Source organism: Mucilaginibacter rigui, assembly GCF_014773275.1.
GTDB lineage: Bacteria > Bacteroidota > Bacteroidia > Sphingobacteriales > Sphingobacteriaceae > Mucilaginibacter > Mucilaginibacter rigui_A.
This window is the reverse complement of sequence record NZ_JACWMW010000001.1, coordinates 864,012-921,682: the sequence shown is the minus strand read 5'-3', so window position 1 is coordinate 921,682 and position 57,671 is coordinate 864,012. Positions and strand designations below refer to the sequence as shown.

51 protein-coding genes (1 of these 51 only partly in view) are annotated in these 57,671 nt (G+C 42.8%); 18 read left to right on the top strand and 33 right to left on the bottom strand.

Features of this window, described 5'->3' with window-relative positions:
* On the bottom strand, positions 1-100 hold the start of the coding sequence (locus IDJ75_RS04180) for an HAD family hydrolase (protein ID WP_191174339.1). Its footprint begins 584 nt before the window's first position; the window shows 100 of its 684 coding nt (coding positions 1-100); the start codon lies at positions 98-100; its stop codon lies off the left edge, out of view.
* 1,001 nt (positions 101-1,101) lie between these two features.
* Between IDJ75_RS04180 and lysS the strand changes: the two genes are divergently transcribed.
* Both lysS and IDJ75_RS04170 read left to right on the top strand, forming a co-directional pair.
* Positions 1,102-2,823, top strand: coding sequence for a lysine--tRNA ligase (lysS, locus tag IDJ75_RS04175; protein WP_191174338.1), 1,722 nt, complete (start codon positions 1,102-1,104; stop codon positions 2,821-2,823).
* A gap of 372 nt (positions 2,824-3,195) precedes the next feature.
* A complete protein-coding gene (locus tag IDJ75_RS04170) occupies positions 3,196-3,438 on the top strand; it encodes a hypothetical protein (protein WP_191174337.1) in 243 nt (80 codons plus the stop codon).
* Between the two features lie 15 nt (positions 3,439-3,453).
* Here IDJ75_RS04170 and IDJ75_RS04165 read toward each other — a convergent pair whose 3' ends face one another.
* A complete protein-coding gene (locus IDJ75_RS04165) occupies positions 3,454-4,008 on the bottom strand; it encodes a DUF2892 domain-containing protein (protein ID WP_191174336.1) in 555 nt (184 codons plus the stop codon).
* A gap of 75 nt (positions 4,009-4,083) precedes the next feature.
* Between IDJ75_RS04165 and ung the strand changes: the two genes are divergently transcribed.
* Entirely contained in the window at positions 4,084-4,764 is a 681-nt protein-coding gene (gene ung, locus IDJ75_RS04160; RefSeq protein WP_191174335.1) for a uracil-DNA glycosylase, read from the top strand.
* Here the strand turns inward: ung and IDJ75_RS04155 are convergent.
* Both IDJ75_RS04155 and IDJ75_RS04150 read right to left on the bottom strand, forming a co-directional pair.
* The gene (locus tag IDJ75_RS04155) at positions 4,745-5,380 is read right to left on the bottom strand and encodes a DUF2306 domain-containing protein (RefSeq protein WP_191174334.1); all 636 of its coding nucleotides are present in this window, start codon (positions 5,378-5,380) and stop codon (positions 4,745-4,747) included. The two genes, ung and IDJ75_RS04155, sit on opposite strands and share 20 nt — an antisense overlap.
* Before the next feature lie 131 nt (positions 5,381-5,511).
* Complete coding sequence (locus IDJ75_RS04150; RefSeq protein ID WP_067059219.1) at positions 5,512-5,982, bottom strand: Lrp/AsnC family transcriptional regulator; 471 nt, start codon at positions 5,980-5,982, stop codon at positions 5,512-5,514.
* Positions 5,983-6,111: 129 nt separating this feature from the next.
* Between IDJ75_RS04150 and IDJ75_RS04145 the strand changes: the two genes are divergently transcribed.
* From IDJ75_RS04145 to smpB, 3 genes are read left to right on the top strand one after another with little or no spacing between them, the layout of a single operon-like run.
* Positions 6,112-6,762, top strand: coding sequence for a metal-dependent transcriptional regulator (locus tag IDJ75_RS04145; protein ID WP_191174333.1), 651 nt, complete (start codon positions 6,112-6,114; stop codon positions 6,760-6,762).
* Positions 6,759-8,657: an Nramp family divalent metal transporter gene (locus tag IDJ75_RS04140; protein ID WP_191174332.1), complete on the top strand. Its 1,899-nt coding sequence runs from the start codon at positions 6,759-6,761 to the stop codon at positions 8,655-8,657. Before IDJ75_RS04145 ends, IDJ75_RS04140 begins: the two co-directional genes overlap by 4 nt.
* Positions 8,658-8,675: 18 nt before the next feature.
* Positions 8,676-9,125: an SsrA-binding protein SmpB gene (gene smpB, locus IDJ75_RS04135; RefSeq protein ID WP_191174331.1), complete on the top strand. Its 450-nt coding sequence runs from the start codon at positions 8,676-8,678 to the stop codon at positions 9,123-9,125.
* A gap of 199 nt (positions 9,126-9,324) precedes the next feature.
* Here the strand turns inward: smpB and IDJ75_RS04130 are convergent, their stop codons facing one another.
* The 8 genes from IDJ75_RS04130 to IDJ75_RS04095 all read right to left on the bottom strand — a co-directional run bounded on the left by IDJ75_RS04130 (position 9,325) and on the right by IDJ75_RS04095 (position 17,935).
* A complete protein-coding gene (locus IDJ75_RS04130) occupies positions 9,325-9,981 on the bottom strand; it encodes a protein-L-isoaspartate(D-aspartate) O-methyltransferase (protein WP_191174330.1) in 657 nt (218 codons plus the stop codon).
* A 123-nt stretch (positions 9,982-10,104) separates the two neighbouring features.
* A complete protein-coding gene (locus IDJ75_RS04125; protein WP_191174329.1) occupies positions 10,105-11,067 on the bottom strand; it encodes a hypothetical protein in 963 nt (320 codons plus the stop codon).
* A 23-nt stretch (positions 11,068-11,090) separates the two neighbouring features.
* On the bottom strand, positions 11,091-12,050 hold the full coding sequence (locus IDJ75_RS04120; RefSeq protein WP_191174328.1) for a DUF6175 family protein: 960 nt from the start codon (positions 12,048-12,050) through the stop codon (positions 11,091-11,093).
* A gap of 16 nt (positions 12,051-12,066) precedes the next feature.
* Entirely contained in the window at positions 12,067-12,552 is a 486-nt protein-coding gene (locus tag IDJ75_RS04115; RefSeq protein WP_191174327.1) for a hypothetical protein, read from the bottom strand.
* A 12-nt stretch (positions 12,553-12,564) separates the two neighbouring features.
* Positions 12,565-13,086 (bottom strand): hypothetical protein, encoded by a 522-nt coding sequence (locus tag IDJ75_RS04110; protein ID WP_191174326.1) that lies wholly within the window; start codon positions 13,084-13,086, stop codon positions 12,565-12,567.
* Between the two features lie 21 nt (positions 13,087-13,107).
* Positions 13,108-14,472 carry a hypothetical protein gene (locus tag IDJ75_RS04105; RefSeq protein ID WP_191174325.1) on the bottom strand — a complete coding sequence of 455 codons (1,365 nt, stop codon included), beginning with the start codon at positions 14,470-14,472 and terminating at the stop codon, positions 13,108-13,110.
* A gap of 580 nt (positions 14,473-15,052) precedes the next feature.
* Positions 15,053-17,542: a replication restart helicase PriA gene (gene priA / locus IDJ75_RS04100; RefSeq protein ID WP_191174324.1), complete on the bottom strand. Its 2,490-nt coding sequence runs from the start codon at positions 17,540-17,542 to the stop codon at positions 15,053-15,055.
* Positions 17,543-17,548: 6 nt separating this feature from the next.
* Positions 17,549-17,935, bottom strand: coding sequence for a DUF423 domain-containing protein (locus IDJ75_RS04095; protein WP_191174323.1), 387 nt, complete (start codon positions 17,933-17,935; stop codon positions 17,549-17,551).
* 86 nt (positions 17,936-18,021) lie between these two features.
* On the opposite strand from IDJ75_RS04095, the gene IDJ75_RS04090 reads away from it, so the two are divergent.
* A complete protein-coding gene (locus IDJ75_RS04090) occupies positions 18,022-19,620 on the top strand; it encodes a hypothetical protein (protein WP_191174322.1) in 1,599 nt (532 codons plus the stop codon).
* Positions 19,621-19,737: 117 nt separating this feature from the next.
* Positions 19,738-21,177 (top strand): DUF5723 family protein, encoded by a 1,440-nt coding sequence (locus tag IDJ75_RS04085; RefSeq protein WP_191174321.1) that lies wholly within the window; start codon positions 19,738-19,740, stop codon positions 21,175-21,177.
* Between the two features lie 3 nt (positions 21,178-21,180).
* Here IDJ75_RS04085 and tsaB read toward each other — a convergent pair whose 3' ends face one another.
* From tsaB to rpmH, 4 genes are all read right to left on the bottom strand, one after another.
* Positions 21,181-21,864 (bottom strand): tRNA (adenosine(37)-N6)-threonylcarbamoyltransferase complex dimerization subunit type 1 TsaB, encoded by a 684-nt coding sequence (gene tsaB / locus IDJ75_RS04080; protein WP_191174320.1) that lies wholly within the window; start codon positions 21,862-21,864, stop codon positions 21,181-21,183.
* A 94-nt stretch (positions 21,865-21,958) separates the two neighbouring features.
* Positions 21,959-22,201, bottom strand: coding sequence for a membrane protein insertion efficiency factor YidD (gene yidD / locus IDJ75_RS04075; RefSeq protein WP_191174319.1), 243 nt, complete (start codon positions 22,199-22,201; stop codon positions 21,959-21,961).
* Complete coding sequence (locus tag IDJ75_RS04070; RefSeq protein ID WP_191174318.1) at positions 22,198-22,581, bottom strand: ribonuclease P protein component; 384 nt, start codon at positions 22,579-22,581, stop codon at positions 22,198-22,200. Before IDJ75_RS04070 ends, yidD begins: the two co-directional genes overlap by 4 nt.
* Before the next feature lie 74 nt (positions 22,582-22,655).
* A complete protein-coding gene (rpmH, locus tag IDJ75_RS04065) occupies positions 22,656-22,814 on the bottom strand; it encodes a 50S ribosomal protein L34 (RefSeq protein WP_082800363.1) in 159 nt (52 codons plus the stop codon).
* Positions 22,815-22,956: 142 nt separating this feature from the next.
* On the opposite strand from rpmH, the gene IDJ75_RS04060 reads away from it, so the two are divergent.
* A complete protein-coding gene (locus IDJ75_RS04060) occupies positions 22,957-23,835 on the top strand; it encodes a ChaN family lipoprotein (RefSeq protein WP_191174317.1) in 879 nt (292 codons plus the stop codon).
* A gap of 35 nt (positions 23,836-23,870) precedes the next feature.
* Here the strand turns inward: IDJ75_RS04060 and IDJ75_RS04055 are convergent, their stop codons facing one another.
* Complete coding sequence (locus tag IDJ75_RS04055; RefSeq protein WP_191174316.1) at positions 23,871-24,212, bottom strand: MmcQ/YjbR family DNA-binding protein; 342 nt, start codon at positions 24,210-24,212, stop codon at positions 23,871-23,873.
* A 52-nt stretch (positions 24,213-24,264) separates the two neighbouring features.
* Positions 24,265-24,654 carry a large-conductance mechanosensitive channel protein MscL gene (mscL, locus tag IDJ75_RS04050; RefSeq protein WP_191174315.1) on the bottom strand — a complete coding sequence of 130 codons (390 nt, stop codon included), beginning with the start codon at positions 24,652-24,654 and terminating at the stop codon, positions 24,265-24,267.
* Between the two features lie 157 nt (positions 24,655-24,811).
* Between mscL and rpoN the strand changes: the two genes are divergently transcribed.
* Positions 24,812-26,287, top strand: coding sequence for an RNA polymerase factor sigma-54 (gene rpoN, locus IDJ75_RS04045; RefSeq protein ID WP_191174314.1), 1,476 nt, complete (start codon positions 24,812-24,814; stop codon positions 26,285-26,287).
* A 113-nt stretch (positions 26,288-26,400) separates the two neighbouring features.
* Here rpoN and IDJ75_RS04040 read toward each other — a convergent pair whose 3' ends face one another.
* The 3 genes from IDJ75_RS04040 to IDJ75_RS04030 all read right to left on the bottom strand — a co-directional run bounded on the left by IDJ75_RS04040 (position 26,401) and on the right by IDJ75_RS04030 (position 30,964).
* Positions 26,401-27,417, bottom strand: a complete 1,017-nt coding sequence (locus IDJ75_RS04040; RefSeq protein ID WP_191174313.1) for a PorP/SprF family type IX secretion system membrane protein — start codon at positions 27,415-27,417, stop codon at positions 26,401-26,403.
* Positions 27,417-30,128 carry a gliding motility-associated C-terminal domain-containing protein gene (locus IDJ75_RS04035; protein ID WP_191174312.1) on the bottom strand — a complete coding sequence of 904 codons (2,712 nt, stop codon included), beginning with the start codon at positions 30,126-30,128 and terminating at the stop codon, positions 27,417-27,419. The genes IDJ75_RS04040 and IDJ75_RS04035 overlap by 1 nt, the downstream gene beginning before the upstream one ends.
* Positions 30,129-30,259: 131 nt before the next feature.
* Positions 30,260-30,964 (bottom strand): NUDIX hydrolase, encoded by a 705-nt coding sequence (locus IDJ75_RS04030; protein ID WP_191174311.1) that lies wholly within the window; start codon positions 30,962-30,964, stop codon positions 30,260-30,262.
* 146 nt (positions 30,965-31,110) lie between these two features.
* Between IDJ75_RS04030 and IDJ75_RS04025 the strand changes: the two genes are divergently transcribed.
* From IDJ75_RS04025 to IDJ75_RS04015, 3 genes are read left to right on the top strand one after another with little or no spacing between them, the layout of a single operon-like run.
* On the top strand, positions 31,111-31,800 hold the full coding sequence (locus IDJ75_RS04025) for an ABC transporter ATP-binding protein (RefSeq protein ID WP_191174310.1): 690 nt from the start codon (positions 31,111-31,113) through the stop codon (positions 31,798-31,800).
* 7 nt (positions 31,801-31,807) lie between these two features.
* Positions 31,808-34,360 (top strand): ABC transporter permease, encoded by a 2,553-nt coding sequence (locus IDJ75_RS04020; protein ID WP_224746472.1) that lies wholly within the window; start codon positions 31,808-31,810, stop codon positions 34,358-34,360.
* Between the two features lie 3 nt (positions 34,361-34,363).
* The gene (locus IDJ75_RS04015) at positions 34,364-35,053 is read left to right on the top strand and encodes an arylesterase (protein WP_191174309.1); all 690 of its coding nucleotides are present in this window, start codon (positions 34,364-34,366) and stop codon (positions 35,051-35,053) included.
* Between the two features lie 347 nt (positions 35,054-35,400).
* Here the strand turns inward: IDJ75_RS04015 and IDJ75_RS04010 are convergent, their stop codons facing one another.
* From IDJ75_RS04010 to IDJ75_RS04000, 3 genes are all read right to left on the bottom strand, one after another.
* Positions 35,401-36,189 (bottom strand): L-fucose dehydrogenase, encoded by a 789-nt coding sequence (locus IDJ75_RS04010; protein ID WP_191174308.1) that lies wholly within the window; start codon positions 36,187-36,189, stop codon positions 35,401-35,403.
* 15 nt (positions 36,190-36,204) lie between these two features.
* Positions 36,205-37,482, bottom strand: a complete 1,278-nt coding sequence (gene fucP, locus IDJ75_RS04005) for an L-fucose:H+ symporter permease (protein WP_191174307.1) — start codon at positions 37,480-37,482, stop codon at positions 36,205-36,207.
* 151 nt (positions 37,483-37,633) lie between these two features.
* Entirely contained in the window at positions 37,634-38,797 is a 1,164-nt protein-coding gene (locus tag IDJ75_RS04000; protein ID WP_191174306.1) for a glycoside hydrolase family 172 protein, read from the bottom strand.
* Positions 38,798-39,181: 384 nt separating this feature from the next.
* On the opposite strand from IDJ75_RS04000, the gene IDJ75_RS03995 reads away from it, so the two are divergent.
* The gene (locus IDJ75_RS03995; protein WP_191174305.1) at positions 39,182-40,507 is read left to right on the top strand and encodes a DEAD/DEAH box helicase; all 1,326 of its coding nucleotides are present in this window, start codon (positions 39,182-39,184) and stop codon (positions 40,505-40,507) included.
* A gap of 204 nt (positions 40,508-40,711) precedes the next feature.
* On the opposite strand, the gene IDJ75_RS03990 is transcribed toward IDJ75_RS03995, so the two are convergent.
* The 5 genes from IDJ75_RS03990 to IDJ75_RS03970 form a co-directional block, all read right to left on the bottom strand.
* Positions 40,712-40,945: a VF530 family protein gene (locus IDJ75_RS03990; protein ID WP_191174304.1), complete on the bottom strand. Its 234-nt coding sequence runs from the start codon at positions 40,943-40,945 to the stop codon at positions 40,712-40,714.
* A 153-nt stretch (positions 40,946-41,098) separates the two neighbouring features.
* A complete protein-coding gene (locus tag IDJ75_RS03985) occupies positions 41,099-41,758 on the bottom strand; it encodes a beta/alpha barrel domain-containing protein (RefSeq protein WP_191174303.1) in 660 nt (219 codons plus the stop codon).
* The gene (locus tag IDJ75_RS03980) at positions 41,751-42,794 is read right to left on the bottom strand and encodes a sugar kinase (RefSeq protein WP_191174302.1); all 1,044 of its coding nucleotides are present in this window, start codon (positions 42,792-42,794) and stop codon (positions 41,751-41,753) included. The genes IDJ75_RS03985 and IDJ75_RS03980 overlap by 8 nt, the downstream gene beginning before the upstream one ends.
* Positions 42,795-42,979: 185 nt before the next feature.
* The gene (locus tag IDJ75_RS03975; protein WP_191174301.1) at positions 42,980-43,453 is read right to left on the bottom strand and encodes a DUF4920 domain-containing protein; all 474 of its coding nucleotides are present in this window, start codon (positions 43,451-43,453) and stop codon (positions 42,980-42,982) included.
* Between the two features lie 136 nt (positions 43,454-43,589).
* Entirely contained in the window at positions 43,590-44,198 is a 609-nt protein-coding gene (locus tag IDJ75_RS03970; protein ID WP_224746471.1) for an alpha-ketoglutarate-dependent dioxygenase AlkB family protein, read from the bottom strand.
* Between the two features lie 96 nt (positions 44,199-44,294).
* Between IDJ75_RS03970 and IDJ75_RS03965 the strand changes: the two genes are divergently transcribed.
* Together IDJ75_RS03965 and IDJ75_RS03960 are read left to right on the top strand one after the other, a co-directional pair.
* On the top strand, positions 44,295-44,519 hold the full coding sequence (locus tag IDJ75_RS03965; protein WP_191174300.1) for a hypothetical protein: 225 nt from the start codon (positions 44,295-44,297) through the stop codon (positions 44,517-44,519).
* Between the two features lie 86 nt (positions 44,520-44,605).
* Positions 44,606-45,508: an alpha/beta fold hydrolase gene (locus IDJ75_RS03960; protein ID WP_191174299.1), complete on the top strand. Its 903-nt coding sequence runs from the start codon at positions 44,606-44,608 to the stop codon at positions 45,506-45,508.
* On the opposite strand, the gene IDJ75_RS03955 is transcribed toward IDJ75_RS03960, so the two are convergent.
* The 3 genes from IDJ75_RS03955 to IDJ75_RS03945 form a co-directional block, all read right to left on the bottom strand.
* The gene (locus IDJ75_RS03955; protein WP_191174298.1) at positions 45,495-46,736 is read right to left on the bottom strand and encodes a sensor histidine kinase; all 1,242 of its coding nucleotides are present in this window, start codon (positions 46,734-46,736) and stop codon (positions 45,495-45,497) included. The genes IDJ75_RS03960 and IDJ75_RS03955 overlap by 14 nt on opposite strands.
* A gap of 222 nt (positions 46,737-46,958) precedes the next feature.
* Complete coding sequence (locus IDJ75_RS03950; protein WP_191174297.1) at positions 46,959-49,007, bottom strand: PAS domain-containing sensor histidine kinase; 2,049 nt, start codon at positions 49,005-49,007, stop codon at positions 46,959-46,961.
* A 116-nt stretch (positions 49,008-49,123) separates the two neighbouring features.
* Positions 49,124-51,085: a PAS domain-containing sensor histidine kinase gene (locus tag IDJ75_RS03945; protein ID WP_191174296.1), complete on the bottom strand. Its 1,962-nt coding sequence runs from the start codon at positions 51,083-51,085 to the stop codon at positions 49,124-49,126.
* Positions 51,086-51,448: 363 nt separating this feature from the next.
* Between IDJ75_RS03945 and IDJ75_RS03940 the strand changes: the two genes are divergently transcribed.
* Positions 51,449-53,923, top strand: coding sequence for a TonB-dependent receptor (locus IDJ75_RS03940; protein ID WP_191174295.1), 2,475 nt, complete (start codon positions 51,449-51,451; stop codon positions 53,921-53,923).
* Positions 53,924-53,984: 61 nt separating this feature from the next.
* On the top strand, positions 53,985-55,220 hold the full coding sequence (locus IDJ75_RS03935) for a PepSY-associated TM helix domain-containing protein (protein ID WP_191174294.1): 1,236 nt from the start codon (positions 53,985-53,987) through the stop codon (positions 55,218-55,220).
* 31 nt (positions 55,221-55,251) lie between these two features.
* Here the strand turns inward: IDJ75_RS03935 and IDJ75_RS03930 are convergent, their stop codons facing one another.
* Entirely contained in the window at positions 55,252-57,627 is a 2,376-nt protein-coding gene (locus tag IDJ75_RS03930) for a GAF domain-containing protein (protein WP_191174293.1), read from the bottom strand.
* Between the last annotated feature and the right edge of the window lie 44 nt (positions 57,628-57,671).

Here is a 57,671-nt window from a genome sequence, read left to right as displayed (position 1 = left end):
ATGCCAGCAAGGTACAAAATTGCTCTTCTGTTTGCCTGAAATAGGGTTCGTTAACCCAAAGGGTGTCATCAGCATCAAATGCGATCACTTTAATATCCATGGTTGCAAAGGTAATGAATTAGTGATTTAGCGAATTGGCGATCTGGTGATTTTTATCTGGTCGCCAGACTTTGGCTGGTGTGCGCAGTTTAGTCTTCGACAAGCGCAGACTGACATACAAACCGGACAATCATTTAGTGATTTTACTCACCCGGTCATCGCTGCGCTCGACCACCCTCTCTTCGCTGCGCGGAAAGAGGGTTTTGCTTTTCTCTTCACCCTCTTTGCGAAGCAGAGAGGGTCGACCAGCGAAGCGGAGTCGGGGTGAGTTAACTAATCATTCTGCAAAGTTTGCAAGTTTACTCACCCGATCATCGCTGTGCTCGACCACCCTCTCTTCGCTGCGCGGAAAGAAGGTTTTGCTTTTTTTCATCCTCTTTGCGGAGCAGAGAGGGTCGACCAGCGAAGCGGAGTCGGGGTGAGTTAACTGATCATCCTGCAAAGTTCGCAATTTTACTCACCCGGTCATCGCTGTGCTCGACCATCCTCTCTTCGCTGCGCGGAAAGAGGGTTTTGCTTTTTTTTAACCCTCTTTGCGGAGCAGAGAGGGTCGACCAGCGAAGCGGAGTCGGGGTGAGTTAACTGATCATCCTGCAAAGTTTGCAATTTCACCCACCCGGTCATCGCTGCGCTCGACCACCCTCTCTTCGCTGCGCGGAAAGAGGGTTTTGCTTTTCTCTTCACCCTCTTTGCGAAGCAGAGAGGGTCGACCAGCGAAGCGGGGTCGGGGTGAGTTAACTGATCATTCTGCAAGTTTGTAATTTTACTCACCCGGTCATCGCTACGCTCGACCACCCTCTCTCCGCAAGCGGAAAGAGGGTTTTGCATTTATCTTCACCCTCTTTGCGAAGCAGAGAGGGTCGACCAGCGAAGCGAGGTCGGGGTGAGTTAAATAATCATCCTGCAAAGATTGTATCTTCCCTCTCAAATCTCATATCTAACATCTTATATCTAAGTTAAAAATCCTATTTTTGCAGCCTTAATAAAATACCCTTTTACAATATGAGTATTGCACTATCTGAACAGGAAATTTTTCGCCGTAAATCATTAAAAGACTTACGCGAACTGGGCATAAACCCTTACCCTGCCGAAGCCTTTGATGTGACCGCGTGGGCACAGGATATTAATGATAATTTTAAAGCCGACCCAGATAAGTATAAACAGGTTGTAATTGCGGGTCGTATCATGACGCGCCGTATCATGGGTAGCGCATCATTTGCCGAGATCCAGGATAGTACCGGCCGTGTGCAGATCTACATTAAACGCGATGATATTTGCCCCGGCGAGGATAAAACACTTTACAATACCGTATTTAAAAAGCTTTTAGATATTGGCGATTACGTTGGGATAAAAGGTTACGTGTTCCTTACCCAAACCGGCGAGATCTCGGTGCATACAGAAGAGTTGATTGTATTAGCCAAATCCTTAAAACCACTGCCGGTGGTAAAACGCGAGGACGATGGTACCATACATGATGGTTTCACTGACCCCGAAATGCGTTACCGCCAGCGTTATGTGGACTTAACCGTTAACCCGGAGTATAAAAACATCTTCATCAACCGCTCTAAAGTGATCAGCGCTATGCGTAATTACTTTAACCTGCAGGGATGGATGGAGGTTGAAACCCCTATCCTGCAGCCTGTGCATGGTGGTGCAGCAGCCCGCCCGTTTGCTACGCATCATAATACGCTTGATATGCCGCTGTTTTTACGTATCGCCAACGAGCTTTACCTGAAACGCCTTATTGTGGCTGGCTTTGATGGTGTTTATGAGTTTGGTAAAATGTTCCGTAACGAGGGTATGGACCGTACCCACAACCCGGAATTTACCGCTATGGAAATTTATGTAGCCTATAAAGACTATATATGGATGATGGCCATGGTTGAGGAGTGTTTAGAAACTGTTGCGAAAGCCGTTCACGGCATCCCGGTAGTACAGGTAGGTAAGCATGAAATAAACTTTGCAGGCCCATACGAAAAGCTGTCGATGTACGATTCGATCCTGAAATATACAGGTATAGATGTATCTGCTATGGATGAGGAAGGATTACGTAAAGTATGCGCCGACTTAGCCATTGAGGTTGATGCCAGCATGGGCAAAGGTAAGCTGATAGACGAGATATTCAGCGCGAAGGTAGAACATAACCTGATCCAGCCAACCTACATTACCGATTACCCTATTGAAATGACACCGCTTGCCAAAAAGCACCGTACTAAAGACGGCCTGGTAGAGCGTTTCGAGCTGTTTGTAAACGGTAAAGAGATAGCCAATGCGTACTCGGAGTTGAACGACCCTATAGATCAGCGTGAACGTTTGGAAGAACAATTGGTACTGGCCGGTCGTGGCGATGATGAAGCTATGGCGATGGATGACGACTTTTTACGTGCCCTTGAATATGGTATGCCGCCAACATCGGGCCTTGGTATAGGTATCGACCGTTTGGTGATGCTGATGACCAATCAAAGCACCATTCAGGAAGTATTATTCTTCCCGCAGATGCGCCCCGAGAAAAAAGCCAAAGTAGCTACAGCCGACGATTTCATCAATATTGGCGTACAGGCCGAGTGGGTGCCCGTATTAAATAAAATGGGCTTCAACACCGTTGAGGAATTAAAGGCAGGTAACCCAAACAAGGTATTTAATGACCTTGGCGGGATGCGCAAAAAAATGAAACTGGAAATCCCCATGCCGTCGAAAGAAGACGTTATGAAGTGGTTTGAATAAATGGAATTTTTATTTATAACAAGAAGAGCCGCGATGTTTCGCGGCTCTTTTTGTTATGAAACTTTCGCGTATGAATACTGAGATTTCGCAAATAGCAAAAACAGCAAACATCTGATTATCATACAGATACGAAAAAACGAGGTGTTCACGGTAGTGAACGTGAACACTAAGCAAGCATTAGGGTCGATTCAGGACGTTTAAAGGACGTTTTTAGGGCGTTTGAGGCCTGAGCAATTTGGTCTTTAAAAAAGCAGAAAAAGCAGGGCTATTTTACTGCCTGCCTCCATTCCTTAACAAAAAGATAAAGAGAATAAAACTTTCAATTAATAGTAGATGTTGAATTTTATATCAGACACACTATAATTGAATACCATGACAAATTCCATCCTTGAAATAACCGAGAATGAATACCTGATAAAACTAAACAGGAGCAATTTCGATCTATCATTTATCCGTAGCCTGTTAAAAATTGTTGAGGTATCAAAACCCGCAAAAAGCAAACAGGAAGAAGAAAGCTACGATTATTCTACCATGCACATTACCGACAGGCATATTGCGCCAAATCAAAATCACTCGTCAGAGCCTGATTATTTCAGCAACCTCGACGAGAAATAAAAGCCTGTTCTGTTCCTAGAATTTTTGACGGAAACCGCCGCGTACTACCTGCTGCTTATCCATCTGGGCCATCTGGCCTTTCATCATTTTTATCTGATCGGCAAGCAGTTTGTTCTTGTCATCCTTGGCGGCATCTTTTAAATACATCTCGGCTTCGCGTTTATTACGTTTTGCCATTGATATACCTGCAAGGCTAAGCTTAGCCAGGGCTGTATTATGAGACATACCCATCCCTAACTGCAATGCCTTCTTAAAATATTTTTCCGATTTTAAAGGCGCCTTGCGCGATTCTATTAAGCCTACAAGCAGGTTGTAATAACCATGTTGGCCTTTATATAATTGTTTTTCGTAATCGGTTATTTTCACAAGCACGGCTTCTGCTTTATCAGAATTTTCCTTACGCAGGTAGTATTGTGCAAGCAACATGTTTTCATTAAAAAAGAAGGTAAGCAGCGTAATACCACCTAATATAAATACCAGTATACCCCATCCCCAAAAACCGAATGCGCAAAGCGTAACTCCGGCACCCATTACAACACAAGCAATAATTAACCTAACTATATTTGACATAATTTGTATTAGTATAAAAACAAAGTGCAAATATCGTTATTTGTAAGCTAAATAAAACATCAGTATTTAATATTTATGGCCGGAGAATTAGAACCATCGTGGAAAAATCATTTAAGCGCAGAATTTGAAAAACCCTACATGCATCAACTTAAAACTTTCCTGAAAACAGAGAAAGAAGCGGGCCATACTATTTACCCAAAAAATGCTGATATATTCAATGCTTTTAACATCACCCCGTTTGACGAGGTAAAGGTGGTAATATTGGGGCAAGACCCTTACCATGGCCCTCACCAGGCGCATGGCTTATCGTTCTCGGTACAAAAGGGCGTTGCTGTGCCACCATCCCTGCGAAATATATACAAGGAGCTATCAACCGATATCCCCGGCTTTACTATCCCCCAAACCGGCGACCTGACCAAATGGGCAGAGCAAGGCGTACTATTATTAAATGCCACCTTAACAGTAAGGGCAGCAGCGGCAGGCTCGCACCAAAAAAAGGGGTGGGAAAAATTTACGGATGCAGCCATCAAAACATTATCAGACGAGAAAAAAAGTTTGGTATTCATCCTGTGGGGTACTTACGCACAATCAAAAGCTGTGCTCATCAATACCAATAACAACCATTTGGTTATCAAATCAACCCATCCATCGCCCCTGGCGGTAAGCCACGGCGGGTTCTTTGGATCCAGGCCGTTCTCAAAAACGAACGAGTTTTTAATAAAGCAAGGTAAAGAGCCTATTGATTGGCAAATATAGGCTCTTTATTCTTTTTATTTATGATGATAACCGCTATGATCAGATTAGGCACCCAGCAAAACCAGGAAACAACGCGATAGGCCGGGATAAAATCATGAAACACAAAGGCTGATAATAAAGGCAGCCATATACGCAGCGTAACGGCCGCAAAGGTAAGCGCGTAATTGCAGATCATCCAGTTTTGGTGCTGACTTACATGGCCCTGCCTGATGGTACTGTACGCCTTTATATTACTGATAAGCCAAAGAATAGCTAACGAGCCAAAGCCCAATACACAAACCAGACCACCTGTGGCAAAAAAAGCGATGTATAACCCGGCCACACTGCTCATAGCCACCGCAATAACATATATTTTGCCTATAAACCGGTGAGTTTTTAAATACTGACTACGCAAACGGGCGCTAAACTGCGTCCACCCGATTAGAAGTGCTATCCCGCCAAAGATAATGTGGATATAAAAGGCTGTATTCCAAATACCGTTGTCAAGGATAGCCCTGGGTTTTGAGTGTAATAACCCGTTAGACCGCATATCAACCAAAAAATACAGCAACGGATAAAGGCCTATAACAATAGCAAAAAAAGCAAATGGAATCCAGGGTAGGTTTTTAAGTTTCATGACCATTTAGACGACTTAAAACTCAAATGGTTACAGTTTAAAAGACACACAAGAAATAAGAGCCAAGAATCAAGACAGGATTAACCCATCTAAATTCTTGGCTCTTGGCTCTAAAGGTCTTAAATCTCTTCTTAGTATTCCAAAGGAACTATCGGCTCCTTTTTGCTGGTGCTCATGATCATCATGGTTTGGAAGGTTTTAACCACCGTAATGCGGCTTATCTTCTCCATGATCAACTGCTCGTATGATTTAATATCACGCACGTAAACTTTCAATAAAAAATCGCACTGGCCGGTTACGTGGTGGCACTCTGTTACTTCTTTAATGTTTTGTATCTCATCTAAAAAAGTTTGAATGGTGTTCTTCTGATGAAAATCGAGCGAGATCTGTATAAATGTTTTGATACCCAACCCAAGTTTTTCTTCATCAACAAGGGCGTGGTAACTTTTTATATATTCTGCATTCTCCAATTTGCGCACACGCTCTAAAGTAGGTGCCGGCGAAAGGCCGATCTCGTTTGAAAGCTGCAAATTGGTAATGCGGCCGTTTTCCTGTAAAATCTTAAGTATCTGTAGGTCTATTTTATCTAATTCTGCTGCCATGGTACGTGCAAATATATAGTATTCTATATCTCACAAAATAATATTTTTTTAAAAACTATTTCAACAAAACATATTACTTTTTTATTTGTATTTTTAGATGAGACTAAAAAAATTATTAGATTTGTTTAAATGTACACATTAGCCGAAGAGAACTATTTAAAGGCCATTTTTAAGTTATCGCAGATAACAGAGAATGTGAGCACCAACCAAATAGCAGCCGAGTTAGCCACCAAAGCATCCTCAGTGACGGACATGCTACGGAAGCTTGCCGAAAAGCTTTTAATCAATTATACCCGTTACCAGGGAGTTAGTTTAACACAAACCGGCGAGAAGGTTGCTATCAACATCATCCGCAGGCACCGCCTTTGGGAATATTTTTTGGTAGAGAAACTGCATTTTAAATGGGACGAGGTGCATGATATGGCCGAAGAAATGGAACATATTTCATCAAACGAACTGATAGACCGGCTGGATGAATTTATGGGTTTCCCCAGCCGCGACCCGCATGGCGACCCTATACCCGACAGTAAGGGCAATTTTAAAAAGAACGATCTTAAACCAATTTCTGTTGTTGGTGTTAACACATGCGGTATTATATCAGGGGTTAAGGACCACTCCACGGCATTTTTACAATACCTGGAGAAACACGGGCTTATCATCGGAAAAAAGATAACCGTTAAAGAAATAATTACTTACGATAACGCAGTAATACTGCAAATGGAAAACAAAGACATACAAATAAGCCGCGATGTGGCCATTAACCTATTGATAGCTTTATGACATCAAACACTACCCAACATGATAGCCACTCGTTAGGCAACGTACACAATACTGTAGCTACTGAAAATAAGACCGGTTGGCGCAAACTGCTATCCTTCCTTGGCCCTGCTTATTTGGTAAGCGTAGGTTATATGGACCCGGGCAACTGGGCGACAGATTTGGCCGCAGGTAGTCAGTTTGGTTATAAGCTGATATGGGTGTTGCTATTATCAAACCTCATAGCTTTACTGCTACAGAACCTTGCTGTACGCTTAGGTATTGTGCGCGGGCTGGATCTGGCACAGGCATCAAAGCATACCTATCCACGCTTTGTAAACTTTTGCCTGTACATACTGGCCCAGATAGCCATTATAGCCTGCGATTTGGCCGAGATAATAGGTATGGCCATAGGCTTGAACCTGCTTTTTGGCCTGCCACTTATATGGGGGGTATCCATTACTTTATTAGACACTTTGTTACTTCTGTTTTTGCTCAACAAAGGCATGCGTAAACTGGAGGGCTTTATCATTTCCCTGATATTTATAGTGGGTGTAGCCTTTTTGGCGCAAATGTTTATTGTACAGCCCAATGTGATAGATGTTGCCAAAGGTTTTATCCCTACCAGGTTAAACAGCACATCGCTTTATCTGGCCATTGGTATTATTGGTGCAACAGTTATGCCGCATAACCTGTACCTGCATTCATCATTAGTACAAACCCGTAAAATAGACCGCAGCGAGGCTGGTATAAAAAATGCCATTCGCTATAACTTTTGGGATACTACCATTGCTCTTAACCTGGCTTTTTTTGTAAATGCCGCTATATTAATATTAGCCGCCAGCGCATTTTACGGCCGTGGCTTTCATCAGGTGGCCGAGATCCAGGACGCCCATAAACTATTGACCAACATTTTTGGCAAGCTGGCCCCTGCCCTGTTTGCCATAGCGCTGATAGCCGCCGGGCAAAGCTCTACCGTTACCGGCACCCTTGCCGGGCAGATCATCATGGAAGGCCACTTAAATCTGCGCATTGCCCCATGGCTCCGCCGTTTGCTAACGCGATTACTCGCAATTATCCCTGCATTCTTTACCATCCTGCACTTTGGGGAAGAAGGTTTGGGCAAGCTGCTGATATTAAGCCAGGTGGTACTGAGCTTACAACTGGGCTTTGCTGTTATCCCGCTCATCCACTTTACATCAGATAAAAAACGTATGGGCAATTTTGCCACAAGTGTACCTTTAAAAATATTGGCTTGGGTATTTGCTACATTAATAGTTGGCCTTAACGTAAGGCTGGTGATACAAGAAATAGAAACATGGGCCGCCACAAGCCCAGGCTCTGCTAACCTGGTGCATTTTGTAATATCACCTATTGCTGTAGGGATTGGAGTATTGTTATTGTATGTATTTCTTCGCCCACTGCTTTATAAACATATTAGTCAGCCTATATATGTACCGCACGGTATAGCAGCCAAATTAGATAACCTTGAAGCCGTAACCTATAATAATATAGCCATCACCATTGATTTTTCAAGGAATGATGAGGATTGCATCCGCCATGCCTTAATGCAGGGTGGCAAAAAAGCGCATTATACCTTAATACATGTGGTTGAAACCGCAGGTGCACGTTATTATGGCGGGCAGGTGATGGACAACGAAACCCAAAGCGATGTAGACAACCTGGATAAATACGTGAACACCCTAACCGCCTTACATTACAAGGCCGAAGCAAAAATTGGCTACGGCGGTGCAGCAACGGCAATTGCCGAGATCATCAATCAATCAAAAATTGATTTTGTGGTGATGGGATCTCACGGGCATAAAGTTTTAAAAGACCTGATATTTGGCACCACTGTTGATTCTGTACGCCATAAGGTGAATGTACCGGTACTGGTTGTGAAACCTCAAAAAAAATAATCGCATATTTGCAGGGTAATGGAGCAGAATTTATATATCAAGAATAAGAAGGCGTACTTTGAGTACCATATACTGGATAAATATACCGCCGGTATACAGCTATTAGGTACCGAAATAAAATCGATACGCGAAGGTAAGGCTAACATAAACGATGCCTTCTGCACTTTTATTGGAAACCAGCTTTATGTACGTAACCTGCATATTTCTGAATATTCCATGGGGTCGTTCTATAACCATGAAGCTAAACGCGACCGCATACTCCTGCTCAACAAAAAAGAATTAAAAAAACTCCTTACACGCGGCGAAGAAAAAGGCCTGACCATTGTACCACTTGCATTATTTATCAGCGACCGCGGCTTTGCTAAGCTGGAAATTGGCCTGGCCCAGGGTAAAAAGACCTTTGACAAACGCGAAACCCTGAAAGAACGCGATACCAAAGTGGAAATGGACAGGGCGATGAAACGATAAGTTTTAAGGGAATAAAGAATTTTAGACACAAGATTCAAGACAGCTACAATTGCATATTTACCCGCGCGTCATTGCGAGGTACGAAGCAATCTCAAAGCTTGCATGGCCGATACGCATATCAGGAGATTGCTTCGCACCTCGCAATGACGTCTTTTATTTTTTCTTGACTCTTGGTGCTTGACTTCCTAATTCTCTTTCCCTACCACGCCCTATCGCCTACTAATGGCACAAACCTGAAGGTATCCAGCACATGCCGTTCGTAATCATGCTCGGCGGTTTTTAGGACGGTTACCATTTTTTGGGATTTTTCATCACCTACCGGAATAACCAATATGCCTCCAATTTTGAGTTGTTTCAATAATATTTCGGGCACAGTTGGTGCACCTGCAGTAACAATGATCTTGTCGTATGGCGCGTCTTCGGCAATCCCTATCGAGCCATCGCCTAAAAAGAACTTGGGTTTGTAGCCCATGTAAGGCAACACCTGAATGGTGCGCTCGTAAAGTTTTTCCTGGCGCTCTATGGTGAACACCTTTGCGCCCAGTTCCATCAGTATACATGTCTGGTAACCACACCCGGTGCCTATCTCCAGTACCTTATCACCTTTTTGGATATGCAACAGTTCGGTTTGGTAAGCTACCGTATAGGGCTGCGAAATGGTTTGCCCGGCCCCTATCGGGAAGGCGATATCCTTATAAGCCTGATTCCAAAATGTTTCGTCGAAAAAATAATGGCGGGGTACTTTACCAATGGCATGCAACACCTTTTCATCCTCAATACCTTTTTTCCTCAGTATCTCTACCAGTCGTTTCCTTGCCCCCTGCTCGCGGTAATTATCAATGAATTTGTACGCCATTACATAGCAAAGTTATATAAAAAGCCGGCAAAATTGCCGGCTCCTTATGTATAATACTATTGCTTTACAATAAAGCTTTGGCTGTTAACTAATAATCTTTTTAACATTCGTATGTGTGAATCATTACCACCAACCATGTACATTATATACGGTGGTGCGCGGCTGTGCCGCATAAGCTACAGCTACGTCGCGGGCAGCCTTAATTATCCCCATATCGTTTTTTTGTTCCTGCAGTTTAAAACTCCATTCGCGGTTATCAATTTCTTTAACGCGTTTGGCTATCTGTGCTACAAAAACCTTTACATCTTTGTAACAACCTGCCTGTGGGTCTATCTGCGATAAAACCTCACTTGCGGCGTTGGCTCCGTTTATATCCTGGTTAGCAGCCCACAAGCTTTTAGCCTGGTTAAGTTTGGTAGCACAATCTTTCTCTACCTGTTTTTTATAGATAGGTGCCACCTGCGCCATTGAACGGGTATAGCAATTGGTACATGCCTGGGGTACCGATGTTAGGTTATAAATAGCCTCGTCCATACGGCCGGTATTAGCCAGGGTTTGGGCCTGTTTAATAATTACATCGCAATGGGTATTGTAATAACTAATGATCTTTGCCTTTCCTTTTTCTACAAAGGCTTGCAGTTTAGGGTCGTTAAGGTTGATGTTTTTAAAGGCGTTTATGTAGGCTTTAGCAACATTCTCTCCCACGCCTTTAACCGGCATGGAGGTACTGGCAAACTTTGTGCCCTCGTAACCATCGCCGATATACAGGTTAACATCAAGCGTAAGGGCCGTCATAGGCGGTGCGTTAGAGAGCATGTCTTTGGTAAGCACCACAACGTTAGCGGTGATAATAAAGCGCTGGCCTTCATCGCCACCAAAACCATTTTGGCTGATGATCTGGTTCAGCTTATTGCCCAGCATATTACGGGCTGCCTCCGGCAAATCATCAACCTGGTCAGGAATGTAAGCAGCAAGTGTAACCCTGCCGCTATTCCCCCCATTCGCCGACCTTACAATGGTAGTTTTTTGTGCATACGCGCCTATCAGTAGGAAAAGCGACATGCAGGTTATCATTATTTTTTTCATGTTGGTTGTCTCTTATTTAATTATTACTTCTCGCCCAGTACTATCACCGCCTGGCCAAGGCCTTTAGCTGTAAGCTTGTTTACAATAGAGTATGGCGCCGCCGCAAGGAACTTTTGCAATCCACGGGCAAATCCCCGCGCATCTATTGCGTTACCGTTTGCATCATACAATGGGATGCGCACCTGCTCAAACAACATCATATTTTCGGTCGCATCGCTATTGCTGAAACGGCCTTTCAGGGAGTTGGCACGAACCCAGTCTTCAATAACTACATTTAGCTCTTTGCCACCGTACTCTGTTTCCAGGTCGTTTTTCCACGAATCGAACTTTTTGATGCGGATAATGATCTCGCGGCCATTCGCAAACAAGTCGTCGAAATGCCTTTGCAGGCCCACATTAAAGTTATCTACCTTATCGGCAACGGCTTCTTCCAGTAAAACAGCGGTCTCTGCCGAAAATGATGGATTACCTGTACCGCCTGCTGTGGCTACTTCCTTATCACTATAAGCATCAATCCCCTGCATAGTAAAACGTACCGACTTTTTGGGACCGGTTTTTAACACATCCCAGGTTAACTGGATGATGATATCGGCTTTGGCTGTTTTCTTAAGCTTATCCATTGGGCTTTCTGATACACCCGCACCACTTTTTGAGGTAAGGATAGCATTCTCGGCACGTTCAGACTCCAGCGTTTTAATAACCGATTCCATATTTTTTAGCGGGAAACCACGCTCGGCCATCATACCGTTTATCTTACTGATCACCGCCAGCAGGTCGCTATTTTCCTGGAACGCCCTTTTATAATCGGGGATCTTTACCTTGGTGCCCTGATCATCATACACCTGCATATAACCATTAGTATTACACCATACATCGCTTGGCACCACCATTAGGGTTGGCTTTTTTGCCTGCGAAAACCCTGCTGTTATTGCTCCCAGTACCATTAATGATACAAGAGCTATCTTCATTATCTGTCGTTTCATTGATTAGGATTGAATGTTATTGATTTATCAGGATGCCGTCGGCTATCATTTTATTTTTCAGCCCGGGCCTGTTTATTTTCAGCACGTAGCCGGTACTTTGGGCTACATCTTTAACCTTTTGCTGTTGTTTAGCCTTTTGCCCTGCGCGTTCCTCTATATAAAGCGCATATTTTTTATACTCGGAGTTAAAGAAGCGAATAAAATACTCTTCGTGGTTGGTATAAGCATTAGCCTCGTTCAGTATTGGTTTAACATCACAATCGGGTTTGCCTTCGCGCAGGCCATTAAACAAAACTTCGCGTATGGCAACCTTTTTGGCTTCTTCAATAGCATCCTCGCGGTTACGGTTGCCTGAGTAGGCAACTACTTTTTGCGCCCCATCAAACTCAACACCCAGGCATTCTGTTTTATAGGTATAGCTACTGTTCAACTGCTTTTGCTCGGCGCAGCTGCTAATTATAACCACCGCTACAAAACTTATATAAAGTAATTTTTTCTTCATGATGATTGATGTTTAAAAGCCCGCGTTTAATGATTTAATGATCCCGGCATCCTCCAGGTCCTTACGCAGAAGGGCTACGTTAACAGATACCAGCACGCCTATTTTATATTGCTTGCCAACCTTCATCCGGTCTTCGGCAGCCACGGCGCCATCACTTGCAAGCGATACAAACTTCATATACTTGCCACCGTCGGCAAAAAAATCTTTGAACCATTCATCCTTCTCCTGCTCTAAATTTGAGTTGGTAGTTAGCGGTGGTTTACCCAAAATACCCTGATCGCCGGCAAAACCTTTAAATATGATGCCATGCACGGCATTCTTTTTAGCCTGCTCAATAGCCACATTCGGCTTTTTTGAGTACGACCACACCTTTAAAAGGTAAGTACCCTGCACACCGGTGCCTGCTACTTCCAGCTCATATCTCCAGGCCTCGGTATCCTCATTTGCCTTTTTATTTGTTTGCGCGCTAACAACCGATGAAAAACCCGTTATCATCAGCATTAGTATTACCCAAATTGTAGTATGCTTTTTCATTATGTGTATTTAATTTGATGTTTACTTTACTTGCCTTAACAGCATACCTGCGTAAAATTTACCACCACCTTTAAAGTAAGTACGGTCAATTGCTGGTTTATCCTTATCTTTCTTTTTATCGTCTTTATCATTTGCAGATACTTCTTCGCCGGCGTTAAAGCGGTTATCCCATATCTGTTTTTTATCAACCGTTACGGTACCCTTTTTTACATAAGTGGTAAGTCCGGTTTTGGGGTCGACCGTTTGCTCAAGCACCTCGAATTTCTCGCCGCCTTCCAGGCCTTCCTTCATACCAATTTTAGCGGTAACCGGGTCGCCGGAATAGATTGGTGTTTTTGGTTTAAATACTTCGTAGGCCTTTTGCAGTTTGGCAAAAACGTGCTCAACATTACGTACAGTAGCCAGTTCAACTATCTGGTCTTCGGTACGGGTCTCTTTAAGCGAAAAAGTAACCAGGCTGCTAGATTTTTCGCTGCCTATATATTCCAACTCAAACAAATTGTTATTATCAAAAGCTTCTTTTCTTTTCTTGTCGATCTTAGCGCTTTTATCTATCCACATATCATTATAAAAAACAGACGCGATAGAGTCGTTCCATTTCAGCCGATACAGATATGAGGTTGTCCATACCGAATAACCTTCTTTCGCTTTGTTATAGGCAATATCAAGTACCTTGTAAGCAGCAGGTTGGAATAAGGCCGGCAAGTTATTAGCCTTAAGCTTTGCAACTTCCCTAATTGCAGCGGCAATAGGCTCATTACTTACAAATTTTAGTTTGGTTAAAACCACAAAGGTGTTTTTGATCAGTTCTTCACCAGCGTCAGACAATGACGCTGTGCCCCTTGCGCTGCCTTTGGCTATATTGGCCTGCATTTCGGTAGCATCGTACGAACCGCGTTCGCCAATAAGCTTCATATCAAAGCTGCCATCGGGCTGCCTGTTAAACCATTTGGCTACCAGCTGATTCGCTATCTTTTTATCCTTTACAATTTTGCCTGTTATAAAAGGCATATCTGAAGCGTCTTTATCTACAATGCCCGCCGTAACGCCCGATAACATGCTTGCTCCAAGGTTACCCATACCGCTCTTTTTTGTCCCTGCAGCTACTTTTTCAGCATCTGTAAGTACATATGATGACGGGTCGACAGATATCGTAGATATACTATGGTTGTTATATTTATCTGGAAACGGAGCCTCATGATAAGCTTTCATTACCACTTCTTTTCTCGGGAAATCTTCCGACTCCAGCAGGATGAGGTGTAACGAGCTTCTGCGGTATTTCAGCTCAGGGTGCTGATCTGTTGCCGCAGGTGTTTGGGCATTTACCGCCGTACTTAAACCTAAAAACAGGTTAAGTATAATGGTTAGTTTAGTTGTTTGTTTCATGATGTCGTGAGTGTAGTTTAAGTGTCTTATCAGGTTTGTTTAACTATGTATTTTGGGTTAATTATCAACTTTAAAAGTAGATGCTATTTATTTTGCCAACCCGAGTTATAACCTCGTTTATTTAGGGTGTTTTAACCCGGATAAATATGAAAAATACAGGCAATATTTGTTTATTACAGTTTTTATAACTGGTTTATATTAATAAATAAATGCGCGGATTATCTTTTTAAGATGTATTGCTTACGGTTGCTTTGAGGTTGTGCAATGTGTAAACACGATAACGATGGCGGCCGGAAAAGAGCCATAAAAAACTGCGACAATAGTTTCATATTTAAGGGCTTAAGTTGCGATAAATATAAATTATTTACTTCCCGTAGTATATTCAAATACATAAAATACCCAGAAGTGGGTATTTTTGTGTACCCTGCAACACACCACATTTAACGGTAAAGAGAATTTAGAAACCTATGGTTACCCTGCATAATTATTAAACAATATATTTCATACATATTATTCAACCTAAAAAAAATACTTAATAGAATTACCGGCGGGTAGTTTTGTAAAAACACCTTAATTATTCCTAATAGGGGTCAACATCGGGCTGAATAATGCTACCCTTACTTAGTTTAGTTGTTTGGAACTGAGTGATCACATCCCTGATGATAGCTTTTGCCTTTACGATAGAAATGGTATCTCGCTCAAACTTAAGCATGATAGATTTAATGTAGTAGTTGCGGATACGGTTTATAAGTGGCGCTTCGGGGCCTATAACGCGGTCGCCGAAATGCTTGCGCAGTTCGTTGGCAAGGTACTCGGCCTGGTTATACAATATCTCAGGGTTTCGGTGCTTCACATCCATACTGATGATGCGGAAGTATGGGGGGTATTTAAAGCTCTTACGCTCTTCCATTTCGGTAAAGTACAGGTCGGTATAATCATTTTCAATCACCTGTTTTATTACCCGGTGGTTAGGGTCATAAGTTTGTATCACCACCTTGCCCTGTTTACCCCTTCGCCCTGCCCTGCCGCTTACCTGGGCAAGCATCTGGTAACTGCGCTCGTTAGCACGATAATCGGGATATTTTAAAAGGCTATCGGCGTTAATGATACCTATTACGGTTACATCGGCAAAATCGAGCCCCTTGGCCACCATTTGGGTGCCTATTAAAATATCTATTTTCTTTTCTTCCAGGTTATTCAGGATAGTTTGCAGCGAATTACGGGAACGCGTAGTATCCAGATCCATACGCGCAAGCCGAACATCCGGCAACAGTACGGATAGCTCATCTTCTACCTTCTCGGTACCAAAACCTTTATATTCTAAATGGGTTGAGCCACAGGCCGGGCAAATGGTTGGCGAATCTTCTTTATATCCGCAATAATGACAATGCAGCTTGTGGGTATGTTTGTGATAAGTAAGGCTAACATCGCAATTAATACATTTTGGGGTATAAGCGCATACCTTGCACATTAGCACGGGGGCATAACCACGGCGGTTTTGGAACAGGATGATCTGCTCCTTATTATTAAGCGCCAGCTGCATATCCTGCATCAGCACACTACTAAAGTGCGATTGCATTGTTTTGCGTTTGGTTTCTTCAGATATGCTTACCACTTCTATTAATGGTAATTGCACACCGCCGTAACGTTCCGTTAGTTCAACAAAGCCATACTTATGTACACGTGCATTATAATAGGTCTCGAACGATGGTGTAGCCGAACCCAGCAGCACTTTACCTTTATAAATATTGGCCAGGTAAATAGCCGCGTCACGTGCGTTATAGCGTGGCGCCGGGTCAAATTGTTTGTAGGATGTTTCGTGCTCTTCATCTACAATGATCAGCCCCAGGTCGGTAAAAGGTAAGAATACCGACGAGCGTGCGCCAAGCACTACTTTATATTCGTTGTTCAGCACTTTTTGCCAAACCTCTACCCGCTCGTTATCATTAAAGCGCGAATGATAAACACCAATGGTGCCGCCAAAATAAACACGTAGACGCTCAATAATATGTGTAGTAAGTGCTATCTCGGGCAACAGGTAAAGCACCTGCCTTCCGGTGGCTACCATCTCTTCTATCAGTTTTATATAGATCTGCGTTTTGCCGGACGAGGTTACCCCATGCAGCAACACCACATCTTTTTCTTTTAATTGTGCCTGCACATCAGAAAGTGCAATTTCCTGTGCTTCGCTTAGTATAAAATTGCTTAACTGGTCATCGTCTTCGTCATAACCCAGGCGACTAACATTCCTGTCCTCGGCAATAAAAATATCTTTTTCAATAAGGGACTTGATACTGGAATCTCCCGAACCACTCTCTTCTATCAACTCATTTTTGGCAACAGCCTTTTGCCTGCGCGATAATTTAATAAAGGCCAGTACCGCGTCGGCCTGTTTTGGAGCGCGTTTCTCAAGTATATTGAATAGTTCCCGAAGGTTATCCTGGTTATGATACGCAGGGTTAAGTGTAAGGAAGGTGCGCTTACGGGGCTTATAACGCTCGCTCACTTCTTCAGATATCGTAACAATATTTTTCTCGAACAGTGATTTAAGAATCGGCATCACCGTTTTTTGCCCAAGCAGCTTGGCTATATCGCTAATGGTTAGTTCGGGCTGTATATCAAGCGCTTCGGTTATCAGGTATTCCTTATCGCTAAGGCTTGCCTTATCATAGGCAAAATCCTTATTAAGCATCACCCTGGTTTCGCTGGCCAGCTTAAGGGCCGATGGCAGGGCGGCGTTCATCACTTCGCCTTCGTTACACATATAGTACTCGGCCAGCCATTTCCAAAACTGCAGCTGGCGCTGGGTAACTACGGGCTGCTCGTCCAGTATATCTATGATGTATTTGGCTTCGTACTTTTCGGGCGCGTGCTCCGTTATAACTGATACAACTGCTGTATAGAGTTTACTTTTACCAAACTGCACCACTACCCGTTTGCCAACAGCAATGGCATTATTAAGTTCGTAAGGAACCCGGTAAGTGTAGTTGCGGCTTATAGCCAGCGGTAATATCACTTCAACAAAAAGTGTTTTACGCGTAGCCGACGAGCCTTCGGTAAATTCTAACATCCGTGTTTATTTGTTTCTGAAAGCAGCAAAAGCTAAAAATATCCATCCTGTAATGAACAGCAAACCGCCTATTGGTGTAACGGGGCCCAGTACTGCTAAACCCGGCATATTGATCAGATCGCGGCAGGCTAATAAATAAAGCGACCCCGAGAACAAAACAATACCAAAGGTAAACAGGTAATAAGTACTTACAATAACCTTGTTTTTAAAGCGGGTAAAGGTAGACAGGAACAACAGCGCGAATACATGGTAAAACTGGTATTGCACACCTGTTTGCCAAACTTCTAATTGATAAGGAGATAAAGAAGCCTTTAAGGCATGGGCGCCAAAAGCACCGGCAATAACGGCCAGCGCGCCAAAAAGCGATGCTGTAATAATTATTTGTTTGTTCATGCAGATATAAAAGGCTAAGTTAACCAAATGAAAGTATTACTTTATTGTGGTACGGTAAAATTCTAAATTGCACACGCAAACCCAGAATGAAACGACTGATAATTATTACTTTAGTTTTAGTTGCCGCAACGGCATTAATAACCGTTAAGTATTTTAAAAACTTAAATACCTCGGGGACCCATGCGGGTAATGTTATCCGCACCATCCCGGATAATGCCGCCGTGGTGTTTGAATTTACCAACGAGAAGAGTTTTTACGATATATACGCGGGCAATTCCTTGCTTACTAACCTTATTGGCGAGCAGGTAATAACCGACCTGGATACCGTGAGAAACGTACTTTTCAACAACCCGGCGCTGCTGTCATTTTTTACCGCCCGCAACGTGTTTGTCTCGATACATCCATCGCAAAGTAACCAGGTTGAACTACTGCTTACAGCATCAGCCGGAAAGGATGTTGACCTTACCGAGTTTGACCAATTAGCCAAACAAAAAAATACCGGGCTATTAATAACCCCGCTGCAAATTGGCGAAAAGAAAGGCTATAATATTTATTTCAACTCATTAAAAAAGCGTTTTTACCTGATCAATATTGATGGTAATATATTTTCAGGCAGCTTTTCAAAAGACCTGATCACCCAAAACGCCAACTACAAGCCCGACCGCGAGAAACAAGCGTTTATGCTGCTGCCGGATCAGCAAAACTCAAACTCGCTGGCTAATTTGTATATTAATTACGAACACCTTGGGCCGTTGTTCACTCAAATATTTAAAAACAGCAACACCGATATATTTAAACCCTTCAGAATATTACCCGCCCTGGCAGCCCTAAACCTTAATTTTAAGAATGATGCCGTTATGTTTAACGGTTACACCAATATACAACGAGATAAGCGGGGCACCTATTTGAATGTATTTACCAACCAACAGCCGGTAACAAATATACTTAAAGACCTATTCCCCTCTACAACCGCTTATGCTTTAAGCATGGCTGTATCAAACCCCGCAGGTTTTACTACAGACCTTACCGACTTTCAAACAAGGGCAGGTTTAAAAACCGAAAAAGACGCGCTGTTTGCCAAAATAAAAGCAGAAACAGGCATTAACCTGATACATGAGTTTACCCAATTATTGGGCAATGAATTTGCTGTCGTTACTACTCGTTACCAGGAAAAAATAGCGATTATTAACGTAAAGAATGGCTCAAAACTACGCCCATTTATGGCCAATATAAGCGGCATGATAACCGATGACGTTGGCCAGTTTAATTATACCAAGCTGCCCTTCTTTTTACTGGGCGACGCTTTTAACGCGTTTAAAAGGCCATACTTCCGCATAATTGATAACTACCTGGTGCTGGCCAACAGCGTAAAAGAACTGGAAAGTTATAACGATACTTATATGAACCGCAAGTTTTTAAACAAGACTGAACAGTACATAAAGTTTGATAACTTACTTGCCGAAAGAGGGAACGTTGCCTTTTTTATCCACTTTAAAAACGCGCAGCAGATTTTAAGGGACGGTTTAAAAGATGATTTTTATTTTGCCTATAAAAACAATTCATTATCCTGGAAGAACTTTTACGGGGCATCTTTTCAGTTTGCCGCAACTGATAAAAATTTCTACACAAATTTTTGCTTATTACAAAACATGCCCGATACTACTGTTAGTAAAAAAACAGACTAAAATTGACAAAACACAACCAAAAGCCCACAATTACGTAAAATGGAGCGTATATTAGTTGATAAGTTTTAAAGCAATTTATTTATGCGCCTGTAAACATCAGGTATGGCGAATGTGTGTATGAAGAATTTTCTATTGGCTGTTTGTTTTTTGTTTATCTCAGTTGAAACTTTTGGCCAGCAATTTTCCCAATACAATACCGGCACTTTGTATGACTCTTTTGAGAACCCGGCACAGGCGGCCTTCGTGCCCGATACCAGCCGCAAACTTGCGTTCAACTTTTTCATCCCCAACTTTAACAGCAACCTGTACGTTACGGGTAACGGCCAGGTACCGCTTAAAAGCCGCGCATTTAACGGCAAATATGCCAACACTGCCCTTACTATAGGCAATGGCCGCTTTAGCCGGGCAAATGCAAATGCAAACATTTATAGCTTAATGTTTAAAGCCTTTACCAGTTTAGATGGCAACCAGGAGATAGGTATATCTACCCAAACACGTGCAGAAGGCCGCGGGCTGTTTACAGACGAAAGTTTGTTGCTGCTAAATGGCCCTAACAGCTTCCCCGCCGATGATTATACTAACCTTTTCAATAATAATTATACCGAACAAACTTATCATCAAATAAGCTTCAACTATAGGGAAAAGGTTAATAAAAACTTTGCTTTCGGTTTTAAATTGAGCGCATTATTAGGTATACAGTATCAGCAGTTACAAATAGATCAATCGCACGTAACTTTTGACAGGGCAAGCGATGCAGCCGATATTAGCCTGCAGGGCAGGTACCGGATAAGCTACACGCCTGGAGAATTCAGCAAACACGATCTGCTCCCCACCTTAAGAAACCCGGGTGCCTCAATAAGTATTGGTACGGCTATCCGTACCAGAGATAATTTTAACATCCAGTTCAATGTAAAAAATATAGGTTTTATACACTGGTACAAAAGCTCAATTGTAAGCGAATTTAATACCACCCGCACCGCTCCTGACATTAGTACTAACCGTAGAGAGGATAATTTGTACGCCACAACGTATAGCATCATCCGCTCGGCAGATAAGCAACAATCTTTTACAACAGCTACTAATGGTGTAGCCGAGATTAGTGCAAATAAATCGTACTGGTTTGATTACGACAGGCGTTTTAAATACTCGCCAACGCTTATATTACAAAAAGAAGTATTTTACGATGGTTATACTGCCGCTCTTGTAAATCCCTTTCAGTATAATAACCTGGTAGGCACATTAACCACATCATATAGCAATTACGGTATTTTTAGCGCCGGCTTGCAATTCATGGTAAAAACACCAAATATTGAGTTTTTCATCGGCAGCGATCGCATTATGCAATCGGTTAGCTTTGCTGCTGCCGCAAATAAAAGTGAAACACAGATCAATAAGAGTGCATCCTACACAGGCGCCGATTTGTTTATGGGTTTTTCAATAAAATTTGGGAATGTAATAGAACACCCGCTGAATAGCAGCCACATTCCATTGGGCGACAGGCCGGGTTTTATAACCCGCTTATGGAACAGCATTTTCCATAAAGACAGGAACGATTGATAATTAGCTATCTGCCTTTTTTCCGGCAATAAAATCCTTAAGATAGTAAGGTTCAAAATAAGCAACATCCTCATAATCGGCAAGTGCAAACTTATCGGCAGCAATTTGGGTAAGGTGCTTAGCAGAGTTTTCAAACCCAGCTAAAAAGGTCGCGTTTGGGTTATGGCTTAATGCCTGTCGACATTTATCGGCACCATCGCCAAAAAACAATACTTTATTTTCGGCAAGGATGTCACTAAAGCTATCCGCATCAATAATTTCGGCCGCTACAGGCTTTATAACCTCGCCTGCTGCATTATATATAGCAGTGTAAACTTCCATGCGGCGGGCATCTATCATCGGGCACAATAACGTATCCTTATCCGTAGTATAATTTTGTACTGCTCCTTTAGCCATAGCTGCCAATGTTGGTACAGCTATTAGTGGTTTATCTAAAGCAAAGCACAAGCCTTTAGCAGTTGATACCCCAATGCGCAGGCCAGTATATGAGCCGGGGCCACAGCTCACTGCAATAGCGTCCAGATCGGCATAAGTACTATCCGTTTGCGCCATCAATTCATCAATATAAACAGTAATGACCTCGGCATGTATGTTACGGGCGTTTATTTCTTTAAAAGCCAATACCTTACCATTATTTGCCAAAGCTACCGAGCACGATGTTGTTGCTGTTTCTATTTGTAGTATCATTCTGTAAAGTCAAAATTAAAAGTTAAAATTAAAAAGTGAAAGCGATATACCTATACAAGGTTTTGACTTTTCACTTATGAATTTAACTTGCCGGCTAAGGTACCGGATCGTGCCCGTGCCCGCCCCACGGGTTGCAGCGTGCTATACGCTTTAGCGTGAGCCAACCACCTTTAAAAGGGCCGTATTTTTTAATGGCCTCAACACCGTATTGGGAACAGGTAGGCGTATACCTGCACGCATTAGGTAATACAGGCGAAATAAGATACTGGTATGCTTTTATCAGCAATAAAAAAAAAGCACCAATAACTCTTTTTATCCCTTTTATTAAAAAATTCATTTACTGGCTTCCCCCGCAAGCTGTATTAAAAGCTTAAGCATCCTTTTTTCAAAAAAGTCATAAGGGGAAATTTCTTTGCCAATGTAACTGATAGATAGCACCATTTTTTTACCGGCACCACTCAATACATCATATAATTGCGCTTGTTTATTAAGCCTGTAGGCTTCGCGCATGCGGCGTTTAACCAGGTTACGGTCTACAGCACGCTTGTAGCGCTTCTTGGCAACAGAAAATACTATCTGCACAGGGGATTGCTGCTCACCATCAGTAAACATCCAAGAAGCCTTATAGGGGTAACACAAAAAAGAAGAGCCGTTATGAAAAAGCCCGTCAATAAGCTTTTTATTACATAACCGTTCTTCTTTTTTAAAAGTATACATAGTTGTTGATGCTGAACCGAAAACATGTTTACATAACCGGGTCAGCTCCTTTTACAAGGAGTAAACAACCAGAATTATGCTTTGTGGCTGCGTTCGTCAGAAACAGTTAACCTTTTTCTGCCTTTAGCTCTTCTTGCTGCAAGGATCCTTCTGCCATTAGCAGTTGACATGCGCTCACGGAAACCGTGTTTATTTCTTCTTTTCCTTTGTGAGGGCTGAAACGTTCTTTTCATAACTATATTTTATTCTTTATTCTATACGTCTGTGTTTTTAAAACAAGAGCGCAAATGTAGCCTTTTTTTTAGTTTTTTCAAATACAAATGTGGTAATTTGATAATCGATATTTATCAACTTATTAACATACCCAAGCAATATATGAAATTTACCACCTTATCCATACTATTTTTGCTGCCATTATTTGCCTTTTGCCAGGAGCCAATCGCGCAAAATTACAAAATCTATAACACCGCAAAGGGCAGCATGGCTACTGTTGATGATATTGTAAACGACTTAAGCAAAGCTGATGTATTGTTTTTTGGCGAAGAGCACAACGATAGCACAGGCCATTATTTGGAGAGCCTTATCTTTAAAAAAATAGCCGAGAAGTACCCGGCTAAATCGGCCCTGTCTATGGAGATGTTCCAGACAGATTGCCAGACCGTGTTGAATGAGTACCTGGCCGATTTTATTCGTGAGAAAAATTTGATAGCCGAAGGCCGCACCTGGAAAAACTATAAAGACTACCGGCCTATGGTAGAAACGGCCAAAGCCGCGCACTTACCCGTTATAGCCGCCAATGCCCCTACCCGTTATACAAACATGGTTACCCGCGTTGGTTTAACCGACCTGCAAAAGCTGGACGCCACTGCAAAAGGTTGGTTAGCACCATTACCTATTGATACCGCTACAGGGCCTTATTACGAGAAATTTGTAACAATTATGGGCGGGCATAGCGCAATGGGTAACCTAAAGATCTACCAATCGCAAAACCTGTGGGATGCTACCATGGGCTGGAATATAGCCCAATTTTTGAAGTCGCATCAAGGGTATAAGGTATTCCAGGTGAATGGAGGTTTTCATAGTGAGGAGAAGATGGGCACAGCAGCGCAGCTAAAAAAATATCTACCTAAAGTGCGCATCATCAATATACAGGCTTATGCCGATGAAAGCTTTGACAACCCCGACTGGAGCAAATTCGCCAAACTGGGCGATTATGTTATTTTAACCAACCCCAAACTGGCCAAGACTTTTTAGTCATTGGTCAATTGGGGTGATAATTTTCGGGTAGCTTATTCAAAAACCACCAACTCTGCCAGGCGCTTTGGTGCTACTTCGCAGTAGGCGACTTTTAAAATTTCGGTGAGCATTTCTTTGTGTACGGCTTGCAGGTTTACATGCGTCCAACCCTGTTTGCCCCATTTGTTGGGAACGGGATAAATAACAGTACTATCAAACGTGCAGAAGATATCCTGATTGGCTGGCGAGAGTTTAACCGTTGCACGACTTTCTTTGATATTCACAGTAGCAAACAGCTTTTTACCGATCCGGAAACCTGTTTTATCGGCATGTGGCCCCTCGGTAGCTTGAGGTAATGATAGGGCAATACCGCGCAGGGTTTCAATATCTATCATACCCACAAAAAGCTTGTGTAAAATATAATGTATTATAACAACTAACCGTTTATTAAGCCTTTTTCGCCAATATATCGCGTATCTCTGTAAGTAAGATCTCTTCTTTAGTTGGTGCAGGTGGCGCTGAAGGTGTTGCTTCTTCGTTTTTCTTAAACTTGTTAATAACTGTTATAATAACAAAAAGAGATAGAGCAATAATTATAAATGAAATTACCTGCGATATAAAGTTACCATATTTTATAGCCGTGCCTGGGATAACCAGCTGACTTAAGTTACTCAAATTAGCTGCCTTTAATGCCGGGGTTAGCACTGCCGGGGTAATAATATCATCAACAAGTGATTTAACAATTCCGCTAAAGGCTGCACCTATCACTACAGCTACAGCCAGATCCAATACATTACCCTTAACAGCAAACTCTTTAAACTCTTTTATAAATCCCATAATGTTGATGTGTTGTGTGTGTAATTAAAGTTAGCAATAAATTTATTCTACGTCCAAACAAAATCCGTGCAAAAGTATTTTAAACCCTAAATAAACCACTTACAAGTAATTTTTAAACTTTAAGGTAATTGGTGTATTTTTGGCCTCGTCTATAATTATGCTTAAACAAAATCTTCAACAAAAACTCTTACAAAAACTTTCGCCTCAGCAAATTCAATTTATAAAATTGCTGCAGGTGCCTACTGTATCTCTTGATACCCGTATTAAAGAAGAATTGGAAGAAAACCCAGCGCTTGAAGACTTAAGCTTAACTAACCTGAACGAACCTGAGGAACAATACCCCGACCGCGACCCTGACGAAGACACTTATAACGGTGACGAAGATCAGGGCCCAATGGATGAGTTTAATATTGACGATTACCTGCAAGACGACAACGTAAACGATTACGGCACGCGTTATGACCAGAATGGCGATGACGAGGATGAGCGGAAGGAAATCCCTATTGCTGTACAAAGCTCATTTTTTGAGAGCCTGCAGGCACAACTTGACCTACTCCCCTTGTCTGACAAGGATTTTAGCATAGGAAAGCAAATTATAGGCAGCCTTGATGATGATGGGTATCTGCGCAGGCCTATCATGTCGCTTACTGATGATTTGGCCTTCTCGCAGAATGTTATAGCCGATGATGAAGAGGTGGAGGATATGCTTAAGGTAATACAAAGCTTTGACCCCCCGGGTGTTGGCGCGCGCAGTTTACAAGAATGCCTGCTGATACAGCTTAAACGTAAAGACCCCAACGATCTGATTATAAAGAAGGCTATCCTGGTGGTTGAAAATTACCTCGATGAGTTTACACGAAAGCATTACGATAAGCTGGAGAAATCATTAAACATGACTTCGATTGAGCTGCGTGGTGTTGTTAACGAGATATTAAAACTTAACCCCAAACCAGGCGACAGCAACGAGGTAAGCACCAAGCAAATGCAGGTGATACCCGATTTCCATATCAAAAACAATGATGGCGTACTCATACTTACCCTAAACTCTAAAAACGCCCCCGAGCTAAAGGTGAGCCGCTCCTACCAGGAGATGTTTCAGCATTATGATAAGGCATCGCAAAAAGATAAAAAGCTAAAAGAAGCAGTGCAGTTTGTAAAGCAAAAGCTTGATTCGGCCAAGTGGTTTATTGATGCTATTAAACAGCGCCAGCAAACCTTGCTGAAAACCATGAACGCCATAATGCAATACCAGTACGATTTCTTTTTAACCGGCGATGATAAGAATTTGAAACCGATGATCCTGAAGGATATTGCCGACCGGATTGGGATGGATATATCTACTGTATCGCGCGTGGCAAACTCTAAATATGTACAAACAGAGTTTGGTACCTTCCTGTTAAAATCATTCTTCAGCGAAGCTATCCAAACCGAAAGCGGTGAGGAAGTATCAAACAAAGAGGTTAAGAAAATCCTGGAAGAACATATTGGCAAAGAAGACAAGCGCCACCCCCTTGCAGACGAAAAACTAACCGATATATTAAAAGATGCTGGTTATAACATTGCCCGCCGTACCGTTGCCAAATACCGCGAGCAAATGAATATACCGGTGGCAAGGCTAAGGAAAGAACTTTAGGATAAAGATTCAAGACTATTGAGTTAAGACATAGAAAAGCCCTTTAAGTTCATTAAAGGGCTTTTTGCTATTTCTTATCTTGGTTCTCGATTCTCAAATCTTGATTTTATCCTCTACCATCCGTGCTGCGGACTGGTCAATTTATATCGGTTATTCAGCATGATACCCAATACAATTTCATGCGATCCGTTACTAACCGTGCGTAATGCTGAAGTAGTGGCATCATAAGAATAGCTTACGTTAACAAACGAGCTTAGGTTAAAACCCGCCAGTATTCCGAAAGAATCATCCTTACGATACGAGCCGCCAAACCAGAACCTGTCACGAAAGGAAAGCTTCATGTTAATATCAAATGTTGTTGGCGCGGGTTGTATAAATTTTATCAGTGCCGATGGTAACAGGCTTACATCGTCCGTTAAGTAGAGTTTATACCCAACCGTTGCAAAATAATGCGGCACCGTTTTACTTAGGTTTGAATTATTCCCGGTTGTGATGTACTGGTTTTGCGGTATTATTTGCTGAGCCGATATCCCAACATAATAATCTGCAGAATATAACCAAACGCCTACACTTGCATCGGGTTTCCATTGATTATTATTGATATCCCTCAGTACCGGATCGTCCTGATTCTCCAGAGTTATAAGCGATGTATTTAAATGCAAATGATTGAAACCGGCAGATACCCCTACGGCTAAATTTAGCCTTGGGGCAAGGCCAAGGTGGTAAGCATAGGTTGCGGCCATATTGGTTTGGTCAATAGGCCCTGCTTTATCAGTAACCAGCATAAAGCCGATACCGTGGTGGGGTTCGGCGGCCTGGTAATCGCGGGTATACATCCTGCTGTAAGGGTTCTCTCCGCCTGATGATGGGAATGCTGTTGCATCGCCTTCGGTAAAATTGCTACCAAGCGGAGCATTTATACTAAAATAAGCGGTAACTGGTGCGCCTTCAAGGCCTGTCCACTGGCTACGATAACCAAGTTTCACATCCGTATAGTTTTCTATACCCGCAACGGCCGGGTTTAACAGATAGTTGTTAAAAATATATTGAGTGTATTGTGGCTTTTGCTGTGCGTAAACGCCCGTTGTGCAAAAAAATATGATAACAATAGGTAAAACTTTCTTCAGCATTATTTAATAATAGTTACGTTGCCGGAAATAACCTTCCGCCCGTTTTTAGGGTTTATTATGTAATAATATGTACCTGTGGGCAACACATTACCGTTGAACCTTCCATCCCATGGTGAGGCATAACCAACAGACGAATATACCTTTTCTCCCTGTCTGTTGTATATGTCAACTGTATTTCCCGGGTAAGTATCTAAATATTTTATTGTCCACGTATCATTTATCCCATCACCGTTAGGTGTAAAGGCATTTACCACAACTGGTTTTTTTAGCACTTTAACAAAAATATCATCGTATGCGGTGCAGCCGGCAGCAGTTGTAACGGTAAGTTTATATCGGGTATCTTCTGCTACAGAACAAACCGGATTTAACACATTAGGATTATCTAAACCCCTAATAGGTTGCCATTGATACGTAAGGCCACCGCCGCTTGCTGTACCCGGCAGTACAACACTTTCCCCTTCAAGCAAAGTAAAATCATCACCTAAGTTTATGGCAGGTAAGGCATTAACAATAACATCCTGGGTTACGGTGGCGTCACACCCGTTTGATGCAATAAAATGATAGGTTACAGTAAAAGTTCCCGCTCCCGAAACCGCAGGGTTAAATACCCCTGCTGAATTAACACCAGTACCACTAAAAACGCCAACACCCGCAAAACCTTTATTATCAGCTACAAACTGCACCGGGCCATCTGTTTGGCACATAGGGCCAATATTATTTATAGCTACAGACGGGCTTCCCTTAATAATAACTTCATGTTCAATCCCATTGTCGCATAAACCATTTTCACCTGTGTAAACAATCATTTTTATTGTATAAGGAGTAGATGTAGCAGAATAATCATATGTATGCTTATAATTCTTATCTACAGGCATATCGCCGCTATTAAACACATCAAATACATCCGGATGATTAAGGTAGTCCCAATAAATTTTAATTTTAGTAACACTACCTTCATCCGCTATCGATTCATCATGCAAAGTTATCTCGTTGGCACTACACAAATTCCCTGTAGTTGTAAAGGCTGCTGTTGCAAAATCGGCGATATTAAAATTCAACTCAATATCTTTGCTTGTTCCGCAGTCGTCTGTTAAAGAATTGGGAATTACAGTAGCAGTAACATTATGATTTCCTTTCAGATAGGTATTAACCCCCGGATAATCATACCTGTAAAGTGTTATACCATCTTTTGTAAAAGGTACACCAACAGGGTTATTAAATATTTGTGCTGAAGCATTATCAAAATGCCATTTTATTTGGGTTGTTTGATACGGTAACACAAGCTGCAATTTATAATTTAAACCACTACAGCCACTTACCTGGTCTGTATTTGTTACAGGATCAACCAAACTAACATATTCATTCAGATTTTTAAGATTTGCACCTGCTGAATACCCGTATGACTCGTTAGCGCCAAAGCCATAGGCTATTGCATTAAAGCCACCAGCAGCACTAATGTAATGTGTGCCAGCCTGAACACGTATTTGGGCATAGGCATAACCCGATCCATCAGGCAATTCGGCAAAATCAGTATAGGGTGCACCGTCAAGCTTAAATGTTGAAGCCATATTGGCTTTTATAACAATATTTACATAGTGATTCGAAATTAAGAATGCACTTGTTGAATATAATGTAACATGGTCAAGTGTTTGTTCAACGGGGTTAAGGTATATCATTTCTGGATCGCCCAGATCACCTGTATCAAAATTACAACTGTTTTCAATTTTACCCTGACTAACAGCATACTGAACCACCTGTATAGGTTTATCACCTATAATATGATTAGGCTGTGTTGAACTGAACTCGTAGTAATTAGTGTTCTGAAAGTTTGATGCAGGAATGGTTACACCATTTATTTTAAGCAACGTATTCGGGTCGCTCAAAATCACTCTGTAAATATCATAATTTCTCCTTTTTAATGGTACAGTTATGTAGTCTTTTCCCCACGCTGCAGTAGGATAAACCTGTTGAAAAAGATTATCTGATGTGAAATTATTATCCCTGCACCCAATGCCTATTTTGGTACTGCCAGAAAAAACCGCTATTTTTTTACATGCTCCGCTGGCCGAACTAATGCTGCGTATTTTAGTATTTGTAAGGTCTCTTGTTGATAGGCCCTGGTAAACTTCTCCTTTACTTAACACTATTGTAAATGGCACGCCTTTATTGTGGCCATCAATTAAGCTATTTGAGGGTGTAATTTCAATGGTGGTATTATCTTCTGTTGCTACAATATTAAAAACTGAATACGTTTTTTTATTGGCGTTTGATTCCTGTGTGTAATTAATAGAATAATAACTTTTACCTAACACATTAACCGGTAATAAAAGTGTAGCACCCGATACACTTTTAGAAAAAATATGAGCATAAACCGCAATATTATCCACCGCCGTAATATGCAGCCCCTTTAGCACTTTATTCTCATCAATTAAAAATGCAGCCCTTGGGATTGATATAGTTGTAATTTGCCTTGCTGTAACATTAAACGGGATTGGATCAAAGCTGCCATCAGCAATTTCTACCACGCCGGATGTATTGTGGTCGGCAGTAATATATAATGCCATTTCACTTTCCCCATTGTCTTCCACATGCGACATATAGGCCGTCCAGAACTCCTTGCCCTGGCTTGAGGTCCCCTGGGCGAAGCTTAGATAGCTGCAACAAACTAAAACGCATGCTATTAAAACACGTAAAGCCTTTTCCCTATTCAATTTAATAACTGGTTTATTTCTTGCTATATCACATGCAGTGCATTGATATTAAAGTATTAAATGTAAACAGATTTATTGTAAAGCAAAATACAGCCCCGCTTATCTTTGTAACAAGGTTGATAGCGTAAGGCTTAAAAAAATTTATCGGGGTTGGGTACCAGGTTCAGGAACTTTTCAAATTTTTTCTCGTAGTTAGATTGATCAAGCTGGTAATAGAACGCCCCTTTTTTTGATGATTGCTTATCCTTTTCGGCAAGCTTAACCAATAAGCCTGTAGATAACAGTTTACGGCTAAAATTACGGTCATCAAACTCGGTTTGATATACCCCCTCGTAAAGGGCTTGCAGTTGCGGGATAGTAAAACGCTCGGGCAGTAACTGGAATAATATAGGATGAAGGGCGGCTTTATAGCGCAGTTGCTTTTTGGCAAGCTTCACCATTTCGGCATGGTCAAATACCATTTCGGGCATTTCATCAAGCAAAAACCATTCCGGATGATTTTCGGTACTTATCTGTGTTTCGTACTGTTGAATATCAATCAGTGCAAAATAAGCTACTGATAGGGTACGCTCCACAGGGTCGCGGTCTGGCTTGCCAAACACCCTAAATTGTTCCATGTACACATTTTTAAGGCCCGTACGTTCTTCCAGTACGCGGTTGGCTGCATCTTCAGGGCTTTCCGAAGGATGAATAAATCCGCCCATTAAGCTCCATTTGCCTGCTTCGGGTTGTAAACTTCTTTCTACCAGTAACAATTTGATGTTCCAGCCATCAAATCCAAATATGATACAATCTACAGCAACCAGTATTCGCTGTTGCCCGGGATATTCTTGCATAGAGGGTGTGTTATTTTACAAGTGTAAAAAATAATCGGCATTTTAAAAACACAATAACAATGTAATGCCTTTGTAAGTAAACATATTTTAACCGGCTCGTATCAATAATAATTTGATATTTACCCATTTACAGCAAACATATAAATTTGGAAACCATACTTAACATAGCAAGCCTCGGCAAAACATATAAAAGTGCCGGCCGTGCCTTAACCGTTTTAGATAATATAAATTTCAACATCAACACAGGGTCTACCAATGCTATAGTTGGTCCATCAGGCAGCGGCAAAACCACCTTACTTGGCCTATGCGCAGGCTTAGATAGTGCCAGCACCGGCATTGTAGAACTGAACGGCATTAACCTGGGTAATTTAAGCGAAGACAAACGCGCAGAGGTACGTAATCAATATGTGGGTTTTATTTTTCAGAATTTTCAATTACTACCAACGCTTACCGCACTCGAAAACGTCATGGTGCCACTGGAGCTGCGGGGCGAAAAGAACATTAAAGCCCGTGCGCTTGATTTGCTTGATAAAGTTGGACTTGCCGACCGCGGCCATCATTACCCTGCCCAGCTATCGGGCGGCGAGCAGCAACGGGTATCTCTGGCAAGGGCGTTCTCTAACTCGCCAAAAATATTATTTGCCGATGAACCAACCGGAAACCTGGATGCCGAAACCAGCGAGAAAGTGGTAAAACTCATTTTCGACCTGAACCGCGAAGCCGGTACTACCCTTGTTTTAGTAACGCATGATCTGGAGCTGGCGGCTAAAACCCACCGCATCATCAAAATAAAGGGCGGCAAATTAATTGCCGATGATAAAACAGGTAATGAATAACGCTCCCATGGATACAGTAAATTTTAAAAGGAGGATAAACTTTAGCTGGCTGTTTAAAATGGCCATCCGCGATAGCCGCCGTAACCGGGGCAGGTTGCTGCTGTTTATCTCGTCGATAGTGTTTGGTATTGGGGCATTGGTGGCTATTTATTCGTTCAGGTATAATATTCAGAATGATGTTAACCAGCAAGCTGCAAGCCTGATAGGTGCAGATCTTACCATTAGCGGCAACAAAGAACCTGATGTCAAAATGCAAAAGCTGCTGGATAGCCTTGGCGATGACCGTTCGCAGGAACGTAGTTTCCCATCCATGGTGTATTTTATTAAAAGCCAGTCGACAAGGTTGGTGCAGGTAAAAGCTTTACAGGGCGCCTTCCCCTACTACGGCGAACTGGAAACTACACCTGCTCAGGCCGGCCGTTCATTCAAAACAGGTAAAAATGCGTTGGTTGATAAAACCCTGATGCTGCAATTCAATGCCAGGGTTAACGATTCTATAAAAATTGGCAACGAAACTTTTTTGATAGCAGGTGTTTTAAACAAAGCGCCGGGGCAAACAGGTATAGCATCGGGCATTGCACCGGTGGTTTACATCCCCCTGCAATACCTCGATAAAACCGGGCTCATTACAACCGGCAGTCGCATTAATTATAGTTACTATTATAAGTTTGGCAGCAAAACCGACGTAGAAAAACTGGCCAAAAAGCTGGCCCCACAACTGGACAAAGCTGGCTTTAGCTACAATACCGTTGAAGGCAAGAAAGAAGGCACCAGCCGCTCGTTTGCCGATCTGTCTAAGTTCCTGTCGCTGGTTGGGTTTATCGCTCTACTGCTTGGCTGTGTGGGCGTAGCAAGCGCTATTAATATTTACATCCGCGAGAAGATCCAGTCCATCGCCATTATGCGCTGCATGGGCGTAAAAGCATCCGAAGCATTTTTAATTTACCTGATCCAGATAACCGGCATTGGGCTTATTGGCTCGGTTGCAGGGGCTGTTTTGGGTACCAGCATCCAGCATTTGCTGCCTTACGTTTTAAAAGACTTCCTGCCAATAACCATATCCGTAAGCATCTCCTGGATGGCTATTGGGCAAGGCATCCTACTGGGATTGATCATATCTATACTTTTTGCTTTATTACCGCTTATCTCTATCCGGAATATCTCGCCGTTAAATACGCTAAGGTTATCGTTCGATGATACCAACACTATGCGCGATCCACTCAGATGGATGGTTTATTTGTTGATGCTGCTGTTCATCGCATCCTTCTCGTACCTGCAACTGGATAGCTGGATGTCGGCAGTAGTATTTACAGCAGGTATTATTATCGCTTTTTTGATACTTACGGCTATAGCCTGGCTGTTGATCAGGTTTACAAGGTTACTGGTAATGAGCGGCTGGAGTTACATCTGGCGCCAGGGCTTTGCTAACCTGTACCGGCCCAACAACCAAACCATTATCCTTACAGTATCTATCGGTTTAAGTACAGCATTTATTGCCACATTATTTTTGATACAGCAGTTGCTTATCAGCCAGGTAACGCTATCAACCGGCGATAATCAATCAAATATGATACTGTTTGATATCCAAACCCCACAGAAAAAAGGCGTGGCCGAGCTTACCCGAAAAGAAGGCCTCCCGGTGCTTTCAGAAGTACCCATGGTTACCATGCGACTGGAGAAAGTGAACGGCAAAACCGCTGCCGATGCAAAAAAAGATTCGACACTGAACATATCACAAAACGCTTATAATTATGAATACCGGGTTACCTACCGCGATTCGCTTACACCATCAGAAACTATAACCAGCGGCAACTGGATCGGCAAGGCCGAACCCGGGAAGGACATCCCTGTATCTGCCGAAGAGCGCTTTGCACGCCGCATCAACGCCAAGGTTGGCGATAAACTTGTGTTTAATGTTCAAGGTGTACCAATGAATACTTACATCAGCAGCATCCGAAAGGTAAACTGGAACAAGATCTCGACCAATTTTCAAGTGGTGTTCCCCAACGGATCTTTAGAAGATGCCCCACAGATACATGTATTACTAACACATGTGCCATCAAACGCCGTTTCGGCCAAATACCAGCAGGCTGTGGTAAGGCAATACCCTAATGTTTCCATCATCGACCTGGGGCTGGTACTAAGCGTACTGGATGATCTGCTTGGCAAAATAGGTTATGTAGTCAAATTCATGACTGGGTTTAGCATTATTACCGGCATCATCGTACTGATCTCATCCGTTCGCATCAGTAAATATCAGCGCATCCAGGAGAGTGTATTGCTGCGTACTCTTGGGGGCAGCCGTAAACAGATCTTCGCTATAACGGCTATAGAATATCTTTTCCTTGGAGCTTTATCCGCATTAACCGGGATAGTGATCGCTATTGGCTCCAGTTGGTTATTGGCGCGGTACACTTTTGATATGCCTTACGCCGTTAATTTTTTACCGGTGGTTGCCATCTTTTTTATTATTACTTTGTTAACCGTAATAATAGGCCTGCTTAACAGCAGGGGTATTTTAAACAGATCGCCACTTGAGGTACTGCGGTCTAACGCATAATATATGAGCACATTAAATAGATTAAGAATAGTATTTATACTGGTATTAAACATAACCATTGCCGGTTGCGGCAGCAAATCAAAACCCAACAATGCAGTGGCACAAAGTGATAGCACCAAAACCGCCGCTACAACCTCATCCAACAAAACTATTTTGGTTTTTGGTGATAGCTTAACCGCAGGTTACGGATTAGACGACCAATCAGAATCGTACCCAAGCGTATTGCAAACCAGGATAGATTCGGCCAAACTGCCTTATACCATTGTTAACGGCGGCCTAAGCGGCGAAACATCCGCAGGCGGCAAAAGCCGTATCGACTGGCTATTGAAACAGCACGTAGATGTATTTGTACTTGAACTTGGCGCTAATGATGGCCTGCGCGGCATCCCGGTTGAAGAAACTGAACAGAACCTGCAAACCATTATCGACCATGTAAAAGCAAAATATCCCAAAGCCAAACTGGTGATGCTGGGTATGCAGGTGCCACCAAATATGGGTGCCACCTACTCTACCGATTTTAAAAATCTGTTCCCAAAACTGGCTGCAAAAAACAACATGACACTAGTGCCATTCCTCTTACAGGGGGTTGGCGGTGTACGTGCTTTAAACCAAAAAGACGGTATCCACCCTACAGCGGAGGGTGCAAAAATACTGGCAGCTAATGTTTGGCAGGTGATAAAGGGAATTCTGTAAATTAACGGGCAAACGAAACACAAGTAAAAAACACGACATAAAACACTTTTAATTCGCCTTTAACCGGCCTTGGAACGTCCTTTTCGGGATATTGGGAGGCGGAAATAAACTTTTTAACGTTACAAATCAACCTATTGATTACATAGTATAATTAATTTAATCTTGTTCAGTTTGTTCCGTAAAATGGAACGAAATGACATAAGGTTTTTGGGGTTATTTGGCAAAAGCAAGGAGACGCAAAGTATCACATCTTTGACATCCTACAAGCCGTTATTCCGAAAAGCGGACAACAAAGCAATTGACGTAGGTGGAGAAAGCTACATTACCTTATTGGAGCGTATAACTACCTACCCGTTAGCCAATGCCCTATCTAAATGCACATAGCCGCCATCAACATAAATAATTTGCCCGGTAGTATGGCTTGAACGATCTGACAACAGGAAAACTACCGTGTTGGCAATTTCCTCAGTGGTAGTCATACGCTGGCCGAGTGGTATAGTAGCTTCTATTTCTTTACGTTTTGCAACAGGGTTTGACAACGTGTTTATCCAGTTCTCATAAAGCGGGGTCCAGCATTCAGCTACTACCACGGCATTCACACGGATACCGTACTTCAACAGTTCAACAGCCCATTCGCGCGTAAGTGCGTTACGGGCCCCGTTTGATGCCGCATAGCCTGATGTATTGCCCTGCCCGGTATCGGCGGTTTTTGAGGTGATGTTGAGTATAGCCCCTTTTGATTCTTTTAACAGCGACAAAGCATGGTGTGCTATCAGGTAATAATGCACCATACTTTTATGCAACGACGCCATAAAATCCTCATAATTGCCATCTTCAAGGCTAACACCGTCATTAACGCCGGCGTTGTTCACCAGGCCATCAATGCGGCCGTATTGTTTGGCTACAGCTTTTACGGCCTGCTCACATTCCTCGGGCCGGGTAAGCTCGGCAACAACCTGACCTGCCTGGCCGCCGTTAGCGGTTATATCGGCAACTACCTGTTTATTATCTTCTTCGCTTCGGCCAATAATTACGGGGATGGCACCCTCTGCGGCAAGGGCCTTAACAATGCCCTCACCTATCCCCTTTGCCCCGCCTGTTACTATAATTACTTTATTCTTTAAATTCAGATCCATAAGGTAGTGTGTAAATTAATGCCCCGCCACTATTTCCACATGCTTAACCCTGAGGTTCTTCAGCGCAAACCAAAGTATTGCAACAAAACAAACGCCCGGTACAATATAAGCAACCTGTATGTTTGATGCATCAGAGATACGGCCCATTACCGGCGGCAATATAGCGCCACCTACAATGCCCATAATAACCAGTGATGAACCCAGCTTGGTTTGTGGCCCCAGGCCTTTTATAGTTAACGAAAATATGGTTGGGAACATGATAGACATGAAGAATAATACGGCCATCAATATATAAACAACTACCTCGCCATGTAAGGTTACGGCTGCTGCAATAAGCCCAATGTTGATGATAGCATAGGTAACCAAAAGTTTAACAGGATTGATTATCGTCATTAAAGCTGTGCCCGATAGCCTGCCAAACATAAACAACAACAATGCTATACTTAATAATTTAGCAGCGTGGTGTTCACCAAAACCAGCCACGTGCTCGCTGTAGCGTATAAAAAAGCTGGTTACACATGCCTGCCCGCCTACATAAAAAAATTCGGCCACCACGCCCGACATCAGGTGCTTATTTTTTGTTAATGCTGCAATGCGGCCAAATAATGGCTTATTTTCAATTTCACGCATTTCGGGAGATTCTTCCTTTATAACCGGGAATGCCGTACGCCACACAAATATGGCAACCAATAATACTGCTATGCTTATAATAACAAATGGCAGCTGTACTGATGAGGCTTCATGATTTAAATAAGCATTGAGTTTTTCGGGCGACATGGCCTTTTCCTGGGCATCTGTTAAAACCGTGCCCGATAAAATAAAAGTACCGCCTATATAAGGCGCAAATGCCGCTGCCATACCGTTAAACGATTGCGCGAAATTTATACGCTGGGTAGCGCTCTTTGGGTCGCCAATTAAAGTAATAAGCGGGTTTGCTGCTGTTTCTAAAAATGCCATTCCCGAGAATACCACAAACAGCGCCCCCAAAAAGAAAGCGTAGTTACGTACCGCGGCAGCCGGGTAAAACAGCATAGCCCCTGCCGAAAAAAGCAACAAGCCTAAAATAATACCACCTTTATAGCCATATTTTTTCATGAATTGCGCCGCAGGGATGGGCAGCAAAAAGTAAGCGATGTATGAGGCCGAATCTATCAGTGATGATTGAAAATCTGTTAACTGGCAGGCCTTTTTAAGGTGCGGAATAAGTATCGGGTTAAGGTTGAGTGCAAAGCCCCAGATAAAAAACAGGGAGGTAATAAGCGCTACGGCAGCAAAACTTTTGTCTTTTGACATTTATACAGGTTTAAATTCTCTTAAAAATTGGTCGGCTCAAGATAAATTATTTAAGCGCAGCTTGTATGCCCTTTAGTTAAATTCCCGGTAATTATTGCGATTCGGCGTTCCGGCAACATCTAATTTATCATTTCGCATAATTTCATAAATATCAGTTCACCTCCAGTTCATCTTTTGATGGCAGCTTGGGGAACGGGCCGTGCTGGCCTGTCTGGTACCAAAACACTACCGATGCAATATCATCCTGCAGGGGCATATATCTGCCGCCGCTACGCCAGCCTAAAGCCTGTATAGTTACTTTCAAGTTTTTCTCAAAGCGTATCGGGTCGGTTATATGCCAGCGGTACATGCCAAAGCGCTGGGCAACATTGTATAAGCCATCACCGCGTATTACTTGCGGCAAACCGGTATAGGGGCCGCTAAATTCGGTGTATGCGCGGGTTTCACTGCCGTCGGCATTCTTTTTACGTGTTTCAAAATTGTACGATCCGCAAAAATAATCTTCCGTGCCGGTACCTATAATGGTTGGAAATTTGGTGTCGCCGTCCATAAAAAACTTGATCTCACCTTCGCCCCACCAGCCGTTTTTGTTTGAGCCATAAGCCAGGTAAGTACCCACATACTGGCCCTTACCTTTTATGCTATCCACCAAAACGTAATCCTTTTTATAGGGCAGCGGGTTTATCCTGCGAAACTGCGCGTGGAAATAACCTGCATCTTCAGGTACTTTGGTCAGCGTATAATCAACCTGGTAATACAGCACCATATCTTCATTATCAATATTTTCCATAGTGATGCGGCATTTTTTGCGGAAAGGCATCGGCCAGTAGCAATTAAAAGCACTGCCAGGGTTTACCACCACCGCAAGCGAGGTTACGGGGGCATATTTACCCCAGCCCATGCAAAAGAAATCGCCAACGGGTGCTTCAACAGATGGTGTGGCCTCATCATCCCAGTAAAAACGGATAATGGAATTGCGCCAGTTGCCTGTTGGGGTCATCCAGATGTGTTGTATAGCACCCTCGCCGTCAATTTCGGCCACTGTAAAGGTTGTATGTTTTTTGATGATAACGCTTGGGCTAACCTTCCAGGTTTGGCCCAGATCGCGCGACGCTCCTGCCCCGGTACCCGTTGTGGCCATGCCGCCTTTGCCTTTTTCGCCGGTAAAGTTTTCGGGACTGATAGAGCGGCTCACCGCATCTGATGTACGGTAGATGTTACCCATATTGGCATCCAGTCCATTAAACTTTTGTTGCGCGTACGCGGATGAAGCCAGGATGCCAAGCACCACCGACAGCAGGAAAAACTTTTTCATAATTGTAGGTTTAACAGCTAAAAGTAGTAAATATCTGTTTACAATACCAAGCCACGAACTTCATCATGCGGGTTTTGCGCTAACAATGTTAAAATTAATGATGTAGTTAGGCATCTTGTTTGCCGCTTGCTAAGTTTACTCACCCCGCGACACTTCGTGCGCGACCCTCTATGCTTCGCAAAAAGGGTGAAAAGTTGATTGACCCTCTTTCCGCGCAGCGAAGAGAGGGCGGTCAAGCGAAGCAAAGACCGGGTGAGTCTAATAACCATCATGACGAACATACCACGCAATTAGAAAGATTAGCTGTGCCAGATTGCGGATAATCATCTGATAATCTTAAAAGCGGGATGGTTTTGGTATCTTTGCACTCTTTATATTTTTGAAATGGCGTGGGCAGAGAAATTTAAGCTGAATAAGCAATTAATAAAAGCAGTTACCGAAGCAGGGTTCACCAACCCGAAGGAAATGCAGCTAAAAACACTTAACCGCATTATTGGCGGGCAGGATGTTATTGCCATTGGCCCCGAAGGCTGCGGTAAAACCACAGTATTGGTATTGGCTACCCTTAACCGTTTTAAGCATAGCGCCGATGGTACGCCAAAGGCACTGATATTAGCCCCCGACCAGGAAAAGGTATTTGAGATACTGGCGCAGTTTGACCGCCTTAACCGTAATAAAACCATCCGCATTGTGAGCCTGCATCCCGGGCAAACAACCGAGCAGAATATGGATGACCTTGCCGAAGGATCGGACATTGTGGTAGCTACCCCCGACAGGGCACGCGCTATTTACCTGAAACTTGGGCTTAACCTGAACAAGGTTGATTTTTTTGCTGTGGATGATGCGCAGCTTATTATTAAAAAAGGCCTGCAATTACCTGTGGTTGAGCTGGCTAACAGTATTGGCCGTGCCCAGCATTTAATATTTACCGAGGTAATGCACGAGCGGCTTGATAAGATGATAGCGCCTTTTATGCAGCTACCGGCAACCGTAGAGGTAGAGGAACTGCCTGACGAGCAATTACCCGTTCACCCGCAGATGCTGTACCATGTACCCAACTTTGGCACCAAGCTAAATCTGCTGAATCTTTTCCTGTACGATGAGGAGATGTTCACCAAAACGGTTGTGTTTGCCAACACGCGCCTTACCGCCGAAACCATTTATAAAAACCTGACCAACCGCCTGCGCAAAGCGGTTACCATGATAAACCCGCTATCGTTTGAGTATAACAAGGTTAATAACATCAGCGAGTTTAAGGCCGATAGCAGCCTGCGTGTGCTGATCATTGCCAATGAAGGAACGGAAGAAATGGAGCTTGACCTGACGGACATCCCTTTCATTATCCATCTTGACCTGCCTGCTGAAAAAGAAATATACATAAAACATATTGAAAACCATGCCGTTGATGCGGAGGATGAAACTTTAGCTTTAACCTTTGCTACCGACCTTGAGCTTGACCAGGTGCGCCGTATAGAACAAACTACCGGGCAAAAAATGCAAAAGGCAGAATTGCCTGAGGACCTGGTTTTAGAGAAAGACCGTAAGCAAAAAGAGGCCGAAAAAGAAAAGGCCAGGAAACCCGTTAAGGCCGACCCAAACCAATACGTACCGGGCGAAGCCTTCCACGAAAAGAAACCCGAGAACTCAAAAACGTACAACTACAGCTCGGGTACAAAGGCTAAAATGAATATGAAGAAAAAGCACGGGTAATTAATTCTCGCAATTGCCCGGCTCCTGCCGGGTTACGATTATTATAAGCCCTCCGGTCATCATCAACTGCGGCGAGACGCCGTGTAATAAAGGTCACTCGGCCAGAGCCGAGCGACTACATAAGATCTTTTTTGCTCCAGAGGAGCGTCCTGTTTATAGAGAAGGTCATTAAAAAAATAGCCCCATCGGGGCTTCCTTAATAAACTATTTACTTTCGGGAATTTCCTTATCAAACTCGATATACAGGTCTTCTACCTTTTTGCGCGCCCATGGGGTTTTGCGGAGAAATTTAAGGCTGGAGTTAATGCTGGGGGTATCCAAAAAGCAATTGATACGGATGCGATACCCCATCTCGGCCCAGCCCAGGTGTGCAACTAAAGCATTCAGGATGGCTTCTAATGTTTTACCGTGCAGCGGGTCTTTTGATTTTTGTTCCATGTGGTTGTAAAGGTAATTATTTCATTTTTACCACACAGTGAACACAAAGAGAAAACCACAAAGGGCACTGAGATTTTCGCTGTCTGGATTATTAACCTATAATCCTCTGTTTACACAGGGAGGTCCCTCTGTTAACGCTGTGGTTAACACAAACTATTTACTCAGTTGAACAAGTTCAAGTGCTTTAAGTGTATCATTATATAACTGGTGGTAGAGCTTTTTATCCAGCACATTACGGCTTATTAGTTTACTGCCCATACCTACTGCGCAAACGCCCGACCGGAACCATTCGGCTATATTGGCGGCCTCTACCTCAACACCGCCGGTTGGTATAAATAACTGCCCGGGGAAAAGCTCCCAGATTGATGATATATAGGCCGGGCCAAGAATGTTTGCCGGGAAGATCTTGATCAGTTTAGCGTTATACTGCTGCGCAACATGGATCTCGGTAGGTGTCATACAACCGGGGATCCATAGCATATCATGGTTATTGGTTACCAGGGCTACCTCACTGTCGATAATGGGCGATACAATAAAATCGGCACCGGCATCTACAAAAGCTTCTGCTTCTAAACCGGTTTTTATAGTGCCTATACCTAAGTACAGATCAGGCATATCCTTCTCTGCGGTTCGTTTTATAGTATAGAAATTACTCAGCGCTTCAGGCCCCCTGTTGGTATATTCTACCACCCTAACCCCGGCATTATACATACTACGGATCACCTCAAGGCTTACCTCTGCATCTGCATAAAAAAACAATGGCAGCATCCCCTGCGATAAAATGGCATCAACAATTTTATTTTTCTTATTCATACTTTATTGCTCCAATAATTTCTTCAACGCTATTTGTTGTGGCATCGCTTGCTATAAACAATTTGCTGAACGCAGCCGCTGTTGCAAAATCTAACGTTTGCTGCGCGGGTTGGTTGTTATAAAAGCCGTAAATAAGCCCGGCCATAAAACAATCGCCGGTGCCTACCTTATCTACAATTGTTGTAGTACAATATTCGTGCGAGGTATTAAAAGTTCCGTCAATAAACAATGCAGTGTAGTATTTTATATCATCGGCCTCATCAAACCTAAAGGTATTGGCCACGGCTTTGCATTTAGGGAATTGGCCGATAATGCGTTCTGATGATGATAGCGCCTCTTTCAGGTAAATACTCTTTTGGCCCGACTCATGAATGTTGCCGAACACCTCTATACCCAACATTTTTTCGGCCGCCCAAATGTTGCCCATTATCACATCACAATACCTTACCAATCCGGGCATAATATCCTGTGGCTGTTTGCCATACTGCCACAATTTAGAGCGATAGTTCAAATCTACAGATATGGTGATACCCCTTGCAGATGCCGCCTCAAGTGCTTCTAAACACACATCGGCCACATGCTGGCTAATGGCCGGGCAAATAGCGCTGAAATGGAACCAGCTAACCCCATCAAGCACTTTATCCCACTCTACCATACCAGGCATTAAACCTGCAAAGGCAGATTTAGCACGATCGTATATCAAAGCATCATGTTTCAGATCTTTCCCTTTTGTGAGGAAATAGAGGCCTATCCTATCGCCATGGTAATACACCGAAGATGTATCGATGTTCTTTTTATTGAGGTAGGCTATGATTTGCTCTGATAATCCGTTATTTGGCAACGCGGTAAAATACCGGGATGGCACCCCCCATAACGCAAGAGCGGTTGCCACGTTTAGCTCGGCGCCGCCTACATAGCTTGCGAGCATATTGTTATTTAACCAGTTGCCGCCTGCATCGGGCGCTATCCGTAACAGCAATTCGCCAAAGGATAGTACAGCGCCGCTTTTAAAGTTTTTTAACAATGAATTGCTCATGGATGCTCAGGATGTATATAGGTAGATACTATTTATTGAAATTAGGAATTATAGTTTATAACTTCCAACAAAATAAAAAAGCCTGTAAGGTTACAGGCTTCTGGATATTTTAAACAATGTCATCGAACGATAGAGAGAGAAATCTTTTACACCACGCTCATCGAAATAACAGGGTGAGAATATGTTTATTTCACCACTAAAACACCATCTGCCATAATAGAAATATCTTTCTTAGGCGTGTTTATGGCGGCTATTTCCTCTTTGCTTTTACCGGCATCGGCAGCATAATGTTTCAGGCGTTCAACTGATGTTTCCTTTATTTTGGCTTTACCTTCTACTACTACTGTTTTGCCAACAATATTTTGCGGCATAAAGTAAGCATAATCGGTAAACTGCACCATAATTGGGGCGCCATTGGCCTGCGATATCTTCATGAAACAACCCTTCTTTTTGCAAACTTCAACTACGGTACCGGTAATTTTACCATTGTAAACACTATCGGTACTCAGGGTTTTGTTTAGGGCTTCGGTGTTTAAAGCATTATCGGCAGTAACCTCTTTGCCGTAGGTAACACCTGCATCAGCAGGTTTAATGGTGCTTTGTGCAAAGGTAATGGCACTAAAGCAAAGGCAAATTGCCAGCAGGATTAATTTCTTCATGTCAGGTTTTTAAGATGATGGTATCAACAAAATTAACATTTTATTTTAATTTATACACGTTGCATTTAACTAAACAAAGCATTCATATAAATAACATAATAATTTGATTATTAAATATATTTTCTTTAAAGTTAAGTTAGCTTATCACCCTAAAAGTTAAATTTATCCGTTCGTTTAAGGCTTTGGCCGATTTGGGTACCTGGTGTTCCCAGTGGTGCTGCAGGTCGCCTTTCATGATGAGCAGCGAACCATTCTCCAGCTCAACTGAATACTTCAGTTTATGATCTTTTTTGTGCCTTACATCAAAACGACGGGCCTGCCCAAAGCTTACCGAGGCTATTATGGGGTTTATACCAAGCTCAGGTTCATCATCGGCATGCCAGGCTACCGAATCACTACCATTACGATAATCGTTCAGCAGAACGCTGTTAAATGCCATACCGGCGGCTTGCTCAATGCGCTGTTTAATAAACAGCAGCTCAGGTGTCCATGGATGCGGGTCATACTTTTTGCCGCTAAAGGCGTAGGTTTTGCTGTTTTCGCCGTACCAGGCGGTAAGGCGCGGGGTATTTAGCAGCTTACCATACATCTGGATGGTCTCTTGTTTCCACTGTATGGTTGCTTTTAGCTTTTGCATCAGGTCTGCACTTTCCTGGCGGGTAAAGGTATTGGGCAGGTAATCCATTAGTTCAGTTGGGAGTTTAAGGCCCTGTGCATTATCAAAAAAGCGTAATTGTTCCATCATGTAAATAACAATTAACAAATTTAAATGTGTTAAGCTGTTTACGAAAGCCCGTACTTTCGGCACGGAAAATGTTATAAGTAGCTAAATATTAAAGTTATGAGTTCGGCATTTGTAAAAGAAAGTGAAAACCAATGGCTGCATGAGATAGGCCCGTCAATGAACGCCCTGCTGGTATTTTTGCAGCGCGAAAACGGCGGCATACGTATATACGAACGTAAAAATTACTACAACGACAAAGAAGGCCGCGATGTTCATCAAATGAGTGATGGACTTAGCTACGCCAAAAATGATGAAGGAACCTGGTATATAGTGTGGGATTAACCTGTTAAATTAAGTTAAATCGCCCCTAATGGTTAGCATGTATTGCATAAAGCAGTAATATTGTAAAACTTAGATCACCACATCTCATGAAACTATTTTATTATTCTGCGGCTTTTTGTTTGTGCCTGGCTGTATTTGCGTGTAATAACCCACAGCCCAAAAATACCAACGCCGTAAATGATGATAAGGCCATCACCACAAACCTGGTAAGCAACAACGTACGGATTGACTATACTGATACAGGCAGCGGCGATACCTCCCTCCTATTTGTACATGGCTGGTGCATCAATAAAACCTACTGGGAAAAACAGGTGGCCTACTTCGGTAAAAGATACAGGGTAGTTACTATAGACCTGCCCGGCTTTGGCAAATCGGGTAAGAACCGTAAGGACTGGAGTACTGCGGCGTATGGGCAGGACATTAAAAACGTGATTGCCCAATTGAAGTTAAAGAACGTAATACTGGTAGGCCATTCTATGGCGGGCGATATTATTTTACAGGGCGCCGTTGATGCGCCCCAAAACGTACTGGCACTGGTTGGGGTAGACAACTTTAAATCGGTTGGTATAGCCTCTAAGGATAGCGTTAAGGATAAGAAGGAATACGACGAATCCATAGGCGCCATGAAGAAGAATTTTAAAGCCGTAGCATTTGATTGGTTTAATAAACAATTGTTTTATAAAACCACACCCAAAAGCATCAGGGATAGAATTTTAAACGATGTGGCCCAAGCTGATTCTACCATTGCTATTGCCGCCCTGGCCTGGGATAGTAACTTCAGTGAAAGCAATGAACTGATGAAACTTAAAAAGAAACTTTACCTCATAAATAGTGATTATGTGCCCAATGATACCACCGGGCTGGTAAAAAAGAACATCCCTTATAAATTATTTATAGTGCACGATACGGGCCATTTCCCGATGATAGAAAAGCCCGAAGATTTTAACAGGCAATTGAATAACGTAATTGCTGATATTAAGCGGCAGTAGCACCTTCGGCAGGCAATTGTATGTTCTTTTTTACAGAGAATATAAACACGGTCCCTTCGCCAATATTTGATTCGGCGTGGATAGAACCCTGCAGTTTCTCAACCAGGAGCTTTACGGTATGTAAACCTATCCCGTTACCCTTTTTATTAAAGCGGTCTAACGCGTTTAAAGTAACCGCTTTCTCAAATATCTTATGCAGATCTTTTTCGGCGATACCCATGCCGTTGTCTGATATTTTAAACTTATAGTAGCTGCCTTCTTCCCTGAATTGGATATTAATCACCCCCTCCTGCTTATCGTTATAACGCACTGCGTTGGTAAGCAGGTTCAGAAATATTTGCTCTAACGCTACCGACGAGCAGGTAAGTGTATGCTCAACCTTCGGAAAACTAACTTTAACACTATGCGGCACATCAATCAACTCAACTACACTTTTAAGCAGCTTGTTCAACTGCAGGCACCGCTGATCGGAAAGTAATAAAGCGGGTTCATTAGAGTAATTAAGCATCTCATCAACCAGCGTAAGCAAGCGCTTAGCGGCGCTGATGGTTAAACCCACAAGGCTACGGCTTTTTTGGTCGCCGGTATTGGATAGCCGCATTTGCAGCGCCTGCGACGTAAGCAGTATACTGCTTAGAGGGTTTTTAATATCATGGGCCGCAGTAGTAGCAAATTTCTGTATAAATGTGTTTGTTTCCAGCAGTTTGGTATTGGATGCTTCCAGCTCGGTTACTTTTTTGCGCAACTCTATCTGCGTTAAAACCTGCCGGGCCAATATTTTGAGGGATTTTACCTGCTCAGTAGTTAGTTGTTTGGGTTCTGTATCTAAAACACATAACGACCCCAGCGCATAACCATCCTGGTTAATAAGTGGCACACCCGCATAAAACACAATATTGGGGTTGCCGGTAACCAATGGGTTTGCTGCAAACCTTGCATCTTCACGTGCATCGCTAACAATCACGATATCTTCTGTAGCTGCAATAGTATGCGCGCAAAAAGCATGTTCTTTTGGGGTTTCCTTAACATCGGCGCCTATGATGGCTTTAAACCACTGGCGTTTATCGTCAAGCAAACTAATCAAGGCAACCGGTGTTTGGCAAATTTGCGACGCAAGCAGAGTAAGCTCCTCAAATTCAACTTCGGGCAGTGTATCTATGATATTATATGCTGCAAGTGCTTCTAAACGCTCGCTTTCGTTAGCAGGGATCGGAAAAGGGGTATTCAATAGTTTAAATTAATAAATTAAAGATACAGTTTATTTAATTTAAAAAGCTTTTTAAATTACGGGGTAAAATCAAATTTGGTTTTTACACGATGTTAACATGTATTCAGCCTAAAGTTATTTACTACTGCCAAACGTTAAAAACATTACAATGAGCCGGCCAAAGCATTTGTAAGCTTGCAAATATTTCAATAAGCCCGGGCTAAAAATTCAGCAATATTACAATTACAACGGCAAGGTAAACCAAAAAGTACTGCCTTTTCCTAACTCGCTGTCAACCCCTATCTCGCCTCCGTGTTTGCGTATAATCTCGGCACTTATATATAAACCCAGCCCTAAACCCGAATTTTGATAGCCTGATGCATCTGTACGATAATAACGTTCAAAAAGGTGGACTATTTTATCGGGGGCAATGCCGGGGCCGGTATCCTTTACAGATATCCTTGCCATATTACCTACCTTTTCTACGTTAAAAACTATTTGTTTTGAATTTGGTGCATACTTAACAGCATTGTTTACCATGTTAACTATTACCTGGTCTACACGATGTTCATCAGCCTTTACCTCTAACTTTTCATCGCCTTGCAAAATAAGCTCGTGTTTACCGGCAACCCTTACGTGGTTACAACATTGGTTTAACATGTGCGCAATGGTAAACTTTGTTTTATCCAGTTTCAGCTGCCCTTCGTTCATCCGGCTCAGATTAAGCAGGTCTTCTATCAGGGTGCTTATTTTATCCATGCTACGGTTACTCTGCTCTATCAGTTTTGGCAATACCTGAGGCGATGGGTTAGCCTTCATCCTATCCAATAGCTGTAATGCTGCCTTTAAACTTGTTACGGGCGTTTTTAGCTCATGGCTGGCTATACTTATAAAATCATCCTTTTGCTGGTCATAAGCCTTGCTTTCGGTAATATCTATCATAGTGCCCGATACACTTACCGGCTTATCCTGATCGTCGTAATAGGCTCTGCCCGTAGTCTTTAACCATCGCGGTCTCGAACCATCCAGCGGGTTTATGATATATTCTGTTTCAAAGCTGTTTTTGGTTTTTATGGCCTGTTCAATGGCATTGCTCACTTTCTGTGTGTGCTCTGGCGCTACTAAATTTAACGCCGCTGTAAATGTCATCTCTGCACCTTGTGTAACACCGTGTATTTTCTCGGCCTGTTCAGAAATGGTTAGCTTATCGGTTGCAAGGTCCACCATCCAGGTGCCCATATTTGCCGAATCTATAGCCTGGCGCAGCATTTCTTCTGCCGCTTCTATTTGCCGGCGGGCCTCAACCTGTTCGGTAACATCTACAGCTACAATCATAATAGCTTTTACGCTGTTATCCTCAAACCTTACTGGCTCGTAAACAAAGTTTACAAAAGCAGATTGTGTTAAGCCATTACGCACCAATTGAAGTTCATGCTCTATTGCAGAAAATGCTACCCCCGTGCTAATCACTTTATTCATTATTGGTGCGTATACTGCGGCAGCTTCGGGTACAGCCTGCCAAATGGTACGGTTCTGCATACTGGCGCGCTCCCGGCCAACAACTTTAAGGTATGCATCGTTCACATCCTGTATCATCAGGTCATGCGCGCTGATGATACAAACACCTACCGGGGCCTGTGTTACCACGGCCCTGAAACGCGCTTCACTTTCAGCAAGGCTATAGTTTAATTTTTTCAGTATCTCCTGCGATTCGGCCAGTTCCTCGTTGGTTACGGTTAACTGTTCCAGGGTAGATGCCAGTTCCTCGTTTGACGAGCTCATCTCTTCGTTTGCTGCTGCCAGTTCTTCATTTGCGGCAGCCAGTTCCTCGTTGGTTGCCGCAAGCTCTTGGTTAGCGGCCTGCAATTCAGATTCCAGCTCCATTTCGCGCCGGCGGCTTAAATATCGCGCGGTAACATCGGTAGCAGTATGCAATATACATATTACTTCGCCTTCATCATTTTTTATGGCGCGGTATTCAAAATCAAAGTAAAAAGGCTTAAGCTCCCCATCAACCACCAGGTCGGCCCGGGTATCACTGCCGGCAATGGTTTGGCCGGTGTGCAGCACGCTTTGCAGCAAGCCTAAAAATGGCTGGCCCTTCAATTCGGGCAGGGCTTCTTCTATGGGTTTGCCTATTACGCTTTTATCTTTTCCCCACACAGCAATCATAGCGTCATTAGCTGTTTCAATGATCATCTCATCAGTACTATGAATAGCGGTAGCGGTTGTTGCCTGTGATAATATCGTTAGTAACAACTCGCTGCTAAAGTGGCTTGGGTAATTGCTCATTAATTTGATTAATGGTTGGTTTTAATTAAAACTATTAATACCCTTATAACAGGATAATGTTTTAATAATGGGGCTAAAAATATAAGTTTAAACAATTATTTCAAATCTGTATGTTATTATAAAGGCAGGGTAAACCAAAAAGTACTGCCTTTACCTAATTCACTTACAGCGCCTATTTTGCCGCCATGCTTACGTACAATTTCTGAACTTATGTATAGCCCCAGGCCCAGGCCGGAGTACTGGATGCCCGAATAGTCTGCCCGGTAGTAACGCGTAAATAAATGCGGTAGCTTATCTGGTGTTATGCCGGGCCCATTATCTTTTACAGATATTTTGGCCATGTTGCCTTCTTTCTCAACAATAAGGTAGATCTCGTGCGAGTTTGGTGCGTACTTTACCGCGTTGTTCACCAGGTTTATCACTACCTGGTCTATCCTATGTTCATCTGCAAAAACCTGCAATCCTGTGTCTCCCTCAAAAATAAGATCGTGCTTGCCGGCAACCCTAACGTGGTTGCAGCATTGGTTAAGCATATCTGCAATGGTAAATTTTGATTTACTGAGATGCAGCTGCCCCTCGTTCATGCGGCTTACGTTAAGCAGGTCTTCTACCAGGGTACTGATCTTCTCCATACTGCGGTTGGCCTGCTCTATTAGCTTTGGCAGCATTTTGGGCGATGGGTCATCTTTCATGCGGTTAAGCAGTTGCAGCGATGATTTGAGCGTAGTAATTGGTGTTTTAAGCTCATGGCTGGCAATGGTTATAAAATCGTCCTTACGGCGCTCGTTTGTTTTGCTTTCGGTAATATCATAGGTAACACCTACCATTTTGGTGGCCCTGCCATTTTTGTTGTAGCGTGGCTTTGCGGCAGCGCTGATCCAGCGTTCTGTACCATCGGGTAGTACTATCTCATATTCGGCATTATAAACCATATTATGGTCTATCGCATTTTTCCATTGTTTATCAACATACTTACGGTATTCGGGTTTAATAATCTCTGTTACATCGGCAAGGCTTAGGGGCTTATTTAAAGGCCAGCCCAAATTAAGCTTATACTGATCGGTAGTCACCATCTTGCCGGTCTCCAGGTCAAGCTCGTATGAGCCAAGGTTACCTGCATCCAGCGCTATCTCTAAACGCTGGTTCATTTCTGTAAGCGCTTCGCTGGCGCGGCGCTCTTCGGTAATATCCTGCAAAGTGCCGCTAAAGCGGATCACCTGGTTATCTATATTAAAAAGCGCCTTGCCTTTTGCTTTTACAATACGCGGCACAGGGTTTTCGGGGTTAACGATAGTATATTCAATATCATATCCACCTCCGGATGAATAGGACATGGCCTGCTGTATGGCGGCAATTACCCTCAGGCGGTCGGTTTCCAATATTATATCCGTAGCTTTTTCAAGCGGAATTTCCTGTTCGGGCCTTAACCCGAACCATGATTTTAGCCTGTCGTTTCCCGAAAATTTGTTGGTTTTAGGGTCAAGGTCCCAGGTACCCAGGCTGGCGGCATCAATAGCAAACTGCAATTGTGTTTCGCTTTCTGTAAGGTTATTGTTCAGTTGTATCAGCGTTTCTTCCGATTCGGCCAGGTCATGATTAGATATTGTTAACTGCCGGTTAGCATCTGATAATTCTTTATTGATGGTTGCAACCTGCTCGTTCATCTCGGCAATACGTTTCTGGCTTAAAAACCTGTCGGTAACATCAGTAGCGGTATGCAAAATACAACGGGTGGTACCATCGGGGTTTAAGATGGCCCGGTACAAAAAATCGAAATAAGAGGTTCTCAACTCGCCATCTATCTCTAACTCTGCAGGTGCGTCAATACCTTCTACCGTATTACCGGTGCGCCATACATTTTGCAACATTGCTATAAATGGCTGGCCCTTTAACACGGGCACAGCGTCTTCAAACGGCATGCCGATGATGCTTTTATTCTTGCCCCAAAACTGAAGCATAGCTTCGTTTGCGTTTTCAATGATCACATCTTCGCCGGTATATATAGCCGTGGCGTTTTCTGACAGGGACAAAATATCCAGTAAATCATTGTTACTTAAACGGGTAGAAGTGTGATTCATTTAAAATTCCTTATTACGGCTAAACTAGGTAAACTTAATAAGTTTAAACATTGTTTTTAGCCCAGCAAACTAAAGTTTAAGCTTTACCCGGGTATTAGGCAAAGCTATTTGTAAAAACTCCGGATGCGCCGACAAGAATAACCGGCACCAAATAACGGTATAGATAAACAGGGTATTTTTTTACTGTAAGTCTCATTTAATACCATTCACAGCAGGATTCAAAATTTTAAGACTGCCGTGTCACCTCAAAATAATGACCAATAATTAGCCGACACTAAGCTTATTTAAACTTATTCTAAATAAAGTTTGGAATTATAAATAGCTTACATATTTTTGCGCTTAATTGGAATTAATCTAAATAAAATGTCGAAACATATCCTTAACCTTACCAAACTGTTTTTTTCGCTATTGCTTACCCTTTTTCTAACAACTATTGTAAAAGCCAATTCTGATGATGATGATATTAAAAATGGTAAAATTACCGGGCATGTAAAAACAAGCGATGGTAAACCCGCAGCATTTGTAAACATTGGGATAGTAGGTACAAGCAAAGGAACAATAACTAACGATAACGGGGCTTTTACCATCAACAGCGTAAAGCCCGGCACTTACACTATAAAAGCATCGTACACAGGCACAAAAAGTGAAGAAAAAACGGCAACCGTTTCCGAAGGCCAAACTGTTAACATTGAATTTGTACTTTCAGAAACCTCAACAGCCTTAAATGAGGTTGTAATATCATCTACCAAAACTATCAACCGCAAAAACCTGAGCATTGGCAAAATGAGCGTTGCCCCTATTGATCTGCCGCAAAGCGTGTCGGTTATTGGCCGCGATGTGCTTGATCAGCAGCAATCCCTGCGCCTTAGTGATGTTATTAAAAATGTAAATGGCGTTTACCTGTACAGCGCCCGCGGCAACACGCAGGAAACCTTTGCTGCACGTGGCTATAACTTTTCAAGTACCAATATGTTCAAGAACGGCTTTAGGGTTAATTCGGGCGTAATGCCAGAGATAAGTTCATTAGAACGTGTTGAAATTTTAAAAGGAAGCGCAGCCATGCTTTACGGTAACGTTGCACCGGGTGGTATATTAAACCTGGTTACTAAAAAACCTCAGTTTGAGCAGGGAGGCCGGGTATCTATGACTTATGGCAGCTATGACCTGTATAAACCTGCGTTTGATGTTTACGGCCCTATATCATCCAAATTAGCTTACCGCTTAAATGGCACCTATGAAAAAGCAAACAGCTACCGCGACAACGTAAAATCTGAAAGGTTTTATATTAACCCATCGTTACTTTATAAAATAAGCGATAAAACAAACATTATTGTTGAAGGCGATTATCTGAATTATGACTTTACGCCCGATTTTGGTACCGGGCAGGTTAATAACATCATAGCCAATGTTCCGCGCAACAGGTACTTAGGTGCTTTATGGTCAACCGGTAATACAAAGCAAACCACTGCTACAGCTACCATTAACCACCAGATAAATAACCTGTGGAAACTGAGCGGAGGTTTATCATACCAGCATTTTGACCGCCAGTACCAAACTACAGAGCGCATACAGCCCGATAACGTTGGCGACTGGAAACGTAACCTTAACCGCACTAAAACACTTGAGGATTATTTCACAGGCCAGTTTAACGTTAACGGAGAGTTTAACACCGGCGCTGTTAAACATAATATTTTAGCAGGCGTTGATGCCGACTGGTACCGCAATACCAACTATACTTACGTGGCTACCGTAGGCGGTGCATCAAGTTACCTTGATCAAAACGGCGCATTGCAATCGGGTATTTATGATACCATCAACATATTTGACCTGGACAAATACACGCAACGTACAGATAAGCCTAACATGAACCCTTTTTACAATGTGCTTACCCCAACCAACCGTTTTGGCGCGTACTTTAATGACCTGATCAGCTTATCAGAGAAAGTGAAGGTGTTAGCGGGCATACGCTGGTCATACCAATACATATCGCCTACTACCGTTACCAATTATTACAGCACGGCCTTAACTGCGCAGGCAAAAGGTAAGGAAGATAAGGCATTCTCGCCACGGGTAGGTATCGTTTACAAACCGCTTGCCAACACCGCTTTATTTGCCAGCTATTCAAACTCGTTTGTTGTTAATACCGGTACCGATGTTAACAACAACCCGCTCGATCCTTCATTGATAGATCAGTTTGAGGCGGGTGTTAAAAACGATTTCCTGAATGGTAATTTATCTGTAAACGTTACTGCATACCGCATCATTAATAATAACCTTGCGCAAAAGGCACCTTTTGGCCCCGATGGTGTAACGCCTAATACCAATAGCAATATTAAAACGCTGGCGGGCAAAACTAAAAGCGATGGTATAGAGCTTGATATTGCGGGCCACCCCGTTAAGGGCCTTGACCTGTTGGCGGGTTACAGCTATACCAACGCACGTTATGTAAACCCTGCCATACCCGGCAGGAACATAGCCGGCGAGCCGTTGCTTAACGTGCCAAAGCACACAGCCAATGCAAGCGCCTTCTATAATTTTTATGATGGCAGCCTTAAGGGCTTTAAAGTTGGCGCATCGGTTTATTACCTGGGTAACCGCATTGCCGGTTTCAACAACGTATACCCTGCTACAGGGCAGCCGCTGCCGGCGTCGAGGTTAGTATCTGTACCAAAATTCACCACGGTTGATGCATCTGTAGGTTATACCTATAAAAAGCTATCTATCATTGGTAAAGTATCAAACATAGGCAACGTACTTAACTGGAACGTGCACGAAAACTATAGTGTGAACCCTATACCGCCAAGGCAGTTTTTAACCACCTTAAGCTACAAACTTTAATAGCTACACTCAAAAAATAAACCGGGCTTGCCAAACAAGCCCGGTTTTATCATTAAAACGAATGAAAATATTCTTCCGCAACATTCACCTTTATTTAAGCCTTGCCGCGGGCGTTGTAATACTATGCTCATGCATTACAGGCACCATACTGGTTTTTGAAAAAGAAATAAACCACAGGCTTCATCCCGAACGTTATTACGTAACGCCAGGTGGCCAAAAGCTGCCATTACAGCAGTTGGTAAAAGGCGCTTTAAAACAGTTACCCAAAGCAAAACTGGCATCTGTAATGGTTTATAATGATGCGGAACGCTCGGTTGAAATTGGCGCCATAATACCCGAGAAAAAGAACAAAGCAGACAAAGGCATCAACAAAAAAGAAGCCCCTGCCGAAAAAGGCAAAACCGGCGATGTGAAGGATAAAAAACCGAAAGAAAACGCCCGTGCTAATATTACCATATTTGTAAACCCCTACACGGGCGAGCTTTTAGGCCAGTACAGCAAAAGGCAATCTTTTTTATTTACGGTAGAAATGCTGCACCGCTTTTTATTGGCTGGTAAAGATAGCGTTGGCGATACGGCAGTAGGCATCTCTACCCTGCTGTTCCTGTTTATATTAATTACCGGGGTAATTTTGTGGTGGCCAAAAACCAGGAACATTATGCGCCAGCGCCTTAAAATAAAGTTTAACGGTAGCGGCAAACGCCTAACACACGACCTGCATATTGTTACCGGCTTTTATACCTCCCTGTTCCTCATCGTAATTGTATTAACCGGGTTGGTTATGTCGTTTAAGTGGGCTAACAATGCCCTGTATGCCATAACGGGCTCAAAACAGCAAAAAGACGAAGCAAAAGCCCCCAAATCAAAGTACAAGGCCGGCTTAAAACCTTTAACGTTTGAGCAGGCGCTGGCAAGTGTTGGCGACAAAATAAAAACCGCCGAGTTTTACAGCATCCGCCCCCCACGTGATTCTGCAGGAACGTATAGCATCAATGTTTTAGAACAGGGCAAAACCGAGAACGCTTCTGACAGTTATAACTTAGATCAATACCAAGGCACCGTTGTAGCCGCCCAGTTATTTGCCGATAAAAGCCTGGGGCAGCGGGTGCGCTCATATGTTAAACCTGTACACACCGGCTCGGTTTATGGCTTGCCCACCAAGATAATCAGTTTTGTTATTTGCCTGCTGGCATGCATCTTCCCGGTTACAGGCGTAATGATGTGGTTAAACCGCATTAAAAAGAAAAAACCGGCGAGGAAAAAACTGATAAGGCATCCTCAACCGGCAACAGCTTAGTTATTACCTATTAAGTTACAGCTGGAATATATTATATAGATATAGTTTTTGCCTGCTGTTGCATTTCGGTATAGGTAAAGAATTTACGCACCGGCAAACTGGTATTATAACGGATGCGCACGCGCAACGCCTTTAAACCCGATACACCCTGCAAATCCTCTACGTCAAGCATTTCAATCTCGTCTTCAAGCATTTTTTGGGTTTGCAGGAAACGGATATAGTTTTTGTATTCTACCTCTTCATCGTGGTTAGAATACACAATTGTGAGCTTACCAATGGCAGTTAAACGCTCGGTAGTGTTTTTAATAACGGCTTTATCAATACGTTTTTTTACGATCTCGAACCGGGCGTTATACGTACCATCTACATCAAACCTTTTCTCATCCATCCTAAAGCGGATAGACATAGGCAGACTGAAGGCCAATATCAACGAGGTAACATCAAGCGCGTATGGCAGGTATGGCTTTAGGTAATGGTGTTCAAGTTCCATCTCGCACAACACCTGTAATTGCCAAAGGCGCAAGTTGTATAAATAGGATATATCAAAGTTTTTTGCAGGGGCTATGGTTGCACCTATATACAGGTTATGTTCTATTCCATCGGTTTTAAAACGCTCATAATAATGAGGGAACACCTCCTGCGCCTGCACCTGTGCCCTATCAAGCAGCAGGGCCATTTTTTCGTTGATCATGGCAACCGTGGTTTCATACTTACGGCGGTTTTGATGAAAATCGCCCTCTTTACCTGCCTGTGTAAGATATTTTTCTATAGCAGTTTTGGTTTTTACCGGCAAATCATCCGTTTCTTTTAATAATGGATGGATGTGCAGTTCTAAATAGTTTTGGATCTGCTGCTCGGTGTCGGCCCGTAACGCGCTTTGTACATCCATTACATACTCCTGCAGGTTGCGTACATGCTGCTCGGCATCACTGTCCTTATTACTGAGGTGTAATTGTTCAATAATGGGTATGAGTGCTGTTAATTGCTCTTGCAAATCGAGTTGCACACTCTTATTCCGTGTATCTGATGAACCCTTTATATCAATTTGCCCATAAAGCGGGAATACATCATGAAAGGTTACCTCTTTTAAAGCATAATCTTTCTTTAATCCGCGATACTGGAGGAATTTTACCGCCTCTTTTTTAAACTTCCAGTAAACGCTTGGGTGTATGGTTGTGTATTCGTTTTGAATAACTGCCTGTATCTGGTTTTGGATGTTACTATACTGCTTGTCAATGGTATCGGTAATATAGGGCAATACGTTTTCCAGTTGGTTTGCATTAATACTGTTCAGTTCGCCTACGTTGTTTGATACCAGTTCAATAATGCCCAACAAATGTCCGTTCTTTACAATGGGTGCCAGTATCATACTTTTTATACCCTGTTCTAAAAAGCGCTGTGCCATTACATTATCAGGTTCGGCCTGCAAATATTTAGCTACATCTGATATAGCGAAATAAGTTTTTTCCTGAACCAATTTGCTTAATGATCGTGTACAAAGCGTATCGAAACATTCTTCTTCTACATGATCGGGCAGCAGGTAACTTTTAAGGTTAGGGTTAAATGTAGCTATAGAAAAGGTGTTCTCGGCGTCGTTAAATGATGTGAACCCTATATTGAGGTTAGGAAGCTTATATATAGAGCGGAAAACATCTAAAAATTTACCTTCTAAATTATTGCCGTATGTAGCGCCAAGCAAAGTTCCTTTTAATGACGATACCGCATTCTCAACAGTAGCATCAAACAGGGTTAATATGGCAAATCCTTTTAGTGTCCAGCTATCCTTAGGGAAATATTTTTTCCACAGGCTAAGGTCGTCATAATTATCGCGCAGCAGTTCAATATCTTCCGCAGTAAGTACGGGTGCGCCGGGTGTTGGCACCAGATCCATAAAATCCGCGTTATATAAAATACGGTAATGCTTTATCACACCTTTGGCATCGGGTATATCATAGAACCAGGGCCTCGAAAAATTAAAATCGGTGCCATAAAACTCGTTCATAATAATACAGCAACTGCTCACATATATTTGGTGCTCGGTAAAATCCCTGATGTTAATATCAAATGCCGACCCGGCAGCCGCTATAATATTTTGCAGGCGCTGTGTTTGGTTAAACAGCACATCCTGAAAAGGCACCGAGATAGCTTTGATCTCGTTAAGGGTAAGCGCTTCGGGAAATATATCCCCGGTTAAACGTTTAATAATGCCTGCATGTTTAATGATCTGGTCGGTATCGGTAATACCTTCTCTCAGTTCGGGGTAAGGCTCAATCTCGTCCAGAATTTCTTGCGCCAAGGCAGATCGCATTCCGTCTTTTAAAGCGGCCTGTTCTTCTAAACGCTGTATCAATACATGGAATGATATACGTATCTGGAAAGGACTATCTGCAAATGGCTTAAAATTCATGAGTTGCTTACAAGGCGCCTTATTAGCACCATCAAATTCATCAC

What these genes read in the sequence shown, in the direction of transcription:
- tsaB (WP_191174320.1), bottom strand. Translation starts at nt 21,864, where the DNA reads ATGATACTACAAATAGAAACAGCAACAACATCGTGCTCGGTAGCTTTG.
- IDJ75_RS04165 (WP_191174336.1), bottom strand. Translation starts at nt 4,008, where the DNA reads ATGTCAAATATAGTTAGGTTAATTATTGCTTGTGTTGTAATGGGTGCC.
- IDJ75_RS03940 (WP_191174295.1), top strand. Translation starts at nt 51,449, where the DNA reads ATGTCGAAACATATCCTTAACCTTACCAAACTGTTTTTTTCGCTATTG.
- IDJ75_RS04070 (WP_191174318.1), bottom strand. Translation starts at nt 22,581, where the DNA reads ATGTATACTTTTAAAAAAGAAGAACGGTTATGTAATAAAAAGCTTATT.
- IDJ75_RS03990 (WP_191174304.1), bottom strand. Translation starts at nt 40,945, where the DNA reads ATGGAACAAAAATCAAAAGACCCGCTGCACGGTAAAACATTAGAAGCC.
- IDJ75_RS04140 (WP_191174332.1), top strand. Translation starts at nt 6,759, where the DNA reads ATGACATCAAACACTACCCAACATGATAGCCACTCGTTAGGCAACGTA.
- IDJ75_RS04170 (WP_191174337.1), top strand. Translation starts at nt 3,196, where the DNA reads ATGACAAATTCCATCCTTGAAATAACCGAGAATGAATACCTGATAAAA.
- IDJ75_RS04060 (WP_191174317.1), top strand. Translation starts at nt 22,957, where the DNA reads ATGAAATTTACCACCTTATCCATACTATTTTTGCTGCCATTATTTGCC.
- ung (WP_191174335.1), top strand. Translation starts at nt 4,084, where the DNA reads ATGGCCGGAGAATTAGAACCATCGTGGAAAAATCATTTAAGCGCAGAA.
- IDJ75_RS04145 (WP_191174333.1), top strand. Translation starts at nt 6,112, where the DNA reads ATGTACACATTAGCCGAAGAGAACTATTTAAAGGCCATTTTTAAGTTA.
- yidD (WP_191174319.1), bottom strand. Translation starts at nt 22,201, where the DNA reads ATGAATTTTTTAATAAAAGGGATAAAAAGAGTTATTGGTGCTTTTTTT.
- IDJ75_RS04020 (WP_224746472.1), top strand. Translation starts at nt 31,808, where the DNA reads ATGGATACAGTAAATTTTAAAAGGAGGATAAACTTTAGCTGGCTGTTT.
- IDJ75_RS03995 (WP_191174305.1), top strand. Translation starts at nt 39,182, where the DNA reads ATGGCGTGGGCAGAGAAATTTAAGCTGAATAAGCAATTAATAAAAGCA.
- IDJ75_RS04000 (WP_191174306.1), bottom strand. Translation starts at nt 38,797, where the DNA reads ATGAAAAAGTTTTTCCTGCTGTCGGTGGTGCTTGGCATCCTGGCTTCA.
- IDJ75_RS04150 (WP_067059219.1), bottom strand. Translation starts at nt 5,982, where the DNA reads ATGGCAGCAGAATTAGATAAAATAGACCTACAGATACTTAAGATTTTA.
- rpmH (WP_082800363.1), bottom strand. Translation starts at nt 22,814, where the DNA reads ATGAAAAGAACGTTTCAGCCCTCACAAAGGAAAAGAAGAAATAAACAC.
- IDJ75_RS04095 (WP_191174323.1), bottom strand. Translation starts at nt 17,935, where the DNA reads ATGAACAAACAAATAATTATTACAGCATCGCTTTTTGGCGCGCTGGCC.
- IDJ75_RS04120 (WP_191174328.1), bottom strand. Translation starts at nt 12,050, where the DNA reads ATGAAACGACAGATAATGAAGATAGCTCTTGTATCATTAATGGTACTG.
- fucP (WP_191174307.1), bottom strand. Translation starts at nt 37,482, where the DNA reads ATGTCAAAAGACAAAAGTTTTGCTGCCGTAGCGCTTATTACCTCCCTG.
- IDJ75_RS04030 (WP_191174311.1), bottom strand. Translation starts at nt 30,964, where the DNA reads ATGCAAGAATATCCCGGGCAACAGCGAATACTGGTTGCTGTAGATTGT.
- mscL (WP_191174315.1), bottom strand. Translation starts at nt 24,654, where the DNA reads ATGGGATTTATAAAAGAGTTTAAAGAGTTTGCTGTTAAGGGTAATGTA.
- IDJ75_RS04125 (WP_191174329.1), bottom strand. Translation starts at nt 11,067, where the DNA reads ATGAAAAAAATAATGATAACCTGCATGTCGCTTTTCCTACTGATAGGC.
- IDJ75_RS04090 (WP_191174322.1), top strand. Translation starts at nt 18,022, where the DNA reads ATGAAACGACTGATAATTATTACTTTAGTTTTAGTTGCCGCAACGGCA.
- IDJ75_RS04085 (WP_191174321.1), top strand. Translation starts at nt 19,738, where the DNA reads ATGAAGAATTTTCTATTGGCTGTTTGTTTTTTGTTTATCTCAGTTGAA.
- IDJ75_RS03960 (WP_191174299.1), top strand. Translation starts at nt 44,606, where the DNA reads ATGAAACTATTTTATTATTCTGCGGCTTTTTGTTTGTGCCTGGCTGTA.
- IDJ75_RS04015 (WP_191174309.1), top strand. Translation starts at nt 34,364, where the DNA reads ATGAGCACATTAAATAGATTAAGAATAGTATTTATACTGGTATTAAAC.
- IDJ75_RS03965 (WP_191174300.1), top strand. Translation starts at nt 44,295, where the DNA reads ATGAGTTCGGCATTTGTAAAAGAAAGTGAAAACCAATGGCTGCATGAG.
- smpB (WP_191174331.1), top strand. Translation starts at nt 8,676, where the DNA reads ATGGAGCAGAATTTATATATCAAGAATAAGAAGGCGTACTTTGAGTAC.
- IDJ75_RS04155 (WP_191174334.1), bottom strand. Translation starts at nt 5,380, where the DNA reads ATGAAACTTAAAAACCTACCCTGGATTCCATTTGCTTTTTTTGCTATT.
- IDJ75_RS03930 (WP_191174293.1), bottom strand. Translation starts at nt 57,627, where the DNA reads ATGAATTTTAAGCCATTTGCAGATAGTCCTTTCCAGATACGTATATCA.
- IDJ75_RS03985 (WP_191174303.1), bottom strand. Translation starts at nt 41,758, where the DNA reads ATGAATAAGAAAAATAAAATTGTTGATGCCATTTTATCGCAGGGGATG.
- IDJ75_RS04130 (WP_191174330.1), bottom strand. Translation starts at nt 9,981, where the DNA reads ATGGCGTACAAATTCATTGATAATTACCGCGAGCAGGGGGCAAGGAAA.
- IDJ75_RS03935 (WP_191174294.1), top strand. Translation starts at nt 53,985, where the DNA reads ATGAAAATATTCTTCCGCAACATTCACCTTTATTTAAGCCTTGCCGCG.
- lysS (WP_191174338.1), top strand. Translation starts at nt 1,102, where the DNA reads ATGAGTATTGCACTATCTGAACAGGAAATTTTTCGCCGTAAATCATTA.
- priA (WP_191174324.1), bottom strand. Translation starts at nt 17,542, where the DNA reads ATGTTAGAATTTACCGAAGGCTCGTCGGCTACGCGTAAAACACTTTTT.
- IDJ75_RS04110 (WP_191174326.1), bottom strand. Translation starts at nt 13,086, where the DNA reads ATGAAAAAGCATACTACAATTTGGGTAATACTAATGCTGATGATAACG.
- IDJ75_RS04105 (WP_191174325.1), bottom strand. Translation starts at nt 14,472, where the DNA reads ATGAAACAAACAACTAAACTAACCATTATACTTAACCTGTTTTTAGGT.
- IDJ75_RS04055 (WP_191174316.1), bottom strand. Translation starts at nt 24,212, where the DNA reads ATGATAGATATTGAAACCCTGCGCGGTATTGCCCTATCATTACCTCAA.
- IDJ75_RS03980 (WP_191174302.1), bottom strand. Translation starts at nt 42,794, where the DNA reads ATGAGCAATTCATTGTTAAAAAACTTTAAAAGCGGCGCTGTACTATCC.
- IDJ75_RS03950 (WP_191174297.1), bottom strand. Translation starts at nt 49,007, where the DNA reads ATGAGCAATTACCCAAGCCACTTTAGCAGCGAGTTGTTACTAACGATA.
- IDJ75_RS04115 (WP_191174327.1), bottom strand. Translation starts at nt 12,552, where the DNA reads ATGAAGAAAAAATTACTTTATATAAGTTTTGTAGCGGTGGTTATAATT.
- IDJ75_RS03975 (WP_191174301.1), bottom strand. Translation starts at nt 43,453, where the DNA reads ATGAAGAAATTAATCCTGCTGGCAATTTGCCTTTGCTTTAGTGCCATT.
- IDJ75_RS03945 (WP_191174296.1), bottom strand. Translation starts at nt 51,085, where the DNA reads ATGAATCACACTTCTACCCGTTTAAGTAACAATGATTTACTGGATATT.
- rpoN (WP_191174314.1), top strand. Translation starts at nt 24,812, where the DNA reads ATGCTTAAACAAAATCTTCAACAAAAACTCTTACAAAAACTTTCGCCT.
- IDJ75_RS04040 (WP_191174313.1), bottom strand. Translation starts at nt 27,417, where the DNA reads ATGCTGAAGAAAGTTTTACCTATTGTTATCATATTTTTTTGCACAACG.
- IDJ75_RS03970 (WP_224746471.1), bottom strand. Translation starts at nt 44,198, where the DNA reads ATGATGGAACAATTACGCTTTTTTGATAATGCACAGGGCCTTAAACTC.
- IDJ75_RS04010 (WP_191174308.1), bottom strand. Translation starts at nt 36,189, where the DNA reads ATGGATCTGAATTTAAAGAATAAAGTAATTATAGTAACAGGCGGGGCA.